This window comes from Pseudomonas sp. B19125 (genome assembly GCF_044218855.1).
GTDB classification, from domain to species: domain Bacteria; phylum Pseudomonadota; class Gammaproteobacteria; order Pseudomonadales; family Pseudomonadaceae; genus Aquipseudomonas; species Aquipseudomonas edaphica.
Window position 1 is genome coordinate 5828967 of sequence record NZ_CP162589.1, and the last position, 57671, is coordinate 5886637.

Consider the following 57671-nt stretch of genomic DNA (forward strand, 5'->3'; position numbering starts at 1 on the left):
AAACACGTCGCCCTTGGGGTGGGCGCCGTCGACAATCATTTTCAGGGTTTCGGGCAGCATGCGCACCCGCGCTTCGGCCACGGCTTCACGGAACGTCACGGCTTTGTCAGTGACGTCGACCATGTGGGCGCGACCTTGGGAATCGAGATGAGTCAGCACAGGGATACTCCTGATCAGGAGCGGCAATTGTAAACCTGTGAGTCAATTTTGCGCAGGGCTGTTTATCCCATGAAAAAAGGGGCGCAAAGCGCCCCTTCAAATACCAACACTTGCGTTAGAACCGGAAAGTAAACCCGGCGTTGATCCCGTTGTTGTTACCCCGATTGGACAGCAAACCGCTGTAGTTCAACGACACCAGCGTGTCCTTGGTCAGGGCCATTTCCGCACTGGCCTTGATCACCGCGCCATCGCGGGCCACCGGCACACTATTGACCGCAAAGGCGTTGTCGCTGCCGGCAAACTTCAGCGAGGCGTCGCGATCGGTATCGCCAAACTGATGCTCCCAGCCCAACTCACCGCGCAACGTCACCGCCGAAGTCGAGCTGACTGGCAGTTGGGTATGCGCGCGCAGGCCCAAGGTGGAAAGCGTGGCGTCCTGGCTTTGCTTGCTGGCATGCAAGGCTGCGGCGCCGCCTTTTTCCTTGAACGAATCGCTCTGGTAGTTCAGGTAGGTCAGGTTGGCGAAGGGTTCGAACTGGTTCCATTGGGTGTAACCGATCTCGGCAAACACTTGGTCGGTGCGCGCGTTGTAGTCAGCTTTGTCGTAGTCCGACTGGTTGGCGTACGCCACACGGCGCGAGCTGTCGATACGGTGCCAAGTGGTGGCACCGCCCATGCGCAGGGCAATGGCGTCGAAGCGTTTACCGCCGTAGACCGACAGGTGATAGTTGTCACTGTCCGCCGATGCCGACTCGCCATTGAGATGGCTTTGGGTGTAGCCGGTGGCGGCGCCCACACGCCAGCCGTCGCCGACCTCGGTGTCGAGGCCCAGCAGCACGCCACTGGTAGACGAGGAGTAGCCGCTGGCGTTGTTGTCACCGCTGACGTTATTGCGCCCGCCCAGCAGCTGAACCCAGCCGCCGTTGTCGTGAGTGTCGATCTGCGCGCTGGAGTCCAGCGCCTGAGCCTGTTGCAGACGGCCGTTGACCGCTTCACGAATGTAACGGCTGTCCGCCATTTGCGCTGCGGCCACGTCCGAGTGCAGTTGCCCCGAGAGCTGCTTGAATGCGGCCTGTGCCTGGGCTGCCGAATCTGAAGCCAGCAGGCTTTCATACACCGGGCTGCCTGCGCCCAAGGCTTCGGCCGCCGTCGCCACGGCGCGTTCATTGCGGGTTTGCGCGATGCTGGCAAACGTCGTCTGGTTACGCGCCACCGCCAGGCTCAGTTGGTTCGGCTGATAGCTCAACTGCGTGCCGATAAACAGGTAGTTGGGCGTGATCGCTGCAAACTGGCCGTTGATGCCCTGGCTGGCCGTCAGGATGTTGAACTGCTGGCCCACCAGGCTACGGGCCTCAGTGGCAGACAGCAGGTTCGGGCTGTTTTCCAGGGATACGGTCACCACACCACCGTTAAGGGTGGCGACGCCGCTGCTTTGGATTTGATCACTTTGCCCGTTCGGGCCGACCTCCACGGCATACACCGAACCAGGGTTGAACGTCACGTCGCCGGTGTGCAGCGTGCCGATCGAATGGCCCGGCGCCACGCGCCCGCCTGTGTTCACGGTCAAGGCACCCACCGTGCCGTTACCGGCCAGTGTGCCGCCCAACGTGGTCATTACGCCGTTATCCGCATTGCGGGTGCCTACCGCGCTGCCATCCACGGTCACCGCGGAGGTCAACGAGCCGTCTACCGACAGCTTGCCGCCGCGTACCCAGGTGCTGCCCGAATAGGTGTTCTGGCCCTCGAGCACCAGTTCGCCGTCGCCGGACTTGGCCAGGCTGCCGACGTAGGTCGTGCCGGTGAGCAAATCCTTGCCGCGTGCCAGCGTCGCCTGTTCCCGGGCGTGGCCGATTTCATATTCAAACTGGTCATCGTCAGAGGCATTGGCGGGTAAGCCGTTGACCCAGCCTTTCTGTTGCTTGGTGGCGGCCCAGGTGGCTTGTTCGGCGGTGTCTTCTACACGGCGGGCGCGGATTGCCTCATCGGAAATCGGGTTGGCCCAGATATCGCGCGTACCACCCGGCAAGGCCACCGCCACCGAGCCGAGGAACTGCCCCGGCCCTTGCATGGCTTTTTGCAGGTTGGGCAAGCCCCAACCGCTGACCACGCCCGGCACTTGCGGCGTCCCTGGCGCGGCGTCGTGCACCGGTTGCAGGTTGTCGTAGGTGCGGCCACCGGTCAGGTCGCCCACCGGCGTATCGGGACCGTCCGGCGCTTGCAGGCTGGAGGTAGTCAGCAACACATCCCGCGCCTGGCTGGCGGTCATGTAAGGGAAGCGTTGAATCACCAGCGCAAGCGCCCCGGAGACGCTCGGCGCAGCCGCAGAGGTGCCGTTGGCGTTGGGGATAATTTCCCCTTCGGGTCCGGTGGACGGGATGCCTGAAACGCCCATCACGCACCACCACTTCGACGTGCCACAGCGGTTGTAGACCTGGGCGCTGGTCTCGTCGTAGCCGGTGATCGAGAGGAATTTGCTCTCGATATCGGGCTTGAAAAACGGCAGGTTGGCGTTGGTGTCCGGGTTGGCACCGTGGCTGTCGTTGCCCGCCGAGATAATCTGGATGAAGGTGTTTTGCCGCGCGGCGTCGGCCATCGCGTCCATCCAGGTTTTTTGCCCGGCATGGGCCTTGTCCCAGAACGGGCGATAGGCAGCGGTCATGTCGCGCAAATTATCGGCCGCGCTGTCGCCTACGTTGCCGAAGTGGTTTTCCACATCATTGCGCGAATTCTGACCCCAGCTCTGGTTGACGATCGAGACGTTCTTCGCCGCCAGCGCGTTGTAGCTGGCCATGAACGCGTTGTAGTCCAGGTCATTGGAGCCCTGGAAACGGTTGTCATCGGTGCCGCCGGTATTGGCGACAAAAATATTCGCATCAAACGCAATGCCATGCATGCCGGTGCCGTTGCGGCTGGCGCCCAGTACGCCGGACATCTCCGTGCCGTGACCGTCATTGATCTTCGGGTCGTACTCGCCGGAAATACTGAAGTGCTCGCCTTTTTGGAACTGGCCGTCCGGCGTGTCATGAATGTAACGCGGGTGGGTGGCGTAGTACTCGCCAGTGGAGGTCACTGCCTGCACTCGATCCTGGCCCTGGGCATTCTTGCCCTGGAACTCAAAGTGTTCAGTGAGGATGCCCGAGTCGAGCACGCCGACGTTCACGCCCTTGCCGGTCATGCCCAAAGCATAGGCGTAATACGCGTTGGTGCGGTCCAGGCCGGAGTTGACCTGGGCTTCGGGGGTTTTCCAGGTTTGCGCGTTGGCGCTCCAGTCACGGGTGGCGCCCGCCCAGGATTGGCCGGCATTCAGTTGCGCGTTGAGGTTGCTGCTCACGCCAGGCTCTACGTAGGTGTAGGGCTTGGCCGCCGGCAGGTTGGCGATAATGGCCTTGGAGAAGTCGAGAATATTGGTGGTATAGCGCCCGCTGTTGCTGAACAGCCGGCTGCGGTAGTAATCCAGGCGCGAGGCGTAGTCCAGCGGCCGCTTGGTATCGCCGAGCATGGCGCCGATGGTGAGGTTTTCCGGTTGCAGTTCGTAGTTTTGCTTGAGGGCCGAATCGAACTTGCCGGACTGTGCGGCAAAGTCCTTGGCGGCCAGGTCGACGATATCGGCGTAGGCGAACCGCAGGTTTTTATACACGTCGGTGTTGGGCCCAAATGAAGCAACGGCTTTCCTGAAGGCCGACTCCAGCACTGGCGACGTGTAGGGGTTGGCGTCATCGGCCCAGGCTATAGAGCCTTGTCCCAGCCATAAGGCCAAGCCGAGTGCGATGGGTGTAAGGGGTATCGATTTGGAGCCTGTAGCGCGCTTGCGTTTTTGCGACAAAGTGAAGCCATTACCTGCTGCGTCCATTTTCCTTTCCCTTTGGATATGTGCTTCGTCAATGAGCGATGTATCGGGCTTTTTGTAATAGGCAGGATCACGCGCAAGACCAACGCCGGGTCTTGAATAAATCGTCGAATCAAAGCGATCGCGTTTCGACGGGGTTACGCTGTTTTCTTATAGTTTTCGGCGATAAAAAATGTAACAAAATAATTACAAAGCCTACAAGCACCCAGGACGCATTAACGAAGACAAATGTCGCCCATAACAAAAACCCCGAACTTCGCGAGAAATTCGGGGTGTTTTGTGGCATTTAGCCACTAACTACAGCATGGGCGATTACAGATGGGATTCGGCGTACTCGGCCAGGATCGAACGAGGTACCCCTTGCAGCGCGATATGCACGCCGTTCGGGAAGTCTTTAAAGCGTTCCGTCAGGTAGGTCAGCCCGGAGCTGGTCGCGGACAGGTAAGGGGTGTCGATCTGTGCCAGGTTGCCCAGGCACACCACTTTGGAACCGGCGCCGGCACGGGTAATGATGGTTTTCATCTGGTGCGGCGTGAGGTTCTGGCATTCATCGATCAAAATCAGGCTCTGCTGGAAGCTGCGACCTCGGATGTAATTGAGGGATTTGAACTGCAACGGCACTTTGCTGAGGATGTAGTCGACGCTGCCATGGGTGTTTTCATCATCCATGTGCAAGGCTTCGAGGTTGTCGGTGATCGCCCCCAGCCACGGCTCCATTTTTTCCGCTTCGGTGCCGGGCAGAAAGCCGATCTCCTGGTCCAGGCCCTGCACGCTGCGGGTGGCGATGATGCGGCGATAACGCTTGGTCACCATGGTTTGCTCAATGGCAGCCGCAAGGGCGAGGATGGTTTTCCCCGAGCCTGCAGCGCCGGTCAGGTTGACCAGGTGAATGTCCGGGTCGAGCAGCGCATACAGCGCCAGGCTCTGGTAGATGTCACGCGGTTTCAGGCCCCAGGCTTCCTGGTGCAACAGGGGTTCCTGATGCAGGTCGAGGATCAGCAGCTTGTCGACCTGGATCTCTTTGATCCAGCCCACAAAACCCTGTTCGTCGATGATGAATTCATTGATGTGCACGGCCGGCAGGTTGTCGATCAACTGCACCTGGTGCCAGGTACGGCCATGGTCCTGACGGGTTTCGACCTTGCTGACAAGATCCCAGAAAGAGCCGGTCACGGTGTGATAACCCCGCGACAGCATCGACACGTCGTCGACGAGTTGGTCGGTACTGTAGTCCTCGGCAGCGATCCCACACGCTCGTGCCTTGAGGCGCATATTGATGTCTTTGGTCACCAGCACCAGGCGCAGGTCCTTGTCGCGCGCGTGCAGGTCGATCAATTGGTTGATGATTTTGTTGTCGTTGAGGTTTTCCGGCAGCAGGCTGTTGGGCTCGCTGCGCTTGCTCATCAGAATCGACAGCAAGCCCTTCGGCCCGCTTTTGCCACGCTGGATCGGCACGCCGACTTCAACGTCCTCGGGTGAGGCTTCGCCCAGGGTCTTGTCGATCAGGCGGATCGCCTGGCGGCATTCGGCAGCCACGCTGTGGTGCCCGCTTTTGAGTTTGTCGAGCTCCTCAAGCACGATCATCGGGATGGCGACGTGGTGTTCTTCGAAGTTAAGCAGTGCGTTTGGATCGTGGATCAATACGTTGGTATCAAGCACATAAAGGATTGGCTGGTCGGAAGAAGGGTTACGTCCATGATCATCCATACTCGGTCACCTTTGTGGGAGCCATTCGACGCAATACCTGGGCGGTGCTGCGCCTCGATTCGACCACCGACTGCACCTGAGTGACGTCAAGTGCAGTGCCCACATGAGGAGTCTTGGAAGACGCCACCTGTGTTGCAGGGTTCGGCGATCTGACTTCGTAATACCGCAAAACCCATGACAGGAAAAAGCACTTTGACGCTTTTTTGAAGTTTATTTTTCAGGATGACGAATAGCACTAGCCGAGTGCCAGTGACCCCGTTAAAGTCGGAAGTCCGCCTGCATCGAAATGTCGCACAAAATCACCCCTGAAATCCCCCATCCCTAACAGGGCCGGGCACTTCAGCGAAATGCCTCCCGGCAGTCCTGCCAACCCAAGCCACTTTGCGCCGTTGCCTGCAATAACATCGGCAAAGCCACCCGCGCCTTGTCCTGGGTGTCGTGAAACACGATCACGCCTTTGCGCCACAGCAGCATCAACGTCAGCACCCGTTGCGCCGATTCATCAGCCTTGAGCTTGCCCGGCTCGTCCTGGGAATCGATGTCCCACAACGCCACCTGCAAACCCTGGGATTGGAAGAAACCCTGGCTGTCGGCACGGCGCTGGCCATAGGGCGGGCGAAACAGCGGCACGTAGTTTTCCGGCATCAGGTTCTGCACCAGCGCAGCGCTGCGCGTAATCGAGCTTTGCCACTCGACCCAATGGCTGTGGGAGCGGTACTGCCAACCCTGGGTGCCTACGCACTGGCCTTGGTACAACGCCTGCACGTCACTGGCGGAACTGCGCTCCACACGGGTTTGCAAACTGCTGCCAAGGGCAAAGAACATGGCGTTCATCTTCTGCTTGCGCAGGTAGTCGGTGAGCCAGTCGGTATTGCCGCTGACCGGCGCCGGGCCGCCGTCGAAGGTCAGCAGGAACAGACGGTCGTTGAACTCGTCGCCATTGCGTTCGTGGTCACCAAAACGCAGCACTTCGCTGCTGATCTGCGGGAACAGCGCGGCTTTGCGCAGCAGTTCATCCAGGTAGCGTTCATGGAAGTTATGGCTGGGCCCGGCCCAGCCTATATAGAAGGAGTTATCGCTGACCTGGAACTTGCCCGCCTGCTCGCGCAGGTCGTCCATGTTTTCCACCAGGTAGCAGAACGAGGCGTCCTCTTCGCAGCTTTGCTGGGCGGCCGTGTAGTTTTCCAGCAGGCGCTGCCAGAGCTGGCGACGCAGGTCGTCTATGGCGGCGAGGTTGATATTTTTCAGACCAAGACGCTGCTTGAGGGCGGCCTCATCCTGGTTTTCGCTGGCCAGCAGGCTATGGGCAAACATCAGGATTTCAGCGCGCGAAGCGACATCGAACAGCGCCGGGCTGCTGAGCTTTTCGGGCCAGATGCCACGGTCCAGGCTGGCGACATCCACCGGCGCGGCGCTGGCGTTCAGGCACAGTAAGCAGGCTGACAATAATAGTGCTAGGCGCACGCAGGGTCTCCCTCTCCAGAGTTACCGCCCATCATAGCGGATCGTGCCTATCGCCATCATAGGTGGAGTCAAACCACTCAACCCCCTAGAATCCCTGCCACGATTACAGGAGCCAACTTCATGCTGATGGTGATTTCCCCCGCCAAAACCCTCGACTTCGAGTCAAAGCCGGCAACCCCACGCTTCACTCAACCGCAATACCTCGACCACTCCCAGGAACTGATCGAACAATTGCGCGAATTGAGCCCGGCGCAAATCAGCGAGTTGATGCACGTCTCCGACAAAATCGGCGGCCTCAATGCCGCGCGTTTCGGCAGCTGGACCCCGGCCTTCACACCGGCCAATGCCAAGCAGGCGCTGCTGGCGTTCAAGGGCGACGTCTACACCGGCCTGAATGCCGAAACCTTCAGCGATGCCGACTTCAGCTACGCCCAGGACCACCTGCGCATGCTCTCGGGCCTCTACGGCCTGCTGCGCCCGCTGGACCTGATGATGCCGTACCGCCTGGAGATGGGCACCAAACTGTCCAACGCCCGCGGCAAAGACCTCTACGCATTCTGGGGCACGCGCATCAGCGAATGGCTCAATGAAGCGCTGGCCGAACAAGGCGACGACGTGCTGCTCAACCTGGCCTCCAACGAGTACTTCTCGGCGGTCAAGCGCACGGCTCTGAACGCACGGATCATCAACACCGAGTTCAAGGACCTGAAGAACGGCCAGTACAAGATCATCAGCTTCTACGCCAAAAAGGCGCGGGGCATGATGAGCCGTTTTGTGATTGAAGAACGCATCAATGATCCTGCCAAACTGAAGCAGTTTGATGTGCAGGGTTATCGCTTCAATGCGGAGCAGTCCAAGCCGGATAATTTGGTGTTCCTGCGCGATCACGCACCGGAATAGCGCCCGCTCTCACGCTGTAGTTCAACTGTGGGAGCTGGCTTGCCTGCGATAGCTGTGGGTCAGTCAGTATTTCTTTACCTGACACTCCGCTATCGCAGGCAAGCCAGCTCCCACATTTTTGTCTGCATTCCACGTCGAAAAAGTCATTTGTTTGACGTCAAAAAATCCGCAGGCAGATTCCTAACGAATCTTTCACTCGACATTCGTCATTTTTTTTCGTAGTGGCACCACTTTTTTCAAACACTAGTGGCACAAAACTATCCCCTCTCTTCAACTCCCCATATCCACTCGCCCAAATAGCAAGTGCTATCAATATAGTACCAGTGCCATCTTTTCTAATATTTCAAGAAATTTCCGGAAACAGGATGAGCGGCCAGGAACTTCACCCTAAAGCACCGCTCATACCACCGGTAACGAAATTCTCTGTTGCTGTAAGAGATGACTTACATGACCAACCCACGGAAGTAGCAAAGTTGTCATATTTCAACTTTGACTCAGGAGTCATATTGCCAATTGATTAGTTGATAGCGGCGACAAGGATGAATCGCCACGCACTGTAAGGCCAAGGCCAAGCTTCCCCTAATGGGTCAGTGATACAACCCAAGGCATTGATATTTAAAGGCTATCAGCCTCTATCAAGGCCCTGAGGCACTGACGCCAGGCCCTTCTCCCAGGAAGGCCGGCTGCATTTCAGGGCAAGCTCCAATAACAAGGCCACGTTGCGCACACCTTGGGTGCACTTATTAGTCACTCGTCATTAAACATGCCTGCACGCGGTAAGTCGGCGTCTATTCGCCCAACTTTCGCGGCATCAGTGACGCTTGCAAACATGAACTCCAGCCATCTAATGGCCTGTATTAAACAAAGAGGTAATTGCGATGCGCATCAGCATATTTGGTTTGGGTTACGTTGGCGCAGTCTGTGCCGGTTGCCTGTCTGCCCGTGGCCATGAAGTGGTCGGCGTAGACATCTCCAAGGATAAGATCGACCTGATCAACGCGGGTAAATCGCCGATCGTTGAACCGGGTCTGGGCGAACTGTTGAGCCAAGGCATCGCAAACGGTCGACTGCGCGGCACTACCAACTTCGCCGACGCCATCCGCGATACCGACCTGTCGATGATTTGCGTGGGCACGCCGAGCAAGAAAAACGGCGACCTGGAACTCAACTACATCGAAGCGGTATGCCGCGAGATCGGTTTTGTCCTGCGTGACAAAACCACCCGTCACACCATCGTAGTGCGCAGCACCGTATTGCCAGGCACCGTAGCCAATGTGGTGATCCCGATCCTGGAAGACTGCTCCGGCAAAAAAGCCGGTGTCGACTTCGGCGTGGCGGTGAACCCTGAGTTCCTGCGTGAATCCACCGCCATCGCCGACTACGACTTGCCACCGATGACCGTCATCGGCGAATTCGACAAAGCCTCCGGCGATGTCCTGCAGTCGCTGTACGAAGAACTCGATGCACCGATCATCCGCAAGGACATCGCCGTCGCCGAGATGATCAAGTACACCTGCAACGTGTGGCACGCCACCAAGGTCACCTTCGCCAACGAGATCGGCAACATCGCCAAGGCCGTCGGCGTCGATGGCCGTGAAGTGATGGAAGTGGTGTGCCAGGACAAGACCCTCAACCTGTCCCAGTACTACATGCGCCCAGGCTTCGCGTTCGGCGGCTCGTGCCTGCCCAAAGACGTGCGCGCCCTCACCTACCGCGCCAGCTCGCTGGACGTGGAAGCGCCGTTGCTCAACTCGCTGATGCGCAGCAACGAATCCCAGGTGCAGAACGCCTTCGATATCGTCGCCGGCCATGACAAACGCAAAGTCGCCCTGCTGGGCCTGAGCTTCAAGGCCGGCACCGACGACCTGCGCGAAAGCCCGCTGGTGGAACTGGCGGAAATGCTGATCGGCAAGGGTTTTGACCTGAGCATCTACGACAGCAACGTCGAATACGCCCGTGTCCACGGCGCGAACAAGGACTACATCGAAGGCAAGATCCCGCATGTGTCGTCCCTGCTCAATTCCGACTTCGACGACGTGATCAACAACTCCGACGTGATCATCCTCGGCAACCGTGACGAGAAATTCCGTGCCCTGGCGCACAACGCACCTCACGGCAAACAGGTGATCGACTTGGTGGGCTTCATGTCCCAGGCCACCAGTGTCAGCAGCCGTACCGAAGGCATTTGCTGGTAACAGCGACGGCAAGTTTCGGGTTGCACGTGTCTTTATCCCCAGCGCGTGCAGCCTGAAGCCTCCTTCCCTTCCGGATGACGCTTATGTCCAAGTTAAAACATGTATTACTGCAATCGGCCGGCTGGTTGTTCTTCCTCAGCCTGCTGATGGGTCTCGCCCTGCTGTTGCCGGCGAGTACGTTCGACTCGCAGTCGAAGAATTTTATTTTCCTGATTGGCGCCGTCGGTATCTGGCGCTACTCGATGGGTGCTACGCATTTCTTTCGCGGCATGCTGTTCCTGTACGTGGTCTACCCGCACTTGCGCCGCAAGGTGCGCAAGCTGGGCAAGGCGGCCGACCCGTCCCACGTATTCCTGATGGTCACCAGTTTCCGTATCGACGCGCTGACCACCGCGCAGGTCTACAGCTCGGTGATTCGCGAAGCCATCGAGTGCGGCTTCCCAACCACCGTGGTGTGCTCGCTGGTGGAGATGTCCGATGAGCTGCTGGTGAAAAGCCTGTGGGAACGCATGAACCCGCCGGAGCGCGTAAAGCTCGACTTCGTGCGCATCGCCGGCACCGGCAAACGCGACGGCCTGGCCTTCGGTTTCCGCGCTATCTCGCGCCACCTGCCGGATGACCGCGCCGTGGTGGCGGTGATCGATGGCGACACCGTGCTCGCCGAAGGTGTAGTGCGCAAGACCGTGCCGTGGTTCCAGCTGTTCGGCAATGTCGGTGGCCTGACCACCAACGAATTCTGCGAAGTACGCGGCGGCTACATCATGAGCGAATGGCACAAGCTGCGCTTCGCCCAGCGCCACATCAACATGTGCTCCATGGCCCTGTCCAAGCGCGTACTGACCATGACCGGGCGTATGTCGGTGTTCCGCGCCAACGTGGTGACCGACCCCGGCTTTATCGCCGACGTGGAAAGCGACTCGCTGCAACACTGGCGCCTGGGCCGCTTCAAGTTTTTGACCGGCGATGACAAGTCGAGCTGGTTCAGCCTGATGCGCCTGGGCTACGACACCTTCTACGTGCCGGACGCCGCAATCCACACCGTGGAACACCCGCCGGAAAAGAGCTTTATCAAGGCCAGCCGCAAGCTGATGTTCCGCTGGTACGGCAACAACCTGCGCCAGAACTCCCGCGCCCTGGGCCTGGGTATGCGTCGGTTGGGCCTGTTCACCAGCATCGTGTTGTTCGACCAGCGCGTATCGATGTGGACCTCCCTGCTCGGCCTGACCGTGGCGATCATCGCCACCTTCAAATACGGCGGCGCGTTCATCCTCGCGTACCTGCTGTGGATCGGTATCACCCGCCTGATCCTGACCCTGCTGCTGTCGTGCTCCGGCCACAAGATCGGCCCGGCCTACCCGGTGATTCTGTATTACAACCAGATCATGGGCGCGCTGGTGAAGATCTACGTGTTCTTCCGCCTTGATCAACAGTCCTGGACCCGCCAGGACACCAAACTGACCCGCGATTTGGCCAGCTTTCAACGTTGGTTCAACACCTGGTCGTCTCGGACCATGACCTTCTCCGCCGGCAGCATTTTCGTCGCCGTGTTGCTGATGATGGTCTGACCCAGCCAAGCCTGAATTAACTAGGAAATCGAACATATGAACAGCCCAGTAAACGCCAACGTTGTCCACGAATCCGAAGCCCAGCGCCAACATGCCCGGGTCAAAATCCCGGCCAAGCTGCGCTTCTTCAACACCGACCGTACCCAGACCGAAGCACGGGTGATCGACCTGTCCGCCGGTGGCCTGGCGTTCACCGCCACCCAGCCGCTGACCGTCGGTGAAGTGCACAAGGGCCGCCTGCAGTTCGTGATCGATAACCTCGGTTTGGCGATGGATGTAGAGCTGCAGATTCGCTCCTACGACCGCCAGAGCGGCCGCACCGGTTGCCAGTTCCAGAACCTCGACGCCCAGGATATTTCCACCCTGCGCCACCTGATCACTTCGCACCTGTCCGGCGACATCGTGACCATGGGCGACGTGCTGGCCACCCTGCAACGCGACAACTTCACCAAGGCGCGCAAGGTCAAGGACGGCGGTAGCGGCATGACCGCGTTCGGCCGCCTGCGCGCGGTGGTGTTCAGCGCCGGGATCTTCATTGTCGGCCTCGCCGCGTTCGGTTTTGTCTTCAAGTCGGTGTACGGCATGTACTTCGTCAGCCACGCCCAGGCCGGCCTCGTCAGCGTGCCCGGCATGAACGTGACCATGCCGCGCGACGGCACCGTGCAGAGCCTGCTCAAAGGCGACGCGGTTGCAGCCAAAGGTGCGCCACTGGCGACGTTCAGCACCAGCATGCTCGATGTGCTCAAGGGCCATCTGGACGAAGACCAGCTGCAACCGGCCAAGGTTGAAGAGCTGTTCGGCAAGCAAATGACCGGCACCCTGACCTCGCCGTGCGATTGCGTGGTCGCCCAGCAATTGGTCGCCGACGGCCAGTACGCCAGCAAGGGCGATGTGATCTTCCAATTGGTGCCACGCGGCAGCCAGGCCAATGTGGAAGCGCGCTTTACCTATCGCCAGTTCGCTGACGTACGCCCAGGTACCCAGGTGAACTTCCAGGTCGCCGACGAAGAACAGATCCGTACCGGCACCATCGTCAGCAGCACCAGCCTGAACAGCGCCGACTTGTCTTCAGACATTCGCGTGCAGATCAAGCCGGATGCGCCGCTGGACAGCACCTATGCCGGCCGCCCAGTGGAAGTCACCAGCGACCGCGGCCCTTCGCTGAACTGGCTGATCGATAAAGCCATGGCTCACGGTCTGTAAGCGGAGGACATGCCTGTGAACCCTATTTCAAGCACAACACAGAGCACTGTGGGAGTCGGGCTTGCCCGCGATGGGATCGACTCGGTGCACCTGAAAGACCGAGTTGCCCGCATCGCAGGCAAGCCAGCTCCCACACAGAGCGGGTCGCACTTCGCCTCTGCATTCTGCACATTGGCACTGGCGGTCAGCCTCGCCGGTTGCGCCGGCCTGCCCGACCAGCGCCTGGCCAACGAAGCGTTGAAGCGTGGCGACACGGTCACCGCCCAACAGAACTACCAGCAGTTGGCAGGCCTGGGCTACAGCGAAGCCCAAGTCGGCCTCGCTGACATCCAGGTCACCACCCGCGACCCCGAGCAGATCCGCCAGGCCGAGGCCACTTACCGCGCGGCCGCCGATACGTCGCCGCGAGCCCAGGCACGTCTGGGCCGCCTGCTGGTGGCCAAACCCGGCGCAACCGAAGCCGAACAGCACGAAGCCGAAGGCCTGTTGAAAAAAGCCTTTGCCAATGGCGAAGGCAACACCCTGATCCCACTGGCGATGCTGTACCTGCAATACCCGCACAGCTTCCCCAACGTGAACGCCCAGCAGCAGATCAGCAAATGGCAAGCGGCGGGTTATCCGGAAGCCGGCCTGGCCCAAGTGCTGCTATACCGCACCCAGGGCACCTACGACCAGCACCTGGATGATGTGGAGCGCATCTGCAAGGCGGCGCTGAACACCACCGATATCTGCTACGTCGAGCTGGCCACGGTTTATCAGAAGAAAGCCGAGCCGGAAAAACAGGCCGAACTGCTCAAGCAGCTCGAAGCCGGCTACGCCCGTGGCACCGTCACCGCCCAGCGCGTCGACAGCGTAGCCCGCGTATTGGGTGATGCGACACTCGGCCAGCCGGATGAAAAAACCGCCCAGGCGCTGCTGGAAAAAATCGCCCCCGGCTATCCGGCCTCCTGGGTCAGCCTGGCGCAACTGCTCTACGACTTCCCCGAACTGGGCGACGTCGACCAGATGATGAAGTACCTGGACAACGGCCGCGCCGCCGACCAGCCGCGCGCCGAGCTGTTGCTGGGCAAGCTCTACTACGAAGGCAAATGGGTACCGGCAGACGCCAAGGCTGCCGAAGCGCATTTCGAGAAAGCCGTGGGCCGTGAAGTCGCCGCCGATTACTACCTCGGCCAGATCTACCGCCGTGGCTACCTGGGCAAGGTCTACTCGCAAAAAGCCCTCGACCACCTGCTGACCGCTGCACGCAACGGCCAGAACAGCGCCGACTTCGCCATCGCGCAATTGTTCTCCCAGGGCAAGGGCACCAAGCCCGACCCATTGAACGCCTATGTCTTCAGCCAATTGGCCAAAGCCCAGGACACGCCAGAGGCCAATGACCTGGCCACGCAGCTCGAAGCCCCGCTCACGCCTGAGCAACGCGCCGAAGGCCAACGCCTGGTGCAACAGGAACTGGCCACGCGCGGCACCCTGGCCCAGAGCACGCTGCAACTGCACGCCCTGCAAGAAGAAGACGGCGAGGAATCCCTATGAAGCTCAACCCATTCGTCAAGGCCGGTATCGGCCTGACCTTCGCCCTGCTGTGGTCGTGCCCGACCCTGGCCGCGCTGACCGAAGCCAAAAACTTCGGCCTGGAAGTCAAAGCCACCGCACAGTCCGAAGATGACCGCGACCTCGGTACGCAAAAAGGCGGCGACGTCAACGGCATCGGCCTCGACCTGCGCCCGTGGGTCTACGGCGAAAGCGGCGCGTGGAGCGCCTACGCCATGGGCCAGGCGGTCGTGTCGAGTGACATCATCGAGACCGACCCCCTGCAACAATCGGCCGATGACGAAAATCAGCAAACCACCAACAACGACCGCAAGTCCAAGAAAAACTACCTGGCCATGCGCGAGTTCTGGGTCGGCTACAGCGGTTTCACGCCTTACCCGGGCGAGCTGCTCAAGCTGGGTCGCCAACGCCTGCGCAATGACGACGGCCAATGGCGCGACACCAATATCGAAGCGCTGAACTGGACCTTCGATACCACCCTGCTCAAGGCCAATGTCGGCGTTGCCGAACGCTTCAGCGAATACCGCACCGACCTCAAGGAGCTGTCGCCCAAGGACAAGGACCGCCAGCACCTCTACGCCGACGCCGCCTACCAGTGGACCCCAGGCCAGTGGATCGGCTTGCGCGCCCACCACACCCATGACAACGGTAAGCTCGACTACCCGGAACCGGGCGTGGCGACCGACTCGTTGGACAAGCGCGAAAACGGCGACCTGACCTGGCTCGGCATCGAAGCCAACAGCGACGCCTACAACTGGCGCAACACCAACACCGTCAACTACTGGGCCAGCGTCACCGGCATGAAAGGCAACCGCGACACGGTCAACGCCCTCAACGCCGACGGCACCCGCCCAACCCAGGCCAAGCGCAGCGACGACGTGAATGGCTGGGCCACTGACATCGGCGTGCGCCTGCGCCTCGACCCGCAGTGGCAAGTCGGTGCGGCCTATTCCCGTGCCAGCGCCGAGTACGAGCAGAACGGCTTGCAAAGCAACCGTTCGAACTGGACCGGCACCCAGTCCCGTGTGCATCGCTTTGGCGAGGCGTTTCGCGGTGAGATGAACAACATGCAGTCCATGAGCCTGTTCGGTTCCTGGCAGCTGCGCGAGGACTATGACGCCAGCCTGGTCTATCACAAGTTCTGGCGCGTGGACGGCAACAAGCCGGTGGGCAGCAACGGCATCGATGCGGTGCAGAACAACACCGACGACGTGACCGGCGCGATCCTGTCCAGCACCTCGTTACCGCTGGAAGACGGCAAAAAAGACCTGGGTCAGGAGATGGACCTGGTGGTCACCAAGTACTTCAAAAAGGGCCTGTTGCCGGCCGCCCTCAGCCAGTCGATCGACGAGCCGTCGGCACTGGTGCGCTTTCGTGCAGGCGTGTTCAAGCCGGGCGATGCCTATGGCAGCCAGGTCGACTCGTACATGCACCGCGCGTTTGTCGACGTGATCTGGAAATTCTGATGGGAGCCTGCGCAATGAATGCTCAAAGCCTACTCGTCGCGGCAATGCTGATGGCCAGCGCCACAGCGTTTGCCGATACGGCGGCCAAGGCGCCGACCATCGCCAAGGAACTGCAACAGGCCAAGACCTACACCATTTCCAGCCCGCCCACCGCGCCGCTGGAACTGCCCAAGCCTGCGCTGCCCGACCTGACTGGCTACACCGCAGCGGCGATGGAAAAGAAGATCGTGCGCAGCAAACCGGGCAAAGTCAGCATCCGCCGCATGATGCAGGAAGACGCGCTCAAGGACTTTATCGGCGGCGATAACAAGATGGCCGAATGGGTGGTACGCCAGCACGGCATTCCCCAGGCGATCTTTGTCGACGACGGCTACCTGAACCTCAAGGACCTGCTCGGTAAAGTGCCCAAGCAGTACCTCAGTGAAACCTCGCCGGGGGTGTTTCTGGCCAAGCTGCCGATTGTGGTCGGGCGCAAAGGCATCCTCGACATCGACAAGAAGACCCAGGAGCTGCGCCTGTCCCAGCAAGCCGGTTCGTTCCTGATCAACGACGGCCAGCTGTTTGTGCGTGACACCAAAATCACCGGCTGGGACGAAAAGACCAACGGCCCGGCGCTGTTCAAGTCGCCCAAGGAATTCCGCCCGTTCCTGCTGGCCTGGGGCGGCACCGAAACCTACATCTCCAAGACCAAGATGGCCAGCTTTGGCTACGCCAACAGTAAGTCTTACGGCGTGAGTATTTCCCAGTACACGCCGAACATGGCCAAGGTGCTCAAGCGCGCGGAACCGACCGGCTGGATCATCGATTCCGAGTTCTCGGACATGTGGTACGGCTTCTATTGCTACGAGACCACGGGCTTTGTGATCAAGGGCAACACCTACAAAGACAACATCGTCTACGGCATCGACCCGCACGACCGTTCCCACGGCCTGATCATTGCCGACAACACCGTCTACGGCACCAAGAAAAAGCACGGGATCATCATTTCCCGTGAGGTCAACGACAGCTTCATCTTCAACAACCGCAGCTACGACAACAAGCTCTCGGGCCTGGTGATCGACCGTAACAGCGTCAACAACCTGATCGCCGACAACGAGATCTACCGCAACCACACCGACGGCATCACCCTCTATGAGAGCGGCGACAACCTGTTGTGGGGCAACAAGGTCATCGCCAACCGTCGCCACGGCATCCGCGTGCGCAACAGCGTGAACATTCGCCTGTACGAGAACTCCGCCATGGCCAACGGGCTGACCGGCGTGTACGGGCACATCAAGGATTTGACCAACACCGACCGCGACATCGCCCTCGACCCGTTTGACGCGAAAGTCTCGCTGATCGTGGTCGGCGGCGAGCTGGCCGGCAACGGCAGCGGGCCGCTGTCGATTGATTCGCCGTTGAGCATCGAGCTGTACCGCGTGTCGATGCTGGCGCCGACCAAATCCAGCGGCATCAGCTTTGCCGGTGTGCTGGGCGATCGCCAGGAAGAGATTCTCGACCTGCTGGTGCGCCAGCAGAAAGCCGTACTGATCGACCCTGTCGAACGCCAGACCCAAATGCAGGACTGAGGATGACCCTTATGCACCCACACATGATCAAACTGCTGAGCCTCTCGGGTCTGACCCTCGGCCTGCTGGCGGCCAGCCAGGGCGTGCGCGCCGATGAAATCAAGGCACCGACCTTCACCGCCGAGCCGTGCTGCAGCCTGTGCCCGGCCGCCCATGACGCGAAGAACTACACCACGCGCTACCAGCAGAACTTCACCACCCTGGTGCAAGCCCAGGGCGACTGGCTGTTCCGTACCCAGGAAGATTTGCGCACCGAATTCGACACCAGCCCCGCCGGCTACAAACGCATGCAGCAGCTGCACGATGCGTTCAAGGCCAAGGGCGTGGAACTGGTGGTGGTGTACCAGCCGACCCGTGGCCTGGTGAATCGCAACAAGCTCAACCCTGAGGAAAAAGCCGCGTTCAATTTTGACAAGGCGCTGGGCAACTACAAAAGCATGCTCGGCCGTTTCGCCAAGATGGGTTATGTGGTGCCGGACCTGTCGCCGCTGACCAACGAACAGTTGCCCGATGAACTGCCGGCCCACGACTTCTACTTCCGTGGTGACCAGCACTGGACGCCATACGGCGCCCAACGCACGGCAAAAATCGTCGGCGCCAAAGTGCGGGCCATGCCCGAGTTTGCCGATATTCCCAAGCGCGAATTCGAAACCAAACGCTCAGGGCGCATGGGCAAGACCGGCACCCTGCACAACATGGCCGGGCAACTGTGCGGCACCAGCTACGCAATCCAGTACATGGACCAATTCACCACCGAGCCTAAAGGCGAAGCCGGTGACGGCGACCTGTTCGGCGATTCGGGCAACCCGCAGATCACCCTGGTGGGCACCAGCCACAGTGGCAAGAACTACAACTTCGCCGGCTTCCTGGAGCAGGAAATCGGTGCCGACATCCTTAACGTCGCCTTCCCCGGCGGCGGTCTGGAAGGCTCGATGATCCAGTACCTGGGCAGCGACGAGTTCCAGAAAACCCCGCCGAAAATCCTTATCTGGGAATTCTCGCCGTTGTACCGCCTCGACCAGGAAACCATCTACCGCCAGATGATGGCGCTGCTCGACAACGGCTGCGAAGGCAAGCCTGCGCAAATGAGCGCCAGCACCACGCTCAAACCCGGCAAGAACGAGTTGATGGTCAACAGCTCGAACAAAGACCTGCGCAACGCCAACCATCAGGTCGATATCCGCTTCGCCGACCCGTCGGTGAAAACCCTGCAAGCCACCCTCTGGTACATGAACGGGCGCCACGAGGACATCAAGATCGAGAAACCCGAAACATCCGATACAGACGGGCGTTTCGCCTTTGAACTGCGCACCGATGAAGACTGGGCCTCGCAGAACTTGCTGGCCGTGGAAGTGCAAGGCCCCGAAGCGGGCACTGCCGCGCAGAAAGTCGAAGCGAAAATTTGCACACGCAACGTGTTCTCGGCGGGTGGTCAACAGACCGCCCAGCTTGGGAAGTGAGGTTACTTATGCAGAAATTATTGATTCCAACGCTGCTGGGCCTGGCGATGTTCGCAGGTGTAGTCAACGCCGCCGCGCCACTGCGTCCACCTCAAGGCTATTTCGCCCCGGTGGAAGCGTTCAAGACCGGCGACTTCAAGAATGACTGCGACGCCATGCCGGCGCCGTACACCGGCTCGCTGCAATTTCGCAGCAAGTACGAAGGCTCGGACAAGGCCCGCGCCACCCTGAATGTGCAATCGGAAAAAGCCTTTCGTGACAGCACTGCCGACATCACCAAGCTGGAAAAAGACACCAGCAAACGCGTGATGCAGTTTATGCGCGACGGCCGCCCGGAGCAGCTGGAATGCACACTCAACTGGCTTACGAGCTGGGCCAAGGCCGATGCCTTGATGTCCAAGGACTTCAACCACACCGGCAAGTCCATGCGCAAATGGGCGCTAGGCAGCATGGCCTCGGCCTATGTACGCCTGAAGTTCTCCGACTCGCACCCGCTGGCTAATCATCAGCAGGAATCGCAATTGATCGAGGCCTGGTTCAACAAACTCGCCGATCAAGTCGTCAGCGACTGGGACAACCTGCCCCTGGATAAAACCAACAACCACTCCTACTGGGCCGCGTGGTCGGTGATGGCCACGTCCATCGCCACCAACCGTCGCGACCTGTTTGATTGGGCGGTGAAGGAATACAAGGTCGGCGCCAACCAGGTGGACGCCCAGGGCTTCTTGCCCAACGAACTGAAGCGCCAGCAACGCGCCTTGGCGTACCACAACTACGCGCTGCCGCCGCTGTCGATGATCGCCAGCTTTGCGCTGGTCAACGGTGTGGACCTGCGCCAGGAAAATAACGGCGCGCTCAAACGCCTGGGCGACAAGGTGCTGGCCGGGGTTAAAGACCCGGACATCTTCGAGCAGAAGAACGGCAAAGAGCAGGACATGAAGGACCTCAAGGAAGACATGAAATTTGCCTGGCTTGAACCCTTCTGCACCCTCTACACCTGCGCGCCGGAGGTGATCGAGCGCAAGCACGGCATGCAGCCGTTCAAGACCTTCCGCCTCGGCGGTGACCTGACCAAGGTCTACGACCCGACGCACGAAAAAGGCAACAAAGGCAGCTGATACACAGCTCCCACACTGAACGCGTACACCCTCCCAGATTCGTGGGGGGTTTGGGGGGGCCGTTGGCCCTTGACTGTTGGTTAAACATGGAGAGATCGGGATGGTTTTCTCGTCCAATGTGTTCCTGTTTCTGTTCTTGCCGATCTTTCTCGGCTTGTACTACTTGAGCGGGCAACGCTATCGCAATCTGCTGCTGCTGATTGCCAGCTACGTGTTCTACGCCTGGTGGCGAGTGGACTTCCTGGCGCTGTTCGCCGCCGTGACGCTGTGGAATTACTGGATCGGCCTCAAGGTCGGTGCCGCCGGCGTGCGCACCAAACCGGCGCAGCGCTGGCTGTTGCTCGGCGTGGCTGTCGACCTGTGCATCCTCGGCTACTTCAAGTACGCCAACTTCGGCGTCGACAGCATCAATGTGATGATGAAGTCGGCGGGCCTGGAGCCGTTCATCCTCACCCACGTGCTGTTGCCGATTGGCATCTCGTTCTACATCTTCGAGTCCATCAGCTACATCATCGACGTGTACCGTGGCGACACCCCGGCAACCCGCAACCTGATCGACTTTGCGGCGTTCGTGGCAATCTTCCCGCACCTGATTGCAGGTCCCGTGTTGCGCTTCCGTGACCTGGCCGACCAGTTCAACAACCGCACCCACACCCTCGACAAGTTCTCCGAGGGCTGCACGCGGTTCATGCAGGGTTTCATCAAGAAAGTCTTCATCGCCGACACCCTGGCGGTGGTGGCCGACCATTGCTTCGCCCTGCAAAACCCGACCACGGGCGATGCCTGGCTCGGCGCGCTGGCTTACACCGCGCAGCTGTACTTCGACTTCTCCGGCTACAGCGACATGGCCATCGGCCTGGGCTTGATGATGGGTTTCCGCTTCATGGAAAACTTCAAGCAGCCGTACATCAGCCAGTCGATCACCGAGTTCTGGCGGCGCTGGCACATCAGCCTGTCCACTTGGCTGCGTGACTACCTGTACATCACCCTGGGCGGCAACCGTAAAGGCACGCTGATCACCTATCGCAACCTGTTCCTGACCATGCTGCTCGGTGGCCTGTGGCATGGCGCAAACATCACCTACATCGTGTGGGGCGCGTGGCACGGCATGTGGTTGGCGATTGAAAAAGCCATCGGCCTGAATACCGCGCCACGCAGTTTCAATCTGCTGCGCTGGGCCTTCACCTTCCTGCTGGTGGTGATGGGCTGGGTGATCTTCCGCGCCGAAAACCTGCACGTCGCCGGGCGTATGTACGGCGCGATGTTCAGCTTTGGTGAGTGGTCGTTGTCAGAACTCAACCGTGCCAGCCTCACCGGCCTGCAAGTGGCGACCCTGGTGGTGGCCTACGCAACACTGGCGTTCTTTGGCCTGCGCGATTTCTACAACAATCGCCCTGCCGAAAAAGCCAAACCCGCCGACCCGAGCCTGATCAAGGCAGTACCGGGCGACAACCCAGGCAGCATCCACCAGCCCGGTTTCAGCGTGGGCCAGGACGCCGCCGTGCAACCGGCCTACTGGACCGCTGACTGGCCACGCTACGCCATGCGCGCCACCGTACTGCTGCTGTTCGTGGCGTCGATTCTGAAACTGTCGGCGCAGAGCTTCTCGCCGTTCCTTTACTTCCAATTTTGAGGGAGCCGACCATGACCCGTTCATTTCGCGTCCTCTATATCACGCTGTTCCTGCTGGTGCTGCTGGCCTTGGGCGCCTGGTCGCTGCGCAGCTTCTTCGGCTTCAGCACCAACGCCGACGCCACCGTGCTCAACGGCCGCTGGACCAAGGCCGTCGAGACCCACTACGACGATGAGTTCCCGATCAAGCGCCTGGGCACCAACCTCTGGGCGGCGCTGGACTACAAGCTGTTCAATGAAGGCCGCCCCGGCGTGGTGCTGGGCCGCGACCACTGGTTGTACAGCGACGAGGAATTCAACCCCATCGTCAACGAAGACCAGAACCTGCAAGGCAACTACGCGCTGGTCGAAGGCGTGCGCCAAAAACTCAAGGCCCAGGGCATCCAACTGGTGATGGCGATCGTGCCGGCCAAGGTGCGCTTGTACCCGGAACACCTGGGTAAAGTGAAACCGGCGAGCATCCACGCCAACCTGTACGAGGACTTCCACGCCCGTGTGGCGGCCGACAAGATCATTGCCCCTGACCTGCTTGGCCCGCTGCAACAGGCCAAGCTAAGCGGCACGCAAGTGTTCCTGCGCACCGATACCCACTGGACCCCGGACGGCGCGGAAATCGCTGCCAAACAATTGGCCAAGACCATTGCCGACAAGACGCCGCTGAGCGGTGAGCCACAGCGTTTTGTCACCGAAGCCGAAAAAACCGAACCGCACAAAGGCGACCTGCGCCTGTTCCTGCCGCTGGACCCACTGTTTGAAAACCTGATGCCGCCTAAAGAGCCGCTGCAAAAACGCGTCACGCACCTGGCGGAAAACAAAGGCGACGACGCCCTGTTCAGCGACAGCGAAACCCCAGTGGCCCTGGTGGGCACCAGCTACAGCGCCAACCCCAACTGGAACTTCGTCGGCGCGCTCAAGCAAGCCTTGCACAGCGACGTCATCAACTACTCCGAAGACGGCCACGGCCCGATCCTGCCGATGCTCAGCTACCTGAAAAGCGATGACTTCAAGAACAGCCCGCCCCAAGTGCTGATCTGGGAGTTTCCGGAACGTTATCTGCCCGTCAACAACGAAATCGGTGATGCCGACCCGCAGTGGGTTGCGCAGCTTAAACAAGCCGGTTCGCGCCAACAGAACATGGCAATCAACACCTTCAAAAAATCCGAGACGCCCGACCGGGCGCAAAACTGAAAGAGAGGTAACTCACATGACTTTCACTACTACTCCGCGTCGTCTCGCCAAGACCCTGGCCATCGCTGCCGGCTTGAGCTTCGTATCGATGTCCGCCTTCGCCGGGGGCGACGCCGCCCTCTACGGCCCGACGGCACCAAAAGGCTCCAGCTTCGTGCGGATCTACAACGCATCGAACCAGGAAGTCAGCGCCACCGTCGGCGCCACCAACCTGAGCGACGTTGCGCCGCTGGCCAGCAGTGATTTCAGCTTCATGCCCGGCGGCGACTACAGCGCCAAGGTCGGCAGCCAGACCGTGCCGGTCAAACTTGCCGCTGACCACTACTACACCCTGGTTAACAGCGGCAGCGGCCAGCCACAGCTGATCGAAGAGCCGCCGTTCAAGAACAAGCAGAAATCCCTGGTGCGTGTGCAGAACCTCAGCGACAAGGCCCTGACCCTGAAAACCGCCGACGGCAAGACCGACGTGGTCAAGTCGGTGGCTGCCAAGGGCCGTGGCGAGCGCGAAATCAACCCGGTGAAAGTCAGCCTGGCGTTGTACGACGGTGACAAGAAAGTCGGCGATGTGAAGCCGGTGGCTTTGGAACGGGGTGAAGCGGCGGTGCTGTACGTGACCGGCTCGGGTTCGAGCATTTCGCCAGTGTGGGTGAAACGCCCAGTGTCGACCCGCTGATGATTTCCCTGAGTTGACACGCCCCTTGTGGGAGCTGGCTTGCCTGCGATGGCAGTCTTGAAGGCGCCATCGCAGGCAAGCCAGCTCCCACACTGTGCGCGTTTCGACTCAGGACCGAGACAAAAACAAGAGTGAAACGACAAACCTTCGTAGCTCTGACCCAAATCGATTCAAGGAGAAACACCCATGATCCCAGTAATCCTTTCCGGTGGTAGCGGCTCACGTCTTTGGCCGCTTTCCCGCAAACAGTTCCCCAAGCAATTCCTGGCCTTGACCGGCGAACACACACTGTTCCAGCAAACCCTGGAGCGCCTGGTGTTCGAAGGCATGGACGCCCCGATCGTGGTCTGCAACAAGGACCACCGCTTCATCGTCAACGAGCAACTGAGCACGCGTAAGCTCGAATGCCAACGCATCCTGATGGAGCCGTTCGGCCGCAACACCGCGCCGGCCGTGGCCCTGACTGCGATGATGCTGGTCAACGAAGGCCGCGACGAGCTGATGCTGGTGCTGCCCGCCGACCACGTGATCGACGACCAGAAAGCCCTGCAACGCGCCCTGGCCCTGGCCACCGTGGCGGCCGAGCGTGGCGAGATGGTGCTGTTCGGCGTGCCGGCAACCCGCCCGGAAACCGGTTACGGCTACATCAAGTCCAGCAACGATTCGCTGCTGCCCGAAGGCGTCAGCCGCGTGCAACAGTTCGTGGAAAAACCCGATGAAAAACGCGCCGTCGAGTTCGTCAAAAGCGGCGGCTACTTCTGGAACAGCGGCATGTTCCTGTTCCGCGCCAGCCGTTTTCTTGAAGAGCTGAAAAAACACGACCCGGACATCTACGACACCTGCGTGCTGACCCTGGAGCGCAGCGAGCAGGATGCCGACACCGTGACCTTCGACGAATCTACCTTCGCCTGCTGCCCGGACAACTCCATCGACTACGCGGTGATGGAAAAAACCCAGCGCGCCTGCGTGGTGCCGTTGAGTGCCGGTTGGAGCGACGTGGGTTGCTGGGCCTCGTTGTGGGCGGTCAATGACAAAGACGTCAATGGCAACGTCAGCAAAGGCGACGTGGTCATCCAGGACAGCCGCAACTGCATGATCCACGGCAACGGCAAGCTGGTGTCGGTGATCGGCCTGGACAATATCGTGGTGGTGGAAACCAAGGACGCGATGATGATTGCCCACAAGGACAAGGTCCAGGGCGTCAAGCAGATGGTCTCCACCCTCAACGACCAGGGCCGCAGCGAAACCCAGAACCACTGCGAAGTCTACCGCCCGTGGGGTTCCTACGACTCGGTGGACATGGGCGGGCGCTTCCAGGTCAAGCACATCTCGGTCAAGCCGGGCGCGTGCCTGTCGCTGCAGATGCACCACCACCGCGCCGAACACTGGATCGTGGTCAGCGGCACGGCCGAAGTCACTTGTGACGACAACGTGTTCCTGCTCTGCGAGAACCAGTCCACCTACATCCCGATCGCCTCGGTGCACCGCCTGCGTAACCCGGGCAAGATCCCGTTGGAGATCATCGAAGTGCAATCGGGCAGCTACCTGGGCGAAGACGATATCGAGCGCTTTGAAGATATCTACGGTCGCTCGACGCCGGTTGAACGTGGCGTTTCGGTGAAAACTATCGCGCAGTAACACGGTCGTACAAGAAGCCCTCATCCAGCCCGTTGCGTCCCCTATCCGCAGTGGGCTGGGTGGGGGCTTTTTCTTGGGTTTTGCAGTGACCGTAAGGGCCTCATCGCAGGCAAGCCAGCTCCCACAGTTGGACCGGGTATGCCCTTCGAATGCAGTCGAATGTGGGAGCTGGCTTGCCTGCGATGGCGTCCGAAAGCATCCCGCCAGCATTGACCCTTGGCTCCATCCTGCCTATCCTCGCGCCTGTCACGACTCATTCGTGATGAGGTTTGACGGCCTCGCGAACTCATAGGATCCCATTTTCATCAGGAGATCCACCATGTCCAAACAAACCACCCGCCCCACCCCCTTCGGCCCCAGCGACCGCAGTGAAGAACCTCTTTTTTGCGTACAACCCGGCATTCCCATCGAACATGCACTGGAACATGCCAGCTATGTTTTAGGCACCGCGCGCGTGCTCACCTTGGCAGCTCAAGACTTGCGCACCGAACACCAGAGCTACCTGAATTGGGCCAGCCTGCAGTTAGCCGAAACCGGTTTGGCATTGGTTGAGGCTTCCATCGAAGGCTTGCAGGCGGATTCTTCTGCTCAGTAAGCAATTCATCGGGAGCAAGCCCCCTCCCGCCGTTGGCCGTATTTCAAAGCAGGGACGCGGTTAAATGCGGGAGGGGCCGTAGAGGCTACGCAGTGAATGGCGTTTGCCCGTGGGTAATGATTCGACTCACCGGCTCACCATCGACTCTGTACTTCAAGGGCAGGGCGTATGTCGTCTCCACATAAAAAATATGTGGGTTATCGGTTTTCATGACCGTCAGCCCCGAGGTATTGACCTCGTAGTAATGCGTCATCTTATCCAATTGGTTGCCATGTCGCCGGCGCCCAAAAATAGTCGTGGAAATCTCTTTGGTTGCCGCATCATCAGGCGCCAGATCCGTAAAGTAATGCCTGGCTCGCCCGCCCGGTAACGGCTTGCCATCCACGTTAAGCACCGAGGACTGCAGATGCCAATCGCTGTTGATTGCGGCATGAGACTTTGCCCCGGTGTAATGGTAGAAACGGTTCTCGCCTGTGACGGGAGGGTCCATCAGCGCTTTTTCACCCGGGAAAGCTTCAGGCACCTTGGGTCGTTTAAAGGCCGGCTGACTGCCGGTTACCCCCACGCCTGCGGATGAACCAGAGCCGGCTTGCCCGGCAGGACGTTTTTGCGGCTGAGGCCTGATTCCACCTGGGCCATGCAGTGTTTCGGGCTTGACGCCTCCCAGCAGGCTGTTCAGTCGCCATTCGCCGGTGCCTGTTGGCTGGAGGAACATCACCGTTTTCTGGGTGACAGGATCAATAACCCGAACCTGGCCGCCCGCAACTTTATAGTTCCGGCTGATTTCAAATACTCGGCTGGTGGCTGTGCCATCGGTGAAACGAACATAGTGCTGATCACCGACTTGGTAAGTGCCATCCCCTTTTATATTCCGGCCCTCAAGCAGGCTATCAGGCAGTGAGTGAGCACTGTAGTCGGGCAGTTGGCGACCGGTACCGGCGATGTCGGATACCGTGTTCGCTACCTTCCCAGACACGCCAACATTGACAGACTGCTCCTGCAATATTTGCTTCAGCTCCCTGAAACTACTTTTCAACACTGTCTTCCCGCCCCTTGCCAGCCCCACTGCCAGGTCTCCCAGACCATCGGTGGGGTTCAAGCCACTGGCAACTGAGCGCAAAACCGTATCGGACACCTTGAACGCCCGTGTTCCGAGCTTTTCACCCAACTTGCCCAACGCCTTGCTCGCCTGCCCCAGCCCTTTGCCGAATGGCAGGATGAAACCAAAGATATCCAGCGCAAAGTCCTTGATGGCCGCGCCGGTATTGCCCTTGACTGCGTTTTCGATGGCATTTTTAAACGGAATCAATCCGGTCACAAAATCATGCGCGGCCTTGATGCCGGCCTCTTCCTTTTCCACCTCGGTCACGCCTTTGGCGCCTGCCTTTATGGCATCGCGATCATGTAACAGGTGGTCGGCGATCACCTTGGCGATCGTGTCGAACCGAGCATTCACGGAAACCGCGGAACTGGCGTCCTGCCCTTGCCTGGGCTCAGGCAAATAAGGCGCGTTGAGCTGCTGAGTCAACAGCCCCGTCGAAACCTTGCCGGCCTGTGGCGGGGTGCCGTTTTCATAGGCCTCATAATCGACCGGAACACTGACCCCTTTAGCCTGAGTCGTGGCGTAGGTTTGAGCGTTGGCCACTCGTGGAGGGGGGTTAGGCAGATACCGGGGCAGGTCGTCGCGACGGCGGATGACGCCTTGCAGGGGGAACACTTCGTAGTACACATGGCGCAGGTTTTTAACGTCCCGGTCACTGCCGTTTTTGTCGACTTTGGTCAGCACCCGCATCAACAGTCCGTAACGCGCCTTGGCCGCTTGTGCCTGTTCCGGGCTCTCCGTCTCCTCAGCCTGCGCAACACCGGCTTTGCGTAGAGAAAAAAACTCGACCTTACCCGACGCGATGGTGTGTCTGTCTTGCGCAGACAGCTGCAATAGTTGGTGTCTGGAGGTGGTTGTCACGCCCTCCTTCAAGTTGTTGAAGTAGCTATCGAACTGGCTGTCGAATGCCTGGTTGACATCAGGAAGCGGCTTGACCCGGGTGAAACGGTTACCTAACTGAAAATCGTACCGCTGCCCTCTTGGGATACGGTCCATCTTTCCTGACATGTAGATATCCAGTAACGAGTGGTACTGGCTTTCACTGGCATCGATGTTGGCAATGCTGATATTACGCACATCAAATGAGTGATCGGCCCCATAGGCCTCTTTCAGGTTTTCAACTGCGATGTTCTCGCGGGTGGGCATGGCAGCGCTTATCTGCTCATGGGCTTTTTTCAATGAGGAGAGTTCCTCATTGAAGGCGTCGCGTAACCCGACCACGTCTTGCGACGTATAGTCTTCATCGTCCTTACCTGCCATTTCATCCTGGGCAACGCCCCACTGAATCAACGCATTGGACTGAGCCTTGGCCTCGACAACCCCCTCGGCCTCCGAGACAGGACTGTGATTGGCCAGCCTCATGAACGTTTGAAAATCGGTGTATGTCGCAATGCCCGGCGTCCAAAACTCTTGCGCCTGCACAACCGCCGACAGCTTGGCAAAGGCCGCAGACTTAACCACCAGGTTGCTGGGCATATCTTCGGCAATGAAGGCAGGGTCAGCGCCTGCAAGCAATAAGCGCGCGGCGGCCGGTGCCAGCTCGACAGGCACCTTGCCCTGGTCCACCAGATGTTTCTCCAGGCGCGAGACGACCACCGAAGGATGGACATCTCGATTGGCTGGCTGGTAAAGGTCATACCCGGCCACGACGCCACGCTTGCTGCCGGCCTGCGGATCCAGCTCCAGCACCATTGCAGCCAACGCCCAACTTGCATCTTTGCTGGTCAGTGACGCGTCACTGTTGAGGGCCATTTCCAGCGTTTGGCCCAAGTTTCTGATCTGAGCACTGCCCAGCATGCTTTCAAGCAGCTGCGCGGCGCTCATGCCTTGAAGCGAAACCCCATGCGTCTCAAAAAAAGCAGCGAAGATGCCTTTGCCAGGCGACAGCGTGGCCATTTCGGCGGCCGCCATTTCGCTTAGCCGGGTGCGCTGACCACTGTCCAATGTGGCGGGCTGGGATAACAGCCCCCAGTAATTGCCGTGCTCAACCGGCTCAGGCAACGGCTCCTTGCACACGGCGATGAGGTTGGCCAGTTGCCCGAGATCCTTGGGGACCCGCCATTGATTTTCCCGCAGGAACCACGCCAGCGGCACATCCTCGCCCGGCGCGATTTTATAGGCGCGCCCAAAAGTAGAAACGTGATGAGCGGAAAATTTCTTCACTTCGAGCAACGCTGCAACATCCAGACTCGGATCCTCGGCGATGGCCGCCTGGATCTCTTCCAACGCCACCGTCAGGCAATAATTGGTATGAATATTCCCTGCCAATTCTTGGCGCTGACTGAGCGTCAGCGCCGAAGGCTTAGAGGTGTCGCGGGCCGGAGCGTTTTCCAGTGTGGCTCTGCGCAACCGAGGCACCCTGGGCGTTTGGGGAGCCGAAGGCGCTTGCAACGGTTCATTGCCCACCGCCGCAGGAGGTGGTTCAACCGGCAATGAAGAGGATGGCGTTATAGCCAAAAACGGTTGCTGATTGCCTGGACTGAGGGGGCGGTAAATCATCGACTCTTTCTCACATAAAAGGACTTGAAGTAGGACCTGTCGAGGCGCTCTGTTCCGACAGGCTTCGGTACTTCCTGAGTGTCGATTCCTATAAAAACCGCTAAAAAAACTTGTTTGATCATGTGTTCAATGCAGCGCACAGACCCTGTCTCTGCCCGTAGATAGTCAACCCGGCCCAGCCACAGGTACGATGGTCTATCCCTTCGCGAGGTCATCATCATGTTCTTCGGCGTTCTACTGATCATCACCTGGCTGATCCTGCTGCTGCGCTACCCCGCCAAAGCCTTGCCGGTATCGCTGGCCGCCGCCGTCGGCCTGGGTTTTGTCGCCATCTGGGTGGTGTGGCTGGACAGCCGCGAAGCCTCGCAACTGGCACGCCTGGAACTGCGCATCAGCTACGCGCCGCAGGAATGCCCGGCCGACCGACCGTTGAAACTGGTGCTGATCAACGGCAACGACGTGCCGCTCACTGAATTGCGCTGGCGCCTCGCAGCGTATGCACCGGGGGACACGGTGAACCTGGCCGATAACGTTTATGCTGCGCCGCGCTATCGCGGCCCCGGCGAATTACAGGCCGGCGCCACCTGGGACGACTGTTTACCGACGCCGCCGCTGCGCCCCGGCTACCGCCCGCAAACCCTGGAATTTCGCGCCGAGCACCTGCAAGGCAGTTTCTCGGACTGACAAAGGATTGATCCATGCCCAACGTACTCATCACCGGTTGTTCCAGTGGCATTGGCCGCGCCCTGGCTGACGCATTTAAATCCGCCGGTTTCGACGTGTGGGCCAGCGCCCGCCGCGAAGCGGACGTCGCCGCCCTCGCTGCTGCCGGCTTCAATGCCGTGCTGCTGGACGTCAACGACAGCGCGGCCTTGCAGCGCCTGGCCGAACAACTCGGCGAACTGGACGTGTTGATCAACAATGCCGGCTACGGCGCCATGGGGCCGCTGCTCGACGGCGGCACCAAAGCCATGCAGCGCCAGTTCGAGACCAATGTGTTTTCCATCGTCGGCGTCACCCAGGCGCTGTTTCCCGCGCTGCGGCGCAGTAAAGGGCTGGTGGTGAATATCGGCAGCGTTTCGGGTGTGCTGGTCACGCCGTTTGCCGGTGCGTACTGCGCCTCGAAAGCGGCGGTGCATGCCTTGAGCGATGCATTGCGTATGGAACTGGCGCCGTTTGGCGTGCGCGTGCTGGAAGTACAGCCGGGAGCAATCAATACAAGCTTCGCGAAAAACGCCGGCGCCCAGGCTGAGCTGCTGATCAACGAACAATCGCCCTGGTGGCCGTTGCGTGAAGGTATTCGTGCGCGCTCCCAGGCTTCGCAGGGCAACCCGACTTCGGCCGAGCAGTTTGCAGCTCAAGTGCTTAAGGCTGTGCAACACCCAACACCGCCACGGATGTTGCGTGCGGGCAATGGCAGCCGAGCGTTGCCGTTGATGGCGGCGCTGTTGCCAAAAGGGTTGCTGGAGAAAGTCCTGAAGAAGCGGTTCGGACTCTCTGGCTCACTCTAGCCCTTCATAAAATCAATAAACGCCCGCACCTTCAGCGGCAAATGCCGTGTATCCGGGTACATCGCGTAAATCCCTTGCGCCGCGAAGCGATGGTCCGCCAGTAAGCGCACCAACCGCCCCGCGTCCAGATCACCCTGCACCAGCCATTGCGGCAGCACCGCCACACCATGCCCACGCACGGCAAAAGCCTGGAGCACAGACGCACTGTCGGCCACCAGCGCCGCAGGGCCGGAACGGTATTGATGCTCGCCGCCGGCCGGGTCGGTCAGGCTCAGCTCCGTCAAACGGCCATGGCCTAACTTGGGCACGCGCTCCAACGCATCCAGGGTTTGCACCTCGGCAAACTCAGGCGCGGCGACAGCAAACACCTCAAAGGTCGACAGCTGCACCGCCCGGTGATTGGAGTCGAGCAGTCGCCCCAACCGAATCGCCACGTCAAAGCGTTCGGAGATCAAATCGGCATGGGTGGAGGATGTGGATAAGTGAATGTTCAAGTCCGGGTGCAGGCGCCGAAAAGCCTCCACCGCAGGAGCAACGACTGCCAACGCGTATTCCACCGTGGTGGTGATGCGTAAGGTGCCTTTGAGCTGGGCATGTTCGGAGCGGGCTTCTTCCACCGCCAACCGAGCTTCTTCCAGCATGCGCGTGCAACGCAGGTAAAAGCGCTCACCGGCATCCGTCAGTGCCAACTGGCGGGTGCTGCGAGTTAACAGGGTCACGCCCAGTTCTGCCTCAAGGCGCTTGAGGTTGAAGCTGACCACGGCGCGGGTCTGGCCCAGCCGATCGGCGGCGGCGGTGAGCGAGCCGGCCTCGACCACGGCTTTGAAGGTGTCGAATCGGTCCAGGCTGACCATTGGCCTCGCGCTCCTTTGTCAAAATATTTTTGACAAACTAACAGTCAAATCACCGTATCCCAAACGCTGCTTGCGACCTACCCTGCCCGCTTCACTCGCAGGATCGCGTTTATGACCTACCGCTCAAAAGTCGCCTGGATCTTTTTACTCGGCTTTGCCCTGGACCTGGTGAACATGTTTGTCGCCACCGTTGCCTACCCGGACATCGCCCGCGAACTGCACGCCTCGGTCACGCAATTGGCGTGGATCAGCAACGCCTACGTACTCGGGCTGACCGTGATCATTCCGTTGAGTGTGTGGCTGGCGGCGATCATGGGCGAACGGACGCTGATCGCGGCGAGCCTGCTGTTGTTCGCGGGCGCCTCGGTGATGGTTGGCCAGGCGGGTTCCATCGAAACGCTGATTGGCTGGCGGGCGTTGCAAGGTTTGGGCGGTGGCTTGCTGATCCCCGTGGGCCAGGCCATGGCTTACCGGCACTATCCAGCGGCAGAACGCAGCCAATTGACAGCCAGCGTGATGTCGGTGGCGCTGCTGGTACCGGCATTGTCGCCGGCTTTGGGCGGGCTAATCGTCGACAGTGTGTCATGGCGCTGGATCTTCTACGCCAACCTGCCGCTGGCGTTGCTCACGTTGCTGCTGGCACTGCTGTGGATAAAACCTGATGCACCTGTAACAGTGCGCCCGGCCCTGGATGTGCGCAGTATTTTCAAACAGATCCGCAGCCCGATGCTGCGCGTGGCGATGTTGGTCTATCTGTTCATCCCCGGCATATTTATCGGCACCAGCCTGATCGCTATTCTCTACCTGCGCGGCCTGGGCTACGACGCGACACACACCGGCGCGCTGATGTTGCCGTGGGCGCTGGCGTCGGCACTGGCGATTTTCCTGAGCAAAAAACGCTTCAACCGCTACGGCCCAAAACCCTTGCTGCTGGCGGGCATGGCCCTGCAATGCATCGGCATCCTGCTGCTGACAAAACCCGAACCGGCCGTAATTATTCTGGCCTACGCGTTGATGGGCCTGGGCGGCAGCCTGTGCAGCAGCACGGCGCAGACCTTGGCGTTTCTCGACATACCCGCCGAGCGCATGGGCCACGCCAGTGCGCTGTGGAACATCAATCGACAAGTCAGCTTCTGCCTCGGCGCTGCCGCCCTCAGTGCGTTGTTGTCGGCCTTGGATTCCTTCGTCATAACCTTCACGATAGCCGCAGCCCTGACACTGCTGCCCCTTTTTGCCGTGTTGCGCCTGGATACATCCAGAGTCCGCACGCTGCTTCACCCTGCCAGCGAGCCCAGCCATGATTGATTACAACGATTTTTTTGAAGAAGTGATCCAGACCCACGTCGAGATCGAGCAATGGTTTGCCGGGGTTGCGCCTGAAGGCACCCTGGAAACCTTGCTTGCGCGCTTTTCACCCGATTTCAGCATGGTCGCACCCGCCACCGGCACGAGAGTGAATACAGCCGGGGTTAAAGCGTTGTTCACGCGCCTGGGCGGTATGCGCCCGGGGTTGAAGATCACCTTGAGCGAAATGGCCGGGATCGACCGGCACGCGCGCGGCGCCACGGTGACTTACCGCGAACACCAGATTGATGACAGCGGCACCCAGACTGACCGCCGCGCCACCGTGGTATTCGAAAAACAGGCCAGCGGCGCGCTGCTGTGGCGCCATCTGCATGAAACCTTCATCAAGGCATGACACAGCCAAAACTGTGGGAGCTGGCTTGCCTGCGATGACGGTGGGTCAGCTGAAAACAGGTCAACTGACAGCCCGCTATCGCAGGCAAGCCAGCTTCCACAGTTTAATGTTGCGTTGGGTTGACGATGACGGTGCAGGTGATCCCCGCCGCCAGCAGCACGCCTTCGGGCACTTCATCGATATGAATCCGCACCGGCACCCGCTGGGCCAGGCGCACCCAGTTGAAGGTCGGGTTCACATCGGCGATCAGCTCACGGCTCTCGGGGTTGTCGCGGTCGTAGATACCCCGCGAGATGCTTTCCACGTGGCCCTTGAGCGTCTCGCCGCTCATCAGTTGCATATCGGCTTTGTCGCCCACCTTCACATGGGGCAGCTTGGTCTCTTCGAAGAAGCCGTAGACCCAGAACGAGTTCATATCGACCACGGCCATCTTGGCCTCGCCAATACGCGCATAGTCGCCACGGTGCACATTGAGGTTGGTGACATAACCGTCCACTGCCGCCACCACCTGCGTACGTTTCAAGTTAAGTTCAGCGGCTTCCAGTTGCGCCAACGCATGCTGGTAATCGGCCAACGCCGAGTCGGCGATGTTGCTGGCGTCGTCGCGGTTTTCCCTGGAGATCACCAGCGCGTCGAGGTCGGCACGGCGGTGGGCGTTGACCTTGCGCATCTCCCAGGTAGCTTTGCGCGAAGCCACCAGCGACTGCGCCTGTTTGACGGCAATGCGGTAGTGCTCGGGGTCGATCTGCATCAGCAGGTCGCCCTTCTTCACCAACTGGTTGTCACGCACCGGTACATCCACCACTTCGCCCGTAACGTCGGCCGCCACATTGATGATGTCGGCGCGCACGCGGCCATCGCGGGTCCACGGCGTTTGCATGTAGTGCACCCACAACGTGCGGCCAATCCAGATCGCCAATGCCAATACCAGCAAGGTCGCGAGCAGGCTGAAAAACTTTTTCATCGGGGCATTCTCAACGGTAGACGGTCAGCGCGAGCGCGCCGAACAAGCAAACGAACAGGCTCAGGCGCAGCAGCGCCGGGTGCCAGAAAAAACGGTAGAGGTCGAACCCGGCCAGGAAGCGGTCCAACGCCCAGGCCAACCCTGCGGCGATAAAAAACAACAGGGTCATGGTCGGCATGTACAGGCCATGGAATGCGATTTCACGGGGCATGCGGGGCTCCTTTGAGAGCAGCCAATGGCGATTGCGGGTCTAGCAGCGAGGTGCGGATAAAGTGCAGGTAGCTTTTCACCCGGCGCAGCGCCGAGGTATCAAAATGCGGGGCGAAGGGTTCGTCGGTGGCCTGTACACGGCTGATCGCATGGTCGACAGCCACCAGTCCACGCTCCAGATTGTTCGCGCTCGGTTGCAAAAACAGCCGCACCAGCGAGCGCCCCATCACGCGGATCGCCTGGCGCCACGGCTGGGATTGGGCATACGCCGGGTGCACCGGCAAAATCGCCTGTTCCTTGCGCAGTTCGATGATCGCGTGGCCGACTTCCAGCACCACGAACATCCAGCGCAGCAAATCACGCTGCACCTGCGGCTGGCCAACGGCGAGGCCGTAGGCCTGGTGCAGCAAATCGCGGGTGCGGCTTTCAAAACTCGAGGCCAGGCCCTTGAGCTTGCCGCTGATCGCATACACAACCTGCTCGCGCAGGTCCTGCTCCAAACGGCGCCACAACCAACGGCTGTTGGGCGGCAGAATGATCGCCCCCGCCGCCGCGCACACCAGCATGCCGATGATCATGGCGATGTAGTCGTTGATAAAGGTGTAGGGGTTGTAGACCGTGAGGTTGTCCGGCACCGAGCCGGTGCTGAAAAAGATCAACAGGCCCACGCCTACCCCGGCGTATTGCGGGCGTGAGGCCAGGAACGAGCCGAAGATGATCACCGGCGCGAGCATCACGCACAGCAGCGGGAAACCGTCGATCCAGGGGAACACGAAGAACATTTCGACAAAGCCAACCAGTGCGCCGATCAAGGTGCCGCAGGCCATTTGAAAGGCCATGCGCTTGGGGTTGGGCGTGGCGGCGGACAGGCCGACGGTGGCGGCGGCAATCAGCGTCATGGTTGCGCCGCTGGGCCAGGCGGTGGCCACCCAGTAGCTGCCGAGCACAATAAGGATGAACGACGCACGAATACCCGAAGCCGCGCAGGCCAGCCAGTTGGTCTTGGGGATAAAGGTCTCGTTCCACTGCTCGCGCTCATGGCTGTGGTCGGCCAGGGAAGCGTGGGTCAGCGCGTAGTTGTGCAAGTCATCGACAAAGCGATAAAGCAGCTCGTAGGCGGTATGAAAATCCAGCTGTTCAGCTTCGCTTGGGTTGGCTTCCTGAAAGCTTGCACGCAGGGCACGCACCGTCGCGGGAAGCTCGTCTTTGTAGGCGCTGAGTTGGTTGACCAGCCGTGCGGCGTCGGGGCTGGTGAGCGCCCGACCGGAGAAGCCGTCGAGCACTTCGGCAAGGCCTTGCAGGCCGGGCTTGATCGCAGCCACCACATGATCAGCCGCGTGCGCACGTAACCGTTCGAGCAACTGGTGCAGGGCGTTGAAGCGCGTGGTGATGCTCATGAATTCGCTGTTGAGGCGGCTGAGTCGACCATTGCGCCGACGCATGTGCGGGTCTTCAAACACGGTGACGCTGCGCAGCCCTTCCAGGCCCACGGCTTCGGCGATAAAACGCACGTTGCTGGCCTCGAAACCTTCGCGCTGGCTGCGCCCACGCAGGCCGTCGGTGACGAACAGCGCGAACACACCAAAGCGCTGGTACAGGGCGTTGCGCATCGCCGCGCTGGAGGTTTGCGGCAGGATCGCGGCGCTGACCACGGTGGAGCATAAAATCCCCAGGGAAATTTCCAGCACGCGCCATACCGCCGCCATAAACGCGCCGTCCGGGTTTGCCAGCGCCGGCAAACCAACCATCGCCGCCGTATAGCCGGCCAGTACAAAGCCGTAGGCGCGAAAGTTGCGATTACGCGTGGCGCCAGCGGTGCAGATGCCCACCCAGATCGCCAACGCGCCCAGGAACAATTCGGTGTTCTGCGCAAACAAGGCAATCAACAAGACCATCACCGCCGAGCCCGCCAAGGTGCCGAGGAAGCGATAGAAACTCTTGGCAAACACCTGGCCGCTCTGCGGTTGCATCACGATAAATACGGTGATCATCGCCGTGCGCGGTTGCGGCAACTCCAGGCGCATGGCCAGCCACAACGTCAGGAACGCAGCGATCAGCACCTTGAAGATATACACCCAGGTCACGCCGTCGCTGCGGGCCCAGTCGAAAAAACCACGGCGCCACTCAAGGGAGTGCAACCAGCGCAGCGGTGCAGGCAAGGGAGTCATTACAGTCTACTCAGTGATCAAACACGGCGAGCGCCGCCGGGGTTTTGCTCGGCAGTGTCTTGGCGTCCGGTGGTACGTCGTTACCGGCGCCGAGCCCGCCACCCAGGGCCGTGACCAGTTCGGCATGGGCACTCAGGCGCGCGGCCTGCACCTGTTGTTCGATCTGTTGCTGGCGAAACAACAAGGTCTGAGCGTTGAGCACATTGAGGTAATCGGTGAGGCCGCGCTGGTAGGCGATCATGGCGATGTCGTAGGTTTTCTGCGCCGAGGCCACCGACTGCGCGGCAAAGGTGGCTTGCTTGTCCATGGATTCGCGGCGGATCAACTGGTCGCTGATGCCCTTGAGCGCATTGACCAGCGTCTGGTTGTACTTGGCCACGGCGATGTCATAACCGGCGCTGGCTTCGCCCAACTGCCCACGCAAACGGCCGCCGTCGAAGATCGGCAGGCTGATCGCCGGGCCGACGGTGTAGTTGAATTTCTGCCCGCTGAGAAACCCCAGCATCGTGCCGCCGGTGGCCATATAGCCGAGGCTGCCAACCAGATCGACGTTGGGGTAGAAACCGGCGTGTGCCACATCGATGCCGCGCGCCTGGGCGGCGACCTGCCAGCGGCTGGCAACCACGTCCGGGCGTTGGCCGAGCAATTGCGCGGGCAGGCTTGAGGGCAGCTTCAGCGGCGCGGCCAAGGACAAACTCGGGCGTTGCAGTTGCGCGCCCTCGCCCGGCCCTTTGCCGGCCAATGCCGCGAGCTGGTTGCGGCTCAGGGCGATTTCTTCGTCGAGTGCGTCGCGTTGGCGATGGGTTTCGGGCAAGGGCGTTTCGGCCTGGCTCACATCGAAATGCGTGCCGATGCCGGCATTCAGGCGCTTATTGGCCAGGTCGAGGATCTGCTGTTGCTGGGCCAGGGTGGCGGCGACGATATCGCGGTTGGCGAAATGCAACGACAGCTGGATATAGGCGCGCACCACATTGTTCTGCAATTCGAGCTGGGCCTGACGCGCTTCGGCAGCGCTCATATGCGCCAGGTCGACGGCGCGTTCGCTGGCATTGCTTTCGCGGCCCCACAGGTCGAGGGCGTAGCTCAAGCCCAGGGACGCGGTGTTGTCCCAGGTATTGGCACCGCTCAATTCGCCCGGCCCGTAGAACTGATCTTTCGGCCAATTGTGGCGTTTGAGCGTGGTGTCACTGTTGATCTGCAACGACTCAGCCGACTCGGCGATCCCGGCCATGGCCCGCGCTTCCCGCACCCGCGCGGCGGCCATGGCCATGTTCGGGCTGTTTTGCGTGGCGAGGTCGACCCAGCGGTTGAGTTGCATGTCGCCATAGGCTTGCCACCATTGTGTGGTGGGCCAGTGGGCGTCCTGCGCGGCGCTCTGGATGGCGGCGTCGGTGGCCAGGGTATTGGCGTTGAAGGCTTGGCCTTGGGGGGCGATTCCTCCGGTTCCGATGCAGCCGCTGATTGCTAACGATAAGGCCAAAACACTGAGAGCCTTCAGCGCTCTGTTGATGAGAGCCTTCAGCTCTCTGCTGATGCGACGCGGCACGGCGAACGAATTCCTGAGGTGGTGAGGCGGGGAAGGTGGCGCAATTCTAGGGGGCGCCATGGGGAACGATAAGCTGGCATTCCTGTGAATCTTTGTTACCGTTCAGGCGATAATCCGTTGGTAGGGATCACTGGACGGCGTAACTTTCTGTCACAATTTGCTATCTCCCTTGAGAACACTCCATGGACACTTTGCAAAATATGCGCGCCTTCAGTTGCGTGGCCGAGGCCGGCAGCTTCACCGCCGCCGCCGTGCAACTGGACACCACCACCGCCAACGTTTCGCGCGCGGTCTCCAACCTTGAGGCCCATCTGCAAACCCGCTTGCTCAACCGCACCACTCGCCGCATCGCGCTGACCGAGGCCGGCAAGCGCTATTTGCTGCGTTGTGAGCAGATCCTGGCTTATGTCGAGGAAGCCGAGGCCGAAGCCAGCGACGCCCACGCACGCCCCGCCGGGCAGCTGAAAGTGCATACCATGACCGGCATCGGCCAGCATTTCGTGATTGACGCAATTGCCCGTTACCGTCGCACCCACCCCGACGTGACCTTCGACCTGACCCTGGCCAACCGCGTGCCGGACCTGCTCGACGAGGGTTACGACGTGTCCATCGTGCTGGCCAGCGAGCTGCCGGATTCGGGTTTTGTGTCCCAGCGCCTGGGCATCACCTACAGCATCGCGTGTGCCTCGCCGGATTACGTCAAGGCCAAAGGTTGCGCACAGCGGCCCCAGGATTTGCTCAACCACGCCTGCCTGCGCCTGGTCAGCCCGGTGATCCAGCTGGACAAATGGACCTTCAACGGCCCCGAAGGCCAGGAAAGCGTGGCGATCAACACTTCGCCGTTCCTGGTCAACTCGGCTGATGCGATGAAAACCGCGATCACCAGCGGCATGGGCGTCGGCCTGCTGCCGGTGTATGCGGCTATTGAGGGTTTGCGTAACGGCACGCTGGTGCGGGTGATGCCCAACTACCGCTCGCAGGAGCTGAACCTGTATGCCATCTACCCCTCGCGCCAGTACCTGGATGCGAAGATCAAGACCTGGGTGGAATACCTGAGAGGGTCGTTGCCGGAGATTCTGGCGGCGCATCAGGCGGAGTTGGTGGCGTATGAGTTGAGTGGCAGCCTGGGCGGCACACGCCTGGCGAACTGATTTTGGAATACGGCCCCACAAACACCATCCATTTACTGTGGGAGCTGGCTTGCCTGCGATAGCATCGCCTCGGTACTGCTGATACACCGAGGCGCCAGCATCGCAGGCAAGCCAGCTCCCACATTTTGAGCGGAGTTCTGCAATGAAAAAGACTGTCCTCGCCTTCAGCCGTGTCACCCCGCAAATGATCGAACGCCTGCAACAGGACTTCGAGGTGATCGCGCCGAACCCCAAGCTGGGTGACATCAATGCTCAATTCAATGAAGCCCTGCCCCACGCCCATGGCCTGATTGGCGTAGGCCGCAAGCTGGGGCGTGCGCAGCTGGAAGGCGCGAGCAAGCTGGAAGTGGTGTCCAGCGTGTCGGTGGGTTACGACAACTACGACGTGCCGTACTTCAACGAGCGCGGGATCATGCTCACCAACACCCCGGACGTACTCACCGAAAGCACCGCCGACCTGGCCTTCGCCCTGCTGATGAGCAGTGCGCGCCGCGTGGCCGAACTGGATGCCTGGACCAAGGCCGGCCAGTGGAAAGCCAGCGTTGGCGCGCCGCTGTTTGGCTGCGATGTACACGGCAAGACCCTCGGCATAGTGGGCATGGGCAATATCGGCGCAGCCGTGGCCCGGCGTGGGCGCCTGGGCTTCAATATGCCGATTCTGTACAGCGGCAACAGCCGCAAGACCCAGCTGGAGCAGGAGCTGGGCGCGCAGTTGCGCAGCCTGGACCAGTTGCTGGCCGAGGCGGATTTTGTCTGCCTGGTGGTGCCGTTGAGCGACAAGACCCGCCACTTGATCAGCACCCGCGAATTGGGGCTGATGAAGTCCAGCGCGATCCTGATCAATATTTCCCGTGGGCCTGTGGTGGATGAACCGGCACTCATTGAAGCGCTGCAAACCCAGAAAATCCGTGGCGCCGGGCTGGATGTGTATGAGCAAGAGCCGCTGGCCGAATCGCCGCTGTTCCAACTGAGCAATGCGGTGACCCTGCCGCATATCGGCTCGGCCACCCATGAAACCCGTGAAGCCATGGCCAATCGCGCCCTGGACAACCTGCGCAGCGCCTTGCTGGGGCAACGTCCGCAGGATCTGGTCAACCCGCAAGTCTGGAAGGGCTGACGCCGATCTCATATGGGATGGGTTTTGTGTGGGAGCTGGCTTGCCTGCGATGGCATCACCTCAGTGCAACTGGAAGACCGAGGTGCCTGCATCGCAGGCAAGCCAGCTCCCACACAAGCCCAGCCCGACACAAAATCCGGTTAAAGCCTGGCTCCCCCGAGTCGATAACCTTCCATAGATCGTCATCCCTGATCCACAGAAGGTTTTTATGTCCACCACCAAAGCCCGCGCAGATTCACTCTCGCTTCTGCTCTTTACCTTGCGCAGCGGCAAGCTGATGGCCATCAACCTGCTCAAAGTCAGTGAAATCATCCCCTGCCCGCCGCTGACCAAGCTGCCGGAGTCGCACCCGCACGTCAAAGGCATCGCCACCCTGCGCGGTGCCTCGCTGTCGGTGATCGACCTGAGCCGCGCCCTCGGTGAGATGCCGCTGCAAGACCCGAACGGCGGCTGCCTGATCGTCACCGATGTCAGCCGTTCCAAGCAGGGCCTGCATGTGCAGGCGGTGAGCAAGATTGTGCATTGCCTGACCACCGACATCCGCCCGCCGCCCTATGGCTCCGGCGGCAATCGCTCGTTTATCACCGGCGTGACTCAGGTCGAAGGCGGCCTGGTGCAGGTGCTGGATATCGAAAAGGTCATCCACGGCATTGCCCCGGCCCCCGTTGAAGCGGCGCCGACCGACTTGACCATGGAAGAAGCCGAAGTGCTCGGCAACGCGCGAATCCTGGTGGTGGACGACAGCCAGGTGGCTCTGCAGCAATCGGTACACACCCTGCGCAACCTCGGCCTGACGTGCCACACCGCGCGCAGTGCCAAGGAAGCCATTGATGTGCTGCTGGAGCTGCAAGGCACGGTCGAGCAGATCAACGTGGTGGTGTCGGACATCGAGATGTCCGAAATGGACGGTTACGCCCTCACCCGCACCCTGCGCGAAACCCCGGACTTCCAGGAGCTTTACGTGCTGCTGCACACCTCCCTGGACAGCGCGATGAACAGCGAGAAGGCCCGCCTGGCCGGTGCCGACGCGGTGCTCACCAAGTTCTCGTCGCCCGAGCTGACCAAATGCCTGGTGGTTGCCGCGCAAACTGTGGCGCAAAAAGGCCTGTAAGCGGTGGCGGAGTATTTCCAACTGCTGCGCCGCGACCTTACTACCAGCCTGCCAGCACCGCAGTGGCCGGCCAATACCCGGCTGGATCATTACCGCGATGAGCTGGCCCCGGCCATCCATGCCGTATTGCGCATGACCCAGGAACAGGGCGGCGGCCGTGTCCCCAGCCTGGCAGAATGGCGCCGGCAGTTCGTCACCGACGCCGAGTTCGACCCCACGCTATGCCTGGTGGCCAGTAACGCAGACGGCATTCTTGGCGTGGCCCAGTGCTGGACCAGCGCGTTTATCAAGAACCTCTCGGTCCATCCGTGCGCCCAAGGCCAGGGGCTGGGGCGTGCCTTGTTGCTGCATACCTTCCACGTGTTCAAGCAACGCGGCGAGCCCTGTGTGGACCTGAAGGTGCTGGAAACCAACCAACGCGCCCGACAGTTGTATGAAAGTGCCGGCATGGTGTTTGTGCTGCGCGACCAGGTACCCGAGGACTGACCGGCACTGGCGCATAACTTGCTTCCACTGAGCCTGAACAGTGAATAGAGGCAAAAACCCGTCACCGTTCAAGAGTGCCCTCTGACCTTGCCTGGTGACAGATCCTCCATGAATACTCACTTTTCCTGCGTGGGTTGCGGCAAATGCTGCAGCGACCATCACGTTCCCCTGACCCTCGAAGAAGCCCGCAGTTGGGCGGCTGACGGCGGTAACGTCATCGTGCTGGTGGAGGGCTTTCTTGGCACCGGCCTGGGCTTGCCGGTGCAACAACGCGAGCATGCCGAACGCCGTTCAGTGGTAGTGCCGAGCGGCAATACCGAGGCGTTTGTGGCAATCACCTTTGCCGCCTACAACGCCGGGCGTTGCCGCAATCTTGACGAAGACAACCGTTGTGGCATCTATGAGCGTCGCCCACTGGTGTGTCGCATCTACCCGATGGAAATCAACCCGCATATCCCATTGAACCCCGCCGCCAAGGATTGCCCGCCAGAATCCTGGGAACAGGGGCCGGCGCTGATCGTCGGCGGTGAGTTGATGGATGCAGAACTGGCTGAGCTGATCCGCCGCTCACGCCAGGCCGACCGTGACGATGTGCAGACCAAGGAGGCCGTGTGCGCCTTGCTGGGTATTCGTACCACGGCGCTCAAGGGCGATGGGTTTACCGCGTATTTGCCGGATATGGCTGCCTTTGCGCAGGCGATTGAGTTGGCGATTGAGCAACCATCGGTGGCTAATGAGTGGGTGTTTCACGTCTCCGGCATGGACATCGCCGAACAGGTGCTGGATGCGGGGGCGCAGATTGCCACTGAGGTGCCGGCCAACTATGCGTTTATCTCGTTGAGGGCGGCTTAGGCTCGATGCGGCCAGTGTGGATGTGGGAGCTGGCTTGCCTGCGATGCGGGCAACTCGGCACACCAGGTACACCGAAGTGATGCCATCGCAGGCAAGCCAGCTCCCACAGTTGAACGGGTAGGCCCGCCTGTTGGCCATGGCTTGCAAAACACGGGGCCTGCTCACGTGCCGCAATTAATTGGCCATCATTGAGTGGAGGGCGGCTCATCCAAGTGATAAGGCGCCAGAATCCGCTGGTATTCACCGTTGTGCATCAGTTGCTCAAGCGCGTGATTGAGGTCGTTGCGCAAAGTGGAGTCAAACTTGCGCACAGCAATGGCAATGCCATTGCCTAAGAGTTCACCGGACAAGGGCGGCCCCATGAAGTCGAAATCCTGGCCAACCGGGGTGTCGAGCAGTGCACTGCGAATTTCCACAGTGCCTTGCAGCGTCGCATCAATCTTGCCGGCTACCAGACTGCGGGCCAGTTCGTCATTGAGCCAGAAACTTTTGATGATGACGCCCGCCGGTGCCCACTGCGACCGCGCAAAGGCTTCGCGATTGCTGCCCAGCAGCACACCGACACGCTTACCCTTGAGCGAGCGTGTGTCGGGTAACAGGCCGGACGCCTTACGGGCCACCAAACGCGTGGTAAAAGGGTAGAGATTATCGGTGAACCCCACCCACCGCCGCCGCCCCGAGGTGGCGGCAATGCCCATGATCGCATCGAACTGCCGGGCTTCGAGGGCCGGGAAGTCTTCGACAAACACCTGGTCGACCCAGGTGCAGCGCACATTCAACTGTGTACACAAGGCGTTGCCCAAGTCGATGTTCAAGCCCACCAATTGACCTTGCGGGCTACGACTCTGAAAGGGCGGAAACTGCGCGGCAACAGCGAAGCGGATTTCGCGCCGGGGTTGATCATCGTCGGCCACGGCGTCGATCGACAGCAAAAGGGCAAGTGCTGCACACAGGGGTATCAGAGCCACGGGAAACATCCTTTTCCAGAAAGACCAGCCTTGGCCACCCGCCCGATCTGAACGGTCGGGATGGAATCAAGGCTGTGCAAGCTTTCTAGAAACGGTCGCGGGTCTTCAATCGGAAATGTCAGCAGGTGTTGTAGTCCGCACCTGATAAAACGCTGGTCGTTCTATTCTCAGCGTTTACCCATCGAGCGGCGAGTGCCCGGCGGCGCCATGCCTGGCGACTTGGTGTGGCCGTTCTTGGCGCCATTCTTGTACCAAGGCTGGGCGGCGTTTTTGGCCCCAGCCAGTTCACCCGGCTTGAACGGAAACTTGAACGCCGGGATCTCGGCTTTTTCAACGCTTTGAGCGTCGGCCGGATCGACGAGGTCGGCCGCGTCAACAGGGGGTTGTGTCGGGGAAGTCATGGAAGCTCCGGGGCGTGCAGAAAATGAGGCGGTGGCCGGCTTGCGGGCCACGCTGGCGCGCAGTATACCTGCGCGCCTTGGATCTTTAACCACCGCCGGTACGAATGGTCGGACTTTACTGACAGCGCTGTCAGTTAGCAGTCACCGTGCTGACCGGGTTGGCGGGCTATAAAGAACGATCACTCTCCCAACCCTTTGCCCCGGCGCCCCACCCCATGCACATTCAACGAAAAACCGCCCTGATCGTGGCTGCCCTGGTGGTCGTGGCAGTTGCAGCCTGGGCCTTCAACCGACCGGCGAAAACCAAACTGGCGGTGTCCACCGCTATCCCGGTGCGAGTGGTGAGCGTCACACAGCAGGACATTCCTCGATTTGTCAGCGGTATCGGCTCGGTGCTGTCGCTGCACAGCGTGGTGATCCGCCCGCAAATCGACGGCATCCTCACCAAGCTGCTGGTCAAGGAGGGCCAATTGGTCAAGGCCGGTGACCTGCTGGCGACCATCGATGACCGCTCGATCCGCGCGAGCCTTGATCAGGCCAAGGCGCAGTTGGGCGAAAGCCAGGCGCAGTTGCAAGTGGCGTTGGTAAACCTCAAGCGCTACAAAGAGCTGAGCGTCGACGACGGCGTATCCAAGCAGACCTATGACCAGCAGCAAGCCCTGGTCAACCAGCTCAAGGCCACGGCGCAAGGTAATCAGGCCGCCATTGATTCGGCCCTGGTACAGCTGTCCTACACCCAGATTCGCTCGCCGGTGACTGGCCGTGTCGGCATTCGCACCGTGGATGAAGGCAACTTCCTGCGCATGAGTGATACCCAAGGCTTGTTCTCGGTGACGCAAATCGATCCGATCGCCGTGGAGTTCTCGTTGCCGCAACAAATGTTGCCGACCCTGCAAGGCTTGATCGCCGCGCCCACCCAAGCCAGCGTCGATGCCTACATGGGCGCCGACACCGACGGCCAGACCGGCGACCTGCTCGGCGAAGGCCACTTGAGCCTGATCGACAACCAGATCAGCTCCACCACCGGCACCCTGCGCGCCAAGGCTGAATTCAACAACGCTTCGCAGCGTCTGTGGCCGGGGCAACTGGTGACTATCAAGATCCAGACCGCCCTCGACAAGAACGCGCTGGTGGTGCCACCGACCGTGGTGCAACGTGGGCTCGACGCGCATTTTGTGTACCGCGTCAACGGTGACAAGGTTGAGGTTGTGCCGGTGCAGGTGGCGTATCAGGACAGCGACGTGACCATCATCAAGGGCGTGCAAGCCGGTGATGTGCTGGTCAGCGACGGCCAGTCGCGGCTCAAGGCCGGTGCGCAAATCGAGGTGCTCAAAGAGCCACCACAAGTGATCCAGACCGCCCAGACCAAGGTGCAACCATGAGCGGCAGCCGTTCCCCGTCCGCCTGGTGCGTCGACCATCCGGTTGCCACCCTGTTGCTGACCTTTGCGCTGGTGTTGCTGGGGCTGATTGCCTTCCCGCGCCTGGCTGTGGCGCCGCTGCCGGAAGCGGAGTTCCCGACCATCCAGGTCACCGCCACCTTGCCCGGCGCCAGCCCGGACACCATGGCCTCATCCGTGGCCACGCCCTTGGAGGTGCAATTCAGCGCCATCCCTGGCATGACCCAGATGACCTCCAGCAGCGCCTTGGGCTCAAGCCTGCTGACCCTGCAATTCACACTGAACAAAAGCATCGACACCGCCGCGCAGGAAGTGCAGGCGGCGATCAACACCGCCTCCGGCAAGCTGCCCAGCGACATGCCGAGCCTGCCGACCTGGAAGAAGGTCAACCCGGCCGACAGCCCGGTGCTGATCCTCAGCGTCAGCTCCGACAGCATGCCCAGCACCGAGCTGAGCGACTATGTAGAAACCTTGCTGGCGCGGCAGATCAGCCAGATTGACGGCGTTGGCCAGATCAATATCACCGGGCAGCAACGCCCGGCGATTCGCGTACAGGCTTCACCGGACAAACTCGCGGCCATCGGCCTGACCCTCGCCGATGTGCGCCTGGCCATCCAGCAGTCCAGCCTGAACCTGGCCAAAGGTGCGATTTACGGCAAGAACAGCGTGTCGACGATATCGACCAACGACCAGCTGTTTCACCCCGAGGAATACGGCCAACTGATCGTTTCCTACAAGAACGGCGCGCCGGTGCAGCTGCGTGATGTCGCCAAAGTCATCAACGGTTCGGAAAACGCCTACGTGCAGGCCTGGTCCGGTGACACGCCCGGGGTCAACCTGGTGATTTCGCGCCAGCCCGGCGCCAACATTGTCGAGACCGTGGACCGCATTCAAGCCGAACTGCCGCGCCTGGAAGGCATGCTGCCCGCCTCGGTGCAGGTCAGCGTGTTGACCGACCGCACCAAGACCATCCGCGCGTCCTTGCATGAAGTGGAAGTGACCCTGCTGATCGCCATCCTGCTGGTGGTGGCGGTGATGGCGCTGTTCCTGCGCCAATTGTCGGCGACGCTGATTGTGTCCAGCGTACTCGGCGTGTCGCTGATCGCCAGTTTCGCGCTGATGTATGTGCTGGGCTTCAGCTTGAATAACCTGACGCTGGTGGCGATCGTGATCGCCGTGGGCTTTGTGGTCGACGATGCCATCGTGGTGGTGGAGAACATTCACCGTCACCTGGAGGCGGGCCTGGATAAACGCGAGGCGGCAATCAAGGGCTCGGGCGAGATCGGCTTTACCGTGGTGTCCATCAGCTTCTCGCTGGTGGCGGCGTTTATTCCGCTGCTGTTCATGGGCGGTGTGGTCGGGCGGCTGTTCAAGGAATTTGCGCTGACGGCCACCTCGACCATCCTGATTTCGGTGGTGGTTTCGCTGACTTTGGCGCCGACCCTGGCCGCGCTGTTCATGCGCGCGCCGACTCATCATGCCCATGACAAACCGGGCTTCAGCGAGCGCCTGCTCGCCGGCTACGCACGCAACCTGCGCCGTGCGCTGGCGCATCAACGCAGCATGGCAGCGATCTTTATGCTGACCCTGGCGTTGGCCGTGGTCGGCTACGTGTTTATCCCCAAGGGTTTCTTCCCGGTGCAGGACACCGGCTTTGTACTCGGCACCAGCGAAGCGGCGGCCGACGTGTCGTACCCGGACATGGTCGCCAAGCACAAGGCGCTGGCCGAGATCGTCAAGGACGACCCGGCAGTGGCCGCGTTTTCCCACTCGGTGGGCGTGACCGGCAGCAACCAGACCATCGCCAACGGCCGTTTCTGGATCGCCTTGAAGGACCGCGGTGATCGCGATGTATCCGCCAGCCAGTTCATTGACCGCATCCGCCCCAAACTGGCCAAGGTGCCTGGCATCGTCTTGTACCTGCGCGCCGGCCAGGACATCAACTTGAGTTCCGGCCCAAGCCGCGCCCAGTATCAATATGTGCTCAAGAGCAACGACGGCGCGACGCTCAATACCTGGACCCAACGCCTGACCGAAAAACTGCGCGCCAACCCGGCCTTTCGCGACCTGTCCAACGACTTGCAACTGGGCGGCAGCATCACTCACATCAGCATCGACCGCCAGGCGGCGGCGCGCTTTGGCCTCACCGCTACCGATGTCGACCAGGCGCTGTATGACGCGTTCGGCCAGCGCCAGATCAACGAGTTCCAGACCGAGATCAACCAGTACCAGGTGGTGCTGGAACTCGACACTCAACAGCGCGGCAAGGCCGAAAGCCTGAACTACTTTTACCTGCGCTCACCGTTGACCAACGAGATGGTGCCGCTGTCGGCACTGGCCAAGGTCGACCCACCCAGCGTGGGGCCGTTGTCCATCAGCCATGACGGCATGTTCCCGGCCGCCAACCTGTCGTTCAACCTGGCACCCGGCGTGGCATTGGGTGATGCGGTGATCATGCTCAACCAGGCCAAAAACGAAATCGGCATGCCGACCACCCTGATCGGCACCTTCCAGGGTGCGGCCCAGGCGTTCCAAAGCTCTTTGGCCAGCCAACCGTGGCTGATCCTGGCGGCGCTGGTGGCGGTCTATATTATTTTGGGCGTGCTGTATGAGAGCTTCGTGCACCCGCTGACGATCATCTCCACCTTGCCCTCGGCGGGCTTGGGCGCGTTGATCATGCTGTGGTTGCTGGGCCAGGACTTTTCGATCATGGCCTTGATCGGGCTGGTGCTGCTGATCGGTATCGTCAAGAAAAACGGCATCCTGATGATCGACTTTGCCCTGGAGGCCCAGCGCGTGCGCGGGCTGCCACCTGAGGAGGCGATTTATGAAGCCTGCGTCACCCGGTTCCGGCCGATCATCATGACCACCCTCGCCGCCCTGCTCGGCGCCGTGCCGTTGATGCTGGGCTCCGGGCCAGGCGCCGAACTGCGCCAGCCGCTGGGGATCGCGGTGGTCGGCGGCCTGTTGGTGAGCCAGGCGCTGACGCTGTTCACCACACCGGTCATATACTTGTACCTTGAGAAGTTTTTCCACAGGCCCAAACCAGCGCTGGCGCTGGCGACCACACACTAAAGGCGGGGTCATGCGCGTCCTGATTATTGAAGATGAAGAGAAAACCGCGGACTACCTGCACCGCGGCCTGACGGAGCAAGGCTACACCGTCGATGTGGCGCGCGAAGGCATCGAGGGCTTGCACCTGGCGCTGGAGAACGATTACGCGGTGATCGTACTCGACGTGATGCTGCCCGGCCTCGACGGCTTTGGGGTGTTGCGCGCACTGCGGGCACGCAAGCAGACGCCGGTGATCATGCTCACCGCTCGCGAGCGTGTGGAAGACCGCATCCGTGGCTTGCGTGAAGGCGCCGATGATTATTTGGGCAAACCGTTTTCGTTCCTCGAACTGGTGGCGCGCCTGCAAGCGCTGACCCGCCGCAGCGGCGGGCATGAGCCGGTGCAAGTCACCGTGGCCGACCTGTGGATCGACCTGATCAGCCGCAAGGCCAGCCGCAACGGCCTGCGCCTGGACCTGACCGCCAAAGAGTTCTCGCTGCTCAGCGTATTGGCACGGCGCCAGGGTGAAATCCTGTCCAAGACCGCGATTGCGGAAATGGTCTGGGACATCAATTTCGACAGCGACGCCAATGTGGTGGAAGTGGCGATCAAGCGCCTGCGCGCCAAGCTCGACGGGCCGTTCGAACACAAGTTGCTGCACACCATTCGTGGCATGGGTTATGTGCTGGAGAGCAGAAGTGTCGGCTAACTCCATCGCCCTGCGCCTGAGCGGCATGTTCACCTTGGTGGCGCTGCTGATTTTTGTGTTGATCGGCGGCGCGCTGTACCAGCAAGTGGATCGCGGCCTGGGCTTGTTGCCGGGCGCCGAACTGGATGCGCGCTACAGCGTGCTGGAATCCTCGGTAAACCGCTTCGGCACACCGGACCACTGGGCAAAAATCACCGCCAAGTTGAAGTTGCTCGGCGAAGAAGACCCGCGCATTCGCTTCTGGGTGGTGAGCAGCGACCCGAGCTACGAATACGGCAACCCCGACGCGCAGATCCGCGCATTCGCCCAAGGGCCGACCGGCAAACGCGACTTGCGCCTGCCTGGGCATGAATACCCGTTCAAGGTGTTGCTCAGCCAGTTCGCGGCCAAGGATCAACGCCCACCGCTGCGTTTTATGATCGCCATCGACACCGAGAATTTCCGCGCCACTCAGCACCATCTGTTGATGGCCTTGATCGGCCTGGCCTGTGTCGGTGTGGCGCTGGCTGCACTGTTGGGTTTTTGGGTCTCGCGTATCGGCCTCAAGCCGCTGGGCAAACTTTCGGATGAAGCGCAAAAACTCGCACCGCCCAAACTCTCCGGGCGCCTGCAGTTGTCGCCCTTGCCGCCGGAGCTGAGCCAGTTCGTCAACTCGTTCAACTCCACGCTGGATCGGGTGGAACAGGCGTATTCGCGCCTGGAGTCGTTCAATGCCGATGTGGCCCACGAACTGCGCTCGCCGCTGACCAACCTGATCGGCCAGACCCAAGTGGCGCTCACCCGTGGTCGTTCGGCCGAGCATTACTTCGAGGTGCTGCAATCGAACCTCGAAGAGCTGGAACGCCTGCGTTCGATCATTAATGACATGCTGTTCCTGGCCAGCGCCGACCAGGGCAGCAAGGCCACCAAACTGATCGAAAGCTCCCTGGCCGATGAAGTCGCCACCACCCTCGACTACCTGGACTTCATCCTCGAAGACGCCCAAGTCAAAGTGCGCGTACACGGAGATGCCTTGGTGCACATCGAAAAAGCCCACCTGCGCCGCGCGCTGATCAACCTGCTGAGCAATGCGGTGCAGCACACTGCGCCGGGGCAGATTATCGAAGTGAGCATTGAGGTGCAGGAGCAGTGGGTGGCGATCGGGGTGACCAACCCCGGCGATGAGATCGCCCGTGAGCATTTGCCGCGCTTGTTTGAACGCTTCTACCGGGTGGACGCGTCGCGCAGTAACAGCGGCGCAAATCATGGGCTGGGGCTGGCGATCGTCAAGGCGATTGCATTGATGCACGGCGGTGATGTGTTTGTGCGCAGTGAGGGCGGTGGCAATACTTTTGGCATTACCTTGCCGGTCTGACTCACCAGAACACATCGATCCAGTGTGGGCGGGCTTGTGTGGGAGCTGGCTTGCCTGCGATAGCATCGCTGCGGTGATGCAGATGTACCGAGGTGTCTGCACCGCAGGCAAGCCAGCTCCCACACAAGCCAGATCCCACATAGCCAGCTTCCCCACTGGATCTCAAAGGTCTGACTGTTGCGGTTTGGGCAACAGTCATTATCTTGTTACACTCTATATCGCACCGCTCACCTGCGTTACTTTGACGCACCGATGAGCGCGACGGCAAGGCAGCTTCCCGCTCACCCGAATTTCCCTCGACTTATTTCCAGGGCTCTACACTGGGAATCTGTTTAAAGCCGCTGACTTCAGCGGCTTTTTTTTGCCGTAAAAAAAGGCCAGGCACACCCCCACGACATTGGCCGTTTTCGATTGACCAAAGGAGCTAAACCGGTGAAGAACTCGCTGACGTTCACCCCGTTATTCCTCGCGATTGCAGCAACGATCGTCCCCCTTGCCCACGCGGCAGACTCGACCCCCGCTGACGGTTTCGTCGAAGGCTCAAACCTGAAGATCAACACCCGCAACTACTACATGAACCGCGACCGCCGCGACACTCACACCGATGACAGCAAAGAATGGGGCCAGGGTTTCATCGGCACATTCGAATCCGGCTACACCCAAGGCACCGTCGGCTTTGGCCTGGACCTCAATGCCATGCTCGGCCTCAAGCTCGACGGCGGCGGTGGCACTGACGGTTCCAGCATCCTCCCTTACGGCAGCGGCAACGGCAAAGCGCCTGGCTCGTTCTCCACCGCGGGCGGCACTTTGAAAATGCGTGCCTTCGACACCGAACTCAAAGCCGGCGACCTGTTCCTCAACAACCCGGTGATCGCCGGCGGCATGACCCGCATGTTGCCGCAGACGTTCCGGGGTGTGAGCCTGGCCAACCACAGCTTCGACGGCTGGATGTTCGAAGGCGGCCAGGCCAGCTTTACCAAACTCTACAACCAGAGCGGCCACCGACGCATCGGCACCAGCTACGGCACCCTGCCCGCCAACGCCGACAGCCAACACCTGAACTGGGCCGGTGTGTCCTTCAGCGGCGTCCCGGGCCTGACCAGCAACCTGTACGCCTCCGAACTCAAGGATGTATGGCACCAGTACTACTACGACCTGGACTACACCTACGCGCTGAACGATCTTGTCAGCCTCAACCCAGGCCTGCACTACTACCACACCCAGGACACCGGCCAGTCGTTGCTCGGCAGCATCGACAACAACACTTACAGCCTGCATTTCACCGTAGGTGTTGGTCACCACAGCGTCACTGCCGCGTACCAGCGGGTCAACGGCAACACGCCGTTCGACTACATCACCCAGGGCGACAGCGTGTACCTGGACAATTCCCAGCAATACTCGGACTTCAACGGCCCCAACGAGCGCTCGTGGAAGCTCAAGTACGCCTACGACTTTGCAGGTCTCGGCATGCCCGGGCTGACGTCCGCCGTGTCGTATATCAGCGGCAAGACCGACCTGACCAAGGTCGACCCCAACAGCCGCGGCTACAGCGCCTGGTACAGCGCCGACGGCAAAGACGCCAAGCACTGGGAACGCGACATCGACGTGAAGTACGTGGTGCAAGGCGGCAAAGCCAAGGACCTGGCCGTGCGCCTGCAATGGGCAACCAACCGCGGTGGCAATGGCTACTCGGCGGTGGACCGGGATGTGGATGAATACCGCGTGATTGTGGATTACCCGATCAACGTGTTTTAGGCATAAATCTGCCAGACGATGAATAGCTGATGTGGGAGCTGGATTGTGTGGGAGCTGGCTTGCCTGCGATAGCATCGCTGCGGTGTTATAGATGTACCGAGGTGTCTGCATCGCAGGCAAGCCAGCTCCCACCAAACCTGCGATTGCCTACTACGCTATTGGCATCCTCGAAGCAGAAGTACGCCCGATGAGCCCAAGTCTCTACCGACCCACCCCTCGCCCGGAACGCTTGCTGATCCTGGGCAGTTGCCTCACGGTCTTTGTGATCGTGGCGATCGTCACCGCGCTGCTGATTCGCGAACATGCCAACACCTTGCAGACCGCCAAGCGCACCGCCAATAACATCACCCAACTGATCGACGCCGATGTGCTGCGTAACGTCGAACTCTATGACATGGCCCTCAAGGGCCTGATCGCCGCCACCGAACGCAGCGACCTGCAGGGTGTGTCCGCCAGTATCCGCCATCTGGTGCTGTTCGATCGCTCTGCCGCTGCACCCTTCAAGGGCGACATTCTGTTGCTGGACCCCAGTGGTGAAGTAATCGCCGACTCCTCGCTGCTCACACCCAAGACCGGCAACTTCGCTGATCGCGATTATTTTCAGGCACACCGCAAAAACCCCGACCTGGGGCTGTATATCAGCCGCCCATTCCTGGCCCGTTGCGTGTGTGATGACCAGTGGCGCATCGCATTCAGCCGCCGCGTGTCATCGCCGGACGGGCGCTTCCTGGGCGTGGCGGTGGCCTCGATGCGCCTGTCGTACTTCCAACAGTTGTTCAGCGGCCTGAACATCGGAAGCAACGGCACCATCAACCTGATCAACCACCAAGGCATCCTGCTGGCGCAACAACCGCTGCTGGAAGTGGACATGATCGACAAGGACTTGAGCCAGCGGCCCAATGTCGCGCGTATGCTGCGTGAACGCGACGGCAGCTTTCGGGGCGTCTCCAGCGTCGACAACCAGCCACGGCTCTATAGTTTCTCGAATGTGGGCAGCTTGCCCTTAATTGTCGCGGTGGCGTTGTCCAGCGATGAAATCTTTGCCCCATGGCGGCGTGCCGCGTGGCTGGTCAGCATAGCAACGGGCGTGTTGTGCATCGGCCTGCTGTGGCTGACCTGGATGCTGAGCAAGGAGCTGCGTCGCCGTCATCGTGCCGAACAAGTGCTGTCAGAACTGGCAGCCACCGACGCCCTCACCGGCCTTGCCAACCGCCGTACCCTGGACCAGCGCCTGCGCCTGGAATGGGACCGCGCACAACGCTCAACCGAGCCGCTGAGCCTGCTGATGATCGACGTGGATCACTTCAAGGCCTTCAACGACCTGCATGGCCATCACGGCGGCGATGAAGCATTGCGCGCGGTTGCCCAAGTGATCGAAGACAACATCCGCCGCCCGGCTGACCTGGCAGCGCGCTACGGTGGCGAAGAGTTTGCAGTGGTGCTGCCACATACCGACGCCAAGGGTGCCTGGTTGATTGCCGAACATATCCGCAGCAGCGTCGAGCATTTGCCACGGGTGGCCGGTGCCGACGGGCCTATTACAGTGAGTATCGGCATGAGCACCTGGCAAAAGCGCAGCCGCATGGCACTTGAGGACTTGCTGCTCAATGCTGATCAGGCGCTGTATGAGGCCAAGCACACCGGGCGCAACCGCATTGTGGAGGCTGCGGCCCGCTAGGTGATCGTTCCCACGCTCCGCGTCACTAGTGTCCGGTAAAAACCAAAGGGGGAGCTTGCTCCCCCTTGTTGTTCGCGACTGTCAGTCATAATCGGATTTTTCAGACTCGATTTTGACCCATGTTTACCAGTACCCGTTTAGCCCACCTACTCAGTGCGATCCCGCGCCAGTTCTTTCGGCAATCCACCGAAAAGCACCAGGCTGATCGCTACGTCAAACGCTGCACGAGCTGGCAATTGCTGGTGACACTGGTCAGCGGCCATATAACCCAAGCCTTAAGCCTGCGGTCCTTGGCCACTTTTTCCGAAACGCTAAGTCCGCATAGTTACCATCTTAAAGCGGGGCCCGTCGCCCGATCGACCCTGTCAGATGCTTTGAACAAGCGAAACTACCGGCCATTCCAGGATCTTTGCCAATTGCTGTTGAGCGGCATCAGCCGCCAACAGCGCAAAGAAGTCGGTGCCATGATTAGCCTGCTTGATTCCACGTCAATCACTTTGCGCGGACCTCACTTTGATGACTGGACAGCCTCCACGAAAACCCGCATCACGCAGGGCCTGAAAGTACATGTCGGACTAGATTTGGCGCAGTTGGCCCCGGTGTACGTCAACATCACTCCTGCCAACGTCAACGACCTGAGCGATGCGCTGGAAATGCCGATTCAGGTCGGCATGACGTATGTCTTTGACAAGGGATATTGCGATTACAACTGGTGGCACCAGTTGCAGACCAAAGGAGCCTTTTTCGTCACCCGCCTGAAAAAAAACGCCAATATCAAAGTGCTGCACAAGCACTCGATCGCAGCCGAGCAAAGCCCCGTCATGACCGACGAAGTCATCCTGTTCGGAAAAAAGCATCTAGGCGGCAAGCGTCTTAATGACTACCGAGAAACGCCGGCAAGACGCGTGGTGGTAGAACGCGAGGGACATGCCACGCCGTTAATCCTGGTGACCAATGACTTCGTAAGATCAGCCGAAGAAATCGCGGGATTGTATAAAGATCGCTGGAAGATCGAGCTGTTTTTCAAGTGGGTCAAGCAACATCTGAAACTCAAACGCTTCTACGCATTCTCTGAAAACGCCGTGCGTCTGCAGATTTACAGTGCCTTGATCAGCTACTTGTTATTGCACCTTTACCATCGTCGCTCAGAATTTACCGGTTCGTTGTTTGAGCTGACGGTTCGCATATCTCATGTCCTGCACGAACGGCCCGCGACGCCAGAATTGAGGGATCGACGAAGGCAGGAGCGAGAAAAGCTGAAGGCTGCCCAAGGCAGCCTTCAGCTATGAAACATGTTTACCGGACACTAGTGACGCTCCGCGTGGGAACGATCGGCATAAAAAAAAGGCCACCCGAAGGTGGCCTTTCAAAACTAAAGAAAGAGAGTTGTTACTTACACCGCCGCAACGGGACGCATGTAAGAGATCGGTGCGGTGCTGGCATCTTCGAAGGTCACGACTTCCCAAGCGTCTGTCTGCTCAATCAACTTGCGCAGCAGCTGGTTGTTAAGGGCGTGGCCCGACTTGAAGCCTTTGAACTCGCCTATCAGGCTATTGCCCAGCAGGTAGAGGTCACCGATTGCATCGAGGATCTTGTGCTTCACGAATTCGTCTTCATAGCGAAGGCCGTCTTCGTTCAGTACACCATCCGCGTCGACCACAATGGCGTTTTCAACGCTGCCGCCGAGTGCGAGGTTGTGCTTGCGCAGGTACTCGATGTCACTCATGAAACCAAAGGTACGGGCGCGGCTGACTTCTTTTACGAACGAAGTGCTGGAAAAATCCACGCTTGCACTTTGGGTGCGGTCACGGAATACCGGGTGATCGAAATCGATCTCAAAGCTCACTTTAAAGCCTTCGAACGGGACGAAGGTGGCGCGCTTGTCGCCGTCTTCTACTGTCACTTCCCGCAGAATGCGAATGAACTTCTTGGCTGCGTCCTGTTCTTCCAGGCCGGCAGATTGAATCAAGAATACGAAGGGTCCAGCGCTGCCATCCATGATGGGGACTTCGGACGCGGAGAGCTCGACGTAGGCGTTATCGATGCCCAGGCCAGCCATGGCCGAGAGCAAGTGCTCCACCGTGTCCACTTTGACGTCACCGTTGACCAACGTGGTCGACATCGTGGTTTCGCCAACATTTTCCGCGCGAGCAGGAATCTGCACCACAGGGTCCAGGTCGGCACGAACAAACACGATGCCGGTGTCGACAGGTGCGGGCTTGAGGGTCAGGTATACCTTCTCCCCGGAGTGCAGACCTACACCTGTGGCACGGATAATATTCTTCAGGGTGCGTTGTTTAATCATGGCTTGGACCGCTTCAGCGCAAATTGCGAACTGGTATCAACAAAGGCTGGCGATAATAACAGACCAGACCTTTGCTGAACACCAATCACCTTCATAGCCCTGATACATTCCATTAATCGGCCTGACGACGCAAGAATGCCGGGATGTCCAGGTAGTCCAGGTCATCTTGCGGATTCGGGCTACGGGACGCCGCAGCACCGGCCTGAGCCTGGTTGCGCATCACGGTCGGACGGTCCAGGTCACGATAGTTCACAGACGGCAGTTCCTGGCGCGCAGGCGCTGGAGCGGCAGCTTGCTGGCTGGCGTGGCTGTTGTGGCCGGTGTGAACGGTATTGTCGATGACCTTTACAGGCTTCTCGATTTTTGCGCCCAGGCCGGTGGCAACCACGGTCACGTGCAGTTCGTCGCGCATGTCCGGGTCGATAACGGTACCGACTTTGACCATCGCGTGCTCGGAAGCGAAGGCTTCGATGATGCTACCCACGTCGGAGTACTCACCCAGGGACAGGTCAGGGCCGGCGGTGATGTTCACCAGGATGCCGCGTGCACCTTGCAGGTTCACGTCTTCGAGCAACGGGTTGCGGATCGCCGCTTCAGTGGCTTCGCGTGCACGGTTCGGACCGCTGGCGCAGCCAGTGCCCATCATCGCCATGCCCATTTCGCTCATCACGGTACGCACGTCGGCAAAGTCGACGTTGATCATGCCTGGGCGCTTGATGATGTCGGAGATACCGCGAACGGCACCGGCCAGTACATCGTCAGCCTTGGCGAATGCGGACAGCAGGCTTGCGTCCTTGCCCAGGATGGTCAGCAGCTTCTCGTTGGGGATGGTGATCAACGAGTCGACGC

At 60.3% G+C, this 57671-nt stretch carries 44 protein-coding genes (2 of these 44 cut by a window edge); 30 read left to right on the forward strand and 14 right to left on the reverse strand.

Annotation, left to right across the window (positions count from 1 at the left end):
- The 4 genes from moaC to AB4P96_RS26685 form a co-directional block, all read right to left on the reverse strand.
- A protein-coding gene (gene moaC / locus AB4P96_RS26670) for a cyclic pyranopterin monophosphate synthase MoaC (RefSeq protein WP_017135207.1) crosses the window boundary here: on the reverse strand, positions 1 to 159 show its start. The gene continues 315 nt to the left of window position 1, outside the view; the window shows 159 of its 474 coding nt (coding positions 1–159); the start codon lies at positions 157 to 159; the stop codon falls past the left edge of the window.
- A gap of 115 nt (positions 160 to 274) precedes the next feature.
- A complete protein-coding gene (locus AB4P96_RS26675) occupies positions 275 to 4009 on the reverse strand; it encodes an autotransporter serine protease (RefSeq protein WP_017135208.1) in 3735 nt (1244 codons plus the stop codon).
- 309 nt (positions 4010 to 4318) lie between these two features.
- Positions 4319 to 5713 (reverse strand): PhoH family protein, encoded by a 1395-nt coding sequence (locus AB4P96_RS26680; RefSeq protein WP_012722339.1) that lies wholly within the window; start codon positions 5711 to 5713, stop codon positions 4319 to 4321.
- A 339-nt stretch (positions 5714 to 6052) separates the two neighbouring features.
- Positions 6053 to 7177, reverse strand: coding sequence for a polysaccharide deacetylase family protein (locus tag AB4P96_RS26685; protein ID WP_395600295.1), 1125 nt, complete (start codon positions 7175 to 7177; stop codon positions 6053 to 6055).
- 120 nt (positions 7178 to 7297) lie between these two features.
- On the opposite strand from AB4P96_RS26685, the gene yaaA reads away from it, so the two are divergent.
- The 14 genes from yaaA to AB4P96_RS26755 all read left to right on the forward strand — a co-directional run bounded on the left by yaaA (position 7298) and on the right by AB4P96_RS26755 (position 25929).
- Entirely contained in the window at positions 7298 to 8077 is a 780-nt protein-coding gene (gene yaaA, locus AB4P96_RS26690) for a peroxide stress protein YaaA (RefSeq protein ID WP_395600296.1), read from the forward strand.
- 878 nt (positions 8078 to 8955) lie between these two features.
- Positions 8956 to 10272, forward strand: a complete 1317-nt coding sequence (locus tag AB4P96_RS26695) for a nucleotide sugar dehydrogenase (protein WP_017135212.1) — start codon at positions 8956 to 8958, stop codon at positions 10270 to 10272.
- A gap of 83 nt (positions 10273 to 10355) precedes the next feature.
- On the forward strand, positions 10356 to 11837 hold the full coding sequence (gene alg8, locus AB4P96_RS26700) for a mannuronan synthase (RefSeq protein WP_032865428.1): 1482 nt from the start codon (positions 10356 to 10358) through the stop codon (positions 11835 to 11837).
- A gap of 36 nt (positions 11838 to 11873) precedes the next feature.
- Positions 11874 to 13040, forward strand: a complete 1167-nt coding sequence (locus tag AB4P96_RS26705) for an alginate biosynthesis protein Alg44 (protein ID WP_017135214.1) — start codon at positions 11874 to 11876, stop codon at positions 13038 to 13040.
- Positions 13041 to 13049: 9 nt separating this feature from the next.
- Entirely contained in the window at positions 13050 to 14573 is a 1524-nt protein-coding gene (gene algK, locus AB4P96_RS26710; RefSeq protein ID WP_395600297.1) for an alginate biosynthesis TPR repeat lipoprotein AlgK, read from the forward strand.
- The gene (locus AB4P96_RS26715) at positions 14570 to 16057 is read left to right on the forward strand and encodes an alginate export family protein (protein ID WP_017135216.1); all 1488 of its coding nucleotides are present in this window, start codon (positions 14570 to 14572) and stop codon (positions 16055 to 16057) included. Before algK ends, AB4P96_RS26715 begins: the two co-directional genes overlap by 4 nt.
- Complete coding sequence (algG, locus tag AB4P96_RS26720) at positions 16057 to 17625, forward strand: mannuronan 5-epimerase AlgG (protein ID WP_395600298.1); 1569 nt, start codon at positions 16057 to 16059, stop codon at positions 17623 to 17625. The genes AB4P96_RS26715 and algG overlap by 1 nt, the downstream gene beginning before the upstream one ends.
- Before the next feature lie 11 nt (positions 17626 to 17636).
- Positions 17637 to 19085, forward strand: a complete 1449-nt coding sequence (locus AB4P96_RS26725) for an alginate O-acetyltransferase (protein WP_169986989.1) — start codon at positions 17637 to 17639, stop codon at positions 19083 to 19085.
- Between the two features lie 8 nt (positions 19086 to 19093).
- On the forward strand, positions 19094 to 20203 hold the full coding sequence (locus AB4P96_RS26730; RefSeq protein WP_017135219.1) for a mannuronate-specific alginate lyase: 1110 nt from the start codon (positions 19094 to 19096) through the stop codon (positions 20201 to 20203).
- Between the two features lie 100 nt (positions 20204 to 20303).
- Positions 20304 to 21836, forward strand: a complete 1533-nt coding sequence (locus tag AB4P96_RS26735) for an MBOAT family protein (RefSeq protein ID WP_017135220.1) — start codon at positions 20304 to 20306, stop codon at positions 21834 to 21836.
- 11 nt (positions 21837 to 21847) lie between these two features.
- Positions 21848 to 23023: an alginate O-acetyltransferase gene (locus AB4P96_RS26740; RefSeq protein WP_395600299.1), complete on the forward strand. Its 1176-nt coding sequence runs from the start codon at positions 21848 to 21850 to the stop codon at positions 23021 to 23023.
- A 16-nt stretch (positions 23024 to 23039) separates the two neighbouring features.
- Positions 23040 to 23696 carry an alginate O-acetyltransferase AlgF gene (locus AB4P96_RS26745; RefSeq protein WP_017135222.1) on the forward strand — a complete coding sequence of 219 codons (657 nt, stop codon included), beginning with the start codon at positions 23040 to 23042 and terminating at the stop codon, positions 23694 to 23696.
- Between the two features lie 186 nt (positions 23697 to 23882).
- On the forward strand, positions 23883 to 25334 hold the full coding sequence (locus AB4P96_RS26750) for a mannose-1-phosphate guanylyltransferase/mannose-6-phosphate isomerase (RefSeq protein ID WP_017138155.1): 1452 nt from the start codon (positions 23883 to 23885) through the stop codon (positions 25332 to 25334).
- Between the two features lie 319 nt (positions 25335 to 25653).
- On the forward strand, positions 25654 to 25929 hold the full coding sequence (locus AB4P96_RS26755; protein WP_395600300.1) for a DUF3077 domain-containing protein: 276 nt from the start codon (positions 25654 to 25656) through the stop codon (positions 25927 to 25929).
- Positions 25930 to 26014: 85 nt separating this feature from the next.
- On the opposite strand, the gene AB4P96_RS26760 is transcribed toward AB4P96_RS26755, so the two are convergent.
- Complete coding sequence (locus tag AB4P96_RS26760; protein WP_395600301.1) at positions 26015 to 29530, reverse strand: hypothetical protein; 3516 nt, start codon at positions 29528 to 29530, stop codon at positions 26015 to 26017.
- 219 nt (positions 29531 to 29749) lie between these two features.
- On the opposite strand from AB4P96_RS26760, the gene AB4P96_RS26765 reads away from it, so the two are divergent.
- Together AB4P96_RS26765 and AB4P96_RS26770 are read left to right on the forward strand one after the other, a co-directional pair.
- Entirely contained in the window at positions 29750 to 30214 is a 465-nt protein-coding gene (locus AB4P96_RS26765) for a multidrug transporter (protein ID WP_069786112.1), read from the forward strand.
- A 14-nt stretch (positions 30215 to 30228) separates the two neighbouring features.
- Positions 30229 to 31041, forward strand: a complete 813-nt coding sequence (locus tag AB4P96_RS26770; protein WP_099548418.1) for an SDR family oxidoreductase — start codon at positions 30229 to 30231, stop codon at positions 31039 to 31041.
- Here AB4P96_RS26770 and AB4P96_RS26775 read toward each other — a convergent pair.
- Entirely contained in the window at positions 31038 to 31895 is an 858-nt protein-coding gene (locus AB4P96_RS26775) for a LysR family transcriptional regulator (protein WP_395600302.1), read from the reverse strand. The genes AB4P96_RS26770 and AB4P96_RS26775 overlap by 4 nt on opposite strands.
- Positions 31896 to 32006: 111 nt before the next feature.
- On the opposite strand from AB4P96_RS26775, the gene AB4P96_RS26780 reads away from it, so the two are divergent.
- Together AB4P96_RS26780 and AB4P96_RS26785 are read left to right on the forward strand one after the other, a co-directional pair.
- On the forward strand, positions 32007 to 33200 hold the full coding sequence (locus tag AB4P96_RS26780) for an MFS transporter (RefSeq protein WP_138452324.1): 1194 nt from the start codon (positions 32007 to 32009) through the stop codon (positions 33198 to 33200).
- Positions 33193 to 33594, forward strand: coding sequence for a nuclear transport factor 2 family protein (locus AB4P96_RS26785; RefSeq protein ID WP_017138162.1), 402 nt, complete (start codon positions 33193 to 33195; stop codon positions 33592 to 33594). Before AB4P96_RS26780 ends, AB4P96_RS26785 begins: the two co-directional genes overlap by 8 nt.
- 103 nt (positions 33595 to 33697) lie before the next feature.
- On the opposite strand, the gene AB4P96_RS26790 is transcribed toward AB4P96_RS26785, so the two are convergent.
- Genes AB4P96_RS26790 through AB4P96_RS26805 form a run of 4 tightly spaced genes read right to left on the reverse strand, consistent with a single transcriptional unit; the run spans position 33698 to position 38482 of the window.
- Positions 33698 to 34558: an efflux RND transporter periplasmic adaptor subunit gene (locus tag AB4P96_RS26790; protein WP_395600303.1), complete on the reverse strand. Its 861-nt coding sequence runs from the start codon at positions 34556 to 34558 to the stop codon at positions 33698 to 33700.
- Positions 34559 to 34568: 10 nt separating this feature from the next.
- Positions 34569 to 34769 carry a DUF1656 domain-containing protein gene (locus AB4P96_RS26795; protein ID WP_017138164.1) on the reverse strand — a complete coding sequence of 67 codons (201 nt, stop codon included), beginning with the start codon at positions 34767 to 34769 and terminating at the stop codon, positions 34569 to 34571.
- Complete coding sequence (locus AB4P96_RS26800) at positions 34759 to 36936, reverse strand: FUSC family protein (protein ID WP_169986930.1); 2178 nt, start codon at positions 36934 to 36936, stop codon at positions 34759 to 34761. The genes AB4P96_RS26795 and AB4P96_RS26800 overlap by 11 nt, the downstream gene beginning before the upstream one ends.
- A gap of 10 nt (positions 36937 to 36946) precedes the next feature.
- Positions 36947 to 38482 carry an efflux transporter outer membrane subunit gene (locus AB4P96_RS26805; protein WP_395600304.1) on the reverse strand — a complete coding sequence of 512 codons (1536 nt, stop codon included), beginning with the start codon at positions 38480 to 38482 and terminating at the stop codon, positions 36947 to 36949.
- A 182-nt stretch (positions 38483 to 38664) separates the two neighbouring features.
- Between AB4P96_RS26805 and AB4P96_RS26810 the strand changes: the two genes are divergently transcribed.
- The 5 genes from AB4P96_RS26810 to AB4P96_RS26830 all read left to right on the forward strand — a co-directional run bounded on the left by AB4P96_RS26810 (position 38665) and on the right by AB4P96_RS26830 (position 43199).
- The gene (locus tag AB4P96_RS26810; protein ID WP_017138167.1) at positions 38665 to 39633 is read left to right on the forward strand and encodes a LysR family transcriptional regulator; all 969 of its coding nucleotides are present in this window, start codon (positions 38665 to 38667) and stop codon (positions 39631 to 39633) included.
- A gap of 142 nt (positions 39634 to 39775) precedes the next feature.
- Complete coding sequence (locus AB4P96_RS26815) at positions 39776 to 40750, forward strand: D-glycerate dehydrogenase (RefSeq protein WP_017138168.1); 975 nt, start codon at positions 39776 to 39778, stop codon at positions 40748 to 40750.
- Positions 40751 to 40958: 208 nt separating this feature from the next.
- Positions 40959 to 41861 carry a chemotaxis protein CheV gene (locus tag AB4P96_RS26820; RefSeq protein ID WP_017138169.1) on the forward strand — a complete coding sequence of 301 codons (903 nt, stop codon included), beginning with the start codon at positions 40959 to 40961 and terminating at the stop codon, positions 41859 to 41861.
- Positions 41862 to 41864: 3 nt separating this feature from the next.
- A complete protein-coding gene (locus tag AB4P96_RS26825; RefSeq protein ID WP_017138170.1) occupies positions 41865 to 42347 on the forward strand; it encodes an N-acetyltransferase in 483 nt (160 codons plus the stop codon).
- Positions 42348 to 42455: 108 nt separating this feature from the next.
- Positions 42456 to 43199, forward strand: a complete 744-nt coding sequence (locus AB4P96_RS26830) for a YkgJ family cysteine cluster protein (RefSeq protein WP_017138171.1) — start codon at positions 42456 to 42458, stop codon at positions 43197 to 43199.
- A 185-nt stretch (positions 43200 to 43384) separates the two neighbouring features.
- On the opposite strand, the gene AB4P96_RS26835 is transcribed toward AB4P96_RS26830, so the two are convergent.
- Together AB4P96_RS26835 and AB4P96_RS26840 are read right to left on the reverse strand one after the other, a co-directional pair.
- Entirely contained in the window at positions 43385 to 44167 is a 783-nt protein-coding gene (locus tag AB4P96_RS26835) for a transporter substrate-binding domain-containing protein (RefSeq protein WP_026013782.1), read from the reverse strand.
- A 167-nt stretch (positions 44168 to 44334) separates the two neighbouring features.
- On the reverse strand, positions 44335 to 44568 hold the full coding sequence (locus AB4P96_RS26840) for a hypothetical protein (protein WP_017138173.1): 234 nt from the start codon (positions 44566 to 44568) through the stop codon (positions 44335 to 44337).
- Between the two features lie 215 nt (positions 44569 to 44783).
- Here AB4P96_RS26840 and AB4P96_RS26845 point away from each other — a divergent pair, with 215 nt between their 5' ends.
- From AB4P96_RS26845 to AB4P96_RS26875, 7 genes are all read left to right on the forward strand, one after another.
- Entirely contained in the window at positions 44784 to 45950 is a 1167-nt protein-coding gene (locus AB4P96_RS26845; protein WP_017138174.1) for an efflux RND transporter periplasmic adaptor subunit, read from the forward strand.
- Positions 45947 to 49042, forward strand: coding sequence for a multidrug efflux RND transporter permease subunit (locus tag AB4P96_RS26850; RefSeq protein ID WP_017138175.1), 3096 nt, complete (start codon positions 45947 to 45949; stop codon positions 49040 to 49042). Before AB4P96_RS26845 ends, AB4P96_RS26850 begins: the two co-directional genes overlap by 4 nt.
- 10 nt (positions 49043 to 49052) lie before the next feature.
- Positions 49053 to 49730 (forward strand): heavy metal response regulator transcription factor, encoded by a 678-nt coding sequence (locus tag AB4P96_RS26855; RefSeq protein ID WP_236460321.1) that lies wholly within the window; start codon positions 49053 to 49055, stop codon positions 49728 to 49730.
- The gene (locus AB4P96_RS26860; RefSeq protein ID WP_099548413.1) at positions 49720 to 51084 is read left to right on the forward strand and encodes a heavy metal sensor histidine kinase; all 1365 of its coding nucleotides are present in this window, start codon (positions 49720 to 49722) and stop codon (positions 51082 to 51084) included. The genes AB4P96_RS26855 and AB4P96_RS26860 overlap by 11 nt, the downstream gene beginning before the upstream one ends.
- A 432-nt stretch (positions 51085 to 51516) precedes the next feature.
- Entirely contained in the window at positions 51517 to 52839 is a 1323-nt protein-coding gene (locus tag AB4P96_RS26865) for an OprD family porin (RefSeq protein WP_395600305.1), read from the forward strand.
- Between the two features lie 187 nt (positions 52840 to 53026).
- Positions 53027 to 54517: a diguanylate cyclase gene (locus tag AB4P96_RS26870; RefSeq protein WP_026013783.1), complete on the forward strand. Its 1491-nt coding sequence runs from the start codon at positions 53027 to 53029 to the stop codon at positions 54515 to 54517.
- A gap of 119 nt (positions 54518 to 54636) precedes the next feature.
- The gene (locus AB4P96_RS26875) at positions 54637 to 55806 is read left to right on the forward strand and encodes an IS4 family transposase (protein ID WP_099549335.1); all 1170 of its coding nucleotides are present in this window, start codon (positions 54637 to 54639) and stop codon (positions 55804 to 55806) included.
- Between the two features lie 104 nt (positions 55807 to 55910).
- Here the strand turns inward: AB4P96_RS26875 and lpxC are convergent, their stop codons facing one another.
- Entirely contained in the window at positions 55911 to 56822 is a 912-nt protein-coding gene (gene lpxC / locus AB4P96_RS26880) for a UDP-3-O-acyl-N-acetylglucosamine deacetylase (RefSeq protein ID WP_003171886.1), read from the reverse strand.
- 112 nt (positions 56823 to 56934) lie between these two features.
- A protein-coding gene (ftsZ, locus tag AB4P96_RS26885) for a cell division protein FtsZ (RefSeq protein ID WP_017138180.1) crosses the window boundary here: on the reverse strand, positions 56935 to 57671 show its 3' portion. It continues 469 nt past the right edge of the window; the window shows 737 of its 1206 coding nt (coding positions 470–1206); its start codon lies beyond the right edge, outside the window — the gene reads right to left on this strand; its stop codon occupies positions 56935 to 56937.

Coding starts and splice junctions, on each gene's coding strand:
- AB4P96_RS26750 (WP_017138155.1), top strand. CDS start 23,883: ATGATCCCAGTAATCCTTTCCGGTGGTAGCGGCTCACGTCTTTGGCCG.
- AB4P96_RS26680 (WP_012722339.1), bottom strand. CDS start 5,713: ATGGATGATCATGGACGTAACCCTTCTTCCGACCAGCCAATCCTTTAT.
- AB4P96_RS26675 (WP_017135208.1), bottom strand. CDS start 4,009: ATGGACGCAGCAGGTAATGGCTTCACTTTGTCGCAAAAACGCAAGCGC.
- alg8 (WP_032865428.1), top strand. CDS start 10,356: ATGTCCAAGTTAAAACATGTATTACTGCAATCGGCCGGCTGGTTGTTC.
- AB4P96_RS26705 (WP_017135214.1), top strand. CDS start 11,874: ATGAACAGCCCAGTAAACGCCAACGTTGTCCACGAATCCGAAGCCCAG.
- AB4P96_RS26755 (WP_395600300.1), top strand. CDS start 25,654: ATGTCCAAACAAACCACCCGCCCCACCCCCTTCGGCCCCAGCGACCGC.
- AB4P96_RS26840 (WP_017138173.1), bottom strand. CDS start 44,568: ATGACTTCCCCGACACAACCCCCTGTTGACGCGGCCGACCTCGTCGAT.
- lpxC (WP_003171886.1), bottom strand. CDS start 56,822: ATGATTAAACAACGCACCCTGAAGAATATTATCCGTGCCACAGGTGTA.
- AB4P96_RS26715 (WP_017135216.1), top strand. CDS start 14,570: ATGAAGCTCAACCCATTCGTCAAGGCCGGTATCGGCCTGACCTTCGCC.
- AB4P96_RS26875 (WP_099549335.1), top strand. CDS start 54,637: ATGTTTACCAGTACCCGTTTAGCCCACCTACTCAGTGCGATCCCGCGC.
- AB4P96_RS26760 (WP_395600301.1), bottom strand. CDS start 29,530: ATGATTTACCGCCCCCTCAGTCCAGGCAATCAGCAACCGTTTTTGGCT.
- AB4P96_RS26790 (WP_395600303.1), bottom strand. CDS start 34,558: ATGAAAAAGTTTTTCAGCCTGCTCGCGACCTTGCTGGTATTGGCATTG.
- AB4P96_RS26845 (WP_017138174.1), top strand. CDS start 44,784: ATGCACATTCAACGAAAAACCGCCCTGATCGTGGCTGCCCTGGTGGTC.
- algG (WP_395600298.1), top strand. CDS start 16,057: ATGGGAGCCTGCGCAATGAATGCTCAAAGCCTACTCGTCGCGGCAATG.
- AB4P96_RS26765 (WP_069786112.1), top strand. CDS start 29,750: ATGTTCTTCGGCGTTCTACTGATCATCACCTGGCTGATCCTGCTGCTG.
- AB4P96_RS26855 (WP_236460321.1), top strand. CDS start 49,053: ATGCGCGTCCTGATTATTGAAGATGAAGAGAAAACCGCGGACTACCTG.
- AB4P96_RS26695 (WP_017135212.1), top strand. CDS start 8,956: ATGCGCATCAGCATATTTGGTTTGGGTTACGTTGGCGCAGTCTGTGCC.
- AB4P96_RS26770 (WP_099548418.1), top strand. CDS start 30,229: ATGCCCAACGTACTCATCACCGGTTGTTCCAGTGGCATTGGCCGCGCC.
- AB4P96_RS26795 (WP_017138164.1), bottom strand. CDS start 34,769: ATGCCCCGTGAAATCGCATTCCATGGCCTGTACATGCCGACCATGACC.
- AB4P96_RS26785 (WP_017138162.1), top strand. CDS start 33,193: ATGATTGATTACAACGATTTTTTTGAAGAAGTGATCCAGACCCACGTC.
- AB4P96_RS26815 (WP_017138168.1), top strand. CDS start 39,776: ATGAAAAAGACTGTCCTCGCCTTCAGCCGTGTCACCCCGCAAATGATC.
- AB4P96_RS26830 (WP_017138171.1), top strand. CDS start 42,456: ATGAATACTCACTTTTCCTGCGTGGGTTGCGGCAAATGCTGCAGCGAC.
- AB4P96_RS26810 (WP_017138167.1), top strand. CDS start 38,665: ATGGACACTTTGCAAAATATGCGCGCCTTCAGTTGCGTGGCCGAGGCC.
- yaaA (WP_395600296.1), top strand. CDS start 7,298: ATGCTGATGGTGATTTCCCCCGCCAAAACCCTCGACTTCGAGTCAAAG.
- AB4P96_RS26740 (WP_395600299.1), top strand. CDS start 21,848: ATGACCCGTTCATTTCGCGTCCTCTATATCACGCTGTTCCTGCTGGTG.
- AB4P96_RS26780 (WP_138452324.1), top strand. CDS start 32,007: ATGACCTACCGCTCAAAAGTCGCCTGGATCTTTTTACTCGGCTTTGCC.
- AB4P96_RS26730 (WP_017135219.1), top strand. CDS start 19,094: ATGCAGAAATTATTGATTCCAACGCTGCTGGGCCTGGCGATGTTCGCA.
- AB4P96_RS26725 (WP_169986989.1), top strand. CDS start 17,637: ATGCACCCACACATGATCAAACTGCTGAGCCTCTCGGGTCTGACCCTC.
- AB4P96_RS26850 (WP_017138175.1), top strand. CDS start 45,947: ATGAGCGGCAGCCGTTCCCCGTCCGCCTGGTGCGTCGACCATCCGGTT.
- algK (WP_395600297.1), top strand. CDS start 13,050: ATGCCTGTGAACCCTATTTCAAGCACAACACAGAGCACTGTGGGAGTC.
- AB4P96_RS26745 (WP_017135222.1), top strand. CDS start 23,040: ATGACTTTCACTACTACTCCGCGTCGTCTCGCCAAGACCCTGGCCATC.
- AB4P96_RS26800 (WP_169986930.1), bottom strand. CDS start 36,936: ATGACTCCCTTGCCTGCACCGCTGCGCTGGTTGCACTCCCTTGAGTGG.
- AB4P96_RS26820 (WP_017138169.1), top strand. CDS start 40,959: ATGTCCACCACCAAAGCCCGCGCAGATTCACTCTCGCTTCTGCTCTTT.
- AB4P96_RS26775 (WP_395600302.1), bottom strand. CDS start 31,895: ATGGTCAGCCTGGACCGATTCGACACCTTCAAAGCCGTGGTCGAGGCC.
- AB4P96_RS26870 (WP_026013783.1), top strand. CDS start 53,027: ATGAGCCCAAGTCTCTACCGACCCACCCCTCGCCCGGAACGCTTGCTG.
- AB4P96_RS26735 (WP_017135220.1), top strand. CDS start 20,304: ATGGTTTTCTCGTCCAATGTGTTCCTGTTTCTGTTCTTGCCGATCTTT.